The organism is Pseudomonas syringae group sp. J248-6, from assembly GCF_032586995.1.
Classification (GTDB): domain Bacteria; phylum Pseudomonadota; class Gammaproteobacteria; order Pseudomonadales; family Pseudomonadaceae; genus Aquipseudomonas; species Aquipseudomonas amygdali.
On record NZ_JAWHOP010000008.1, the window covers coordinates 170731 to 224194 of the forward strand.

The 53464-nt window shown below is 58.0% G+C and carries 47 protein-coding genes and 1 pseudogene (1 of these 48 cut by a window edge); 22 read left to right on the plus strand and 26 right to left on the minus strand.

Annotation, left to right across the window (positions count from 1 at the left end; genetic code table 11):
- The 3 genes in view from RYC17_RS13245 to RYC17_RS13255 are tightly spaced (at most 42 nt apart) and all read right to left on the minus strand, a layout consistent with a single transcriptional unit that may run on beyond the window.
- A protein-coding gene (locus tag RYC17_RS13245; RefSeq protein WP_058400944.1) for an NUDIX hydrolase crosses the window boundary here: on the minus strand, positions 1-238 show its start. It extends 275 nt beyond the left edge of the window; the window shows 238 of its 513 coding nt (coding positions 1-238); it begins with the start codon at positions 236-238; its stop codon lies off the left edge, out of view.
- Positions 239-1351 carry a DegT/DnrJ/EryC1/StrS family aminotransferase gene (locus tag RYC17_RS13250; RefSeq protein WP_058400945.1) on the minus strand — a complete coding sequence of 371 codons (1113 nt, stop codon included), beginning with the start codon at positions 1349-1351 and terminating at the stop codon, positions 239-241.
- Between the two features lie 42 nt (positions 1352-1393).
- The gene (locus RYC17_RS13255) at positions 1394-2413 is read right to left on the minus strand and encodes a Gfo/Idh/MocA family protein (protein WP_058400946.1); all 1020 of its coding nucleotides are present in this window, start codon (positions 2411-2413) and stop codon (positions 1394-1396) included.
- Between the two features lie 845 nt (positions 2414-3258).
- On the opposite strand from RYC17_RS13255, the gene RYC17_RS13260 reads away from it, so the two are divergent.
- Positions 3259-4410, plus strand: a complete 1152-nt coding sequence (locus tag RYC17_RS13260; protein ID WP_230016487.1) for an MFS transporter — start codon at positions 3259-3261, stop codon at positions 4408-4410.
- 6 nt (positions 4411-4416) lie between these two features.
- Here RYC17_RS13260 and RYC17_RS13265 read toward each other — a convergent pair whose 3' ends face one another.
- Together RYC17_RS13265 and RYC17_RS13270 are read right to left on the minus strand one after the other, a co-directional pair.
- A complete protein-coding gene (locus tag RYC17_RS13265) occupies positions 4417-5250 on the minus strand; it encodes a PhzF family phenazine biosynthesis protein (RefSeq protein WP_316903332.1) in 834 nt (277 codons plus the stop codon).
- Positions 5251-5378: 128 nt separating this feature from the next.
- Entirely contained in the window at positions 5379-5861 is a 483-nt protein-coding gene (locus tag RYC17_RS13270) for a multidrug/biocide efflux PACE transporter (protein ID WP_122280531.1), read from the minus strand.
- A gap of 99 nt (positions 5862-5960) precedes the next feature.
- Here RYC17_RS13270 and RYC17_RS13275 point away from each other — a divergent pair, with 99 nt between their 5' ends.
- From RYC17_RS13275 to RYC17_RS13285, 3 genes are all read left to right on the plus strand, one after another.
- A complete protein-coding gene (locus RYC17_RS13275) occupies positions 5961-6845 on the plus strand; it encodes a LysR family transcriptional regulator (protein ID WP_054996450.1) in 885 nt (294 codons plus the stop codon).
- A 97-nt stretch (positions 6846-6942) separates the two neighbouring features.
- Complete coding sequence (locus RYC17_RS13280) at positions 6943-7161, plus strand: DUF6434 domain-containing protein (protein WP_011169042.1); 219 nt, start codon at positions 6943-6945, stop codon at positions 7159-7161.
- 218 nt (positions 7162-7379) lie between these two features.
- Positions 7380-9473 (plus strand): PAS domain-containing sensor histidine kinase, encoded by a 2094-nt coding sequence (locus RYC17_RS13285; RefSeq protein ID WP_058400951.1) that lies wholly within the window; start codon positions 7380-7382, stop codon positions 9471-9473.
- A gap of 11 nt (positions 9474-9484) precedes the next feature.
- On the opposite strand, the gene RYC17_RS13290 is transcribed toward RYC17_RS13285, so the two are convergent.
- Positions 9485-10045 carry an ankyrin repeat domain-containing protein gene (locus RYC17_RS13290; protein WP_058400952.1) on the minus strand — a complete coding sequence of 187 codons (561 nt, stop codon included), beginning with the start codon at positions 10043-10045 and terminating at the stop codon, positions 9485-9487.
- 61 nt (positions 10046-10106) lie between these two features.
- Positions 10107-11612 (minus strand): catalase KatB, encoded by a 1506-nt coding sequence (katB, locus tag RYC17_RS13295; protein ID WP_058400953.1) that lies wholly within the window; start codon positions 11610-11612, stop codon positions 10107-10109.
- 572 nt (positions 11613-12184) lie between these two features.
- Here katB and RYC17_RS13300 point away from each other — a divergent pair.
- The 4 genes and pseudogenes from RYC17_RS13300 to RYC17_RS13310 all read left to right on the plus strand — a co-directional run bounded on the left by RYC17_RS13300 (position 12185) and on the right by RYC17_RS13310 (position 15754).
- Entirely contained in the window at positions 12185-12910 is a 726-nt protein-coding gene (locus RYC17_RS13300) for a GNAT family N-acetyltransferase (protein ID WP_316903334.1), read from the plus strand.
- Between the two features lie 183 nt (positions 12911-13093).
- A pseudogene (locus tag RYC17_RS26930) lies at positions 13094-13876 on the plus strand (MCP four helix bundle domain-containing protein); the annotation flags it as partial.
- Entirely contained in the window at positions 13871-14734 is an 864-nt protein-coding gene (locus RYC17_RS26935; RefSeq protein ID WP_407719293.1) for a methyl-accepting chemotaxis protein, read from the plus strand. The pseudogene RYC17_RS26930 and the gene RYC17_RS26935, both read left to right, overlap by 6 nt.
- Before the next feature lie 138 nt (positions 14735-14872).
- Positions 14873-15754, plus strand: coding sequence for a CAP domain-containing protein (locus RYC17_RS13310; protein ID WP_244394494.1), 882 nt, complete (start codon positions 14873-14875; stop codon positions 15752-15754).
- Between the two features lie 27 nt (positions 15755-15781).
- Here the strand turns inward: RYC17_RS13310 and RYC17_RS13315 are convergent, their stop codons facing one another.
- The 3 genes from RYC17_RS13315 to RYC17_RS13325 all read right to left on the minus strand — a co-directional run bounded on the left by RYC17_RS13315 (position 15782) and on the right by RYC17_RS13325 (position 18794).
- Positions 15782-16210 (minus strand): nuclear transport factor 2 family protein, encoded by a 429-nt coding sequence (locus tag RYC17_RS13315; protein ID WP_316903339.1) that lies wholly within the window; start codon positions 16208-16210, stop codon positions 15782-15784.
- Positions 16211-16350: 140 nt separating this feature from the next.
- A complete protein-coding gene (locus RYC17_RS13320; RefSeq protein ID WP_316903341.1) occupies positions 16351-17979 on the minus strand; it encodes a methyl-accepting chemotaxis protein in 1629 nt (542 codons plus the stop codon).
- 185 nt (positions 17980-18164) lie between these two features.
- Positions 18165-18794 carry a TetR/AcrR family transcriptional regulator gene (locus RYC17_RS13325; RefSeq protein ID WP_058400958.1) on the minus strand — a complete coding sequence of 210 codons (630 nt, stop codon included), beginning with the start codon at positions 18792-18794 and terminating at the stop codon, positions 18165-18167.
- A 224-nt stretch (positions 18795-19018) separates the two neighbouring features.
- On the opposite strand from RYC17_RS13325, the gene RYC17_RS13330 reads away from it, so the two are divergent.
- Positions 19019-19540 carry a DUF3237 domain-containing protein gene (locus RYC17_RS13330; RefSeq protein WP_058409079.1) on the plus strand — a complete coding sequence of 174 codons (522 nt, stop codon included), beginning with the start codon at positions 19019-19021 and terminating at the stop codon, positions 19538-19540.
- A 58-nt stretch (positions 19541-19598) separates the two neighbouring features.
- Here the strand turns inward: RYC17_RS13330 and RYC17_RS13335 are convergent, their stop codons facing one another.
- From RYC17_RS13335 to RYC17_RS13345, 3 genes are all read right to left on the minus strand, one after another.
- Complete coding sequence (locus RYC17_RS13335; protein WP_122259444.1) at positions 19599-21719, minus strand: TonB-dependent siderophore receptor; 2121 nt, start codon at positions 21717-21719, stop codon at positions 19599-19601.
- A 110-nt stretch (positions 21720-21829) separates the two neighbouring features.
- Positions 21830-22267, minus strand: coding sequence for a GNAT family acetyltransferase (locus tag RYC17_RS13340; protein WP_122259443.1), 438 nt, complete (start codon positions 22265-22267; stop codon positions 21830-21832).
- A gap of 54 nt (positions 22268-22321) precedes the next feature.
- A complete protein-coding gene (locus RYC17_RS13345) occupies positions 22322-23266 on the minus strand; it encodes an alpha/beta hydrolase (protein WP_058400962.1) in 945 nt (314 codons plus the stop codon).
- 363 nt (positions 23267-23629) lie between these two features.
- Between RYC17_RS13345 and RYC17_RS13350 the strand changes: the two genes are divergently transcribed.
- The 3 genes from RYC17_RS13350 to RYC17_RS13360 all read left to right on the plus strand — a co-directional run bounded on the left by RYC17_RS13350 (position 23630) and on the right by RYC17_RS13360 (position 26891).
- On the plus strand, positions 23630-24112 hold the full coding sequence (locus RYC17_RS13350; RefSeq protein ID WP_057403549.1) for a GNAT family N-acetyltransferase: 483 nt from the start codon (positions 23630-23632) through the stop codon (positions 24110-24112).
- A gap of 458 nt (positions 24113-24570) precedes the next feature.
- A complete protein-coding gene (locus RYC17_RS13355) occupies positions 24571-24831 on the plus strand; it encodes a DUF1652 domain-containing protein (protein WP_058400963.1) in 261 nt (86 codons plus the stop codon).
- A gap of 659 nt (positions 24832-25490) precedes the next feature.
- On the plus strand, positions 25491-26891 hold the full coding sequence (locus RYC17_RS13360) for a lysine N(6)-hydroxylase/L-ornithine N(5)-oxygenase family protein (protein WP_219169517.1): 1401 nt from the start codon (positions 25491-25493) through the stop codon (positions 26889-26891).
- Between the two features lie 115 nt (positions 26892-27006).
- Here RYC17_RS13360 and csrA read toward each other — a convergent pair whose 3' ends face one another.
- The 3 genes from csrA to RYC17_RS13375 all read right to left on the minus strand — a co-directional run bounded on the left by csrA (position 27007) and on the right by RYC17_RS13375 (position 29695).
- Positions 27007-27195 carry a carbon storage regulator CsrA gene (csrA, locus tag RYC17_RS13365; RefSeq protein ID WP_002554157.1) on the minus strand — a complete coding sequence of 63 codons (189 nt, stop codon included), beginning with the start codon at positions 27193-27195 and terminating at the stop codon, positions 27007-27009.
- 558 nt (positions 27196-27753) lie between these two features.
- Entirely contained in the window at positions 27754-29106 is a 1353-nt protein-coding gene (locus RYC17_RS13370) for a GntP family permease (protein WP_055005401.1), read from the minus strand.
- Between the two features lie 100 nt (positions 29107-29206).
- Positions 29207-29695, minus strand: a complete 489-nt coding sequence (locus tag RYC17_RS13375; protein ID WP_058400965.1) for a gluconokinase — start codon at positions 29693-29695, stop codon at positions 29207-29209.
- A gap of 282 nt (positions 29696-29977) precedes the next feature.
- Here RYC17_RS13375 and RYC17_RS13380 point away from each other — a divergent pair, with 282 nt between their 5' ends.
- Positions 29978-30994 (plus strand): LacI family DNA-binding transcriptional regulator, encoded by a 1017-nt coding sequence (locus RYC17_RS13380; RefSeq protein WP_058400966.1) that lies wholly within the window; start codon positions 29978-29980, stop codon positions 30992-30994.
- A 328-nt stretch (positions 30995-31322) separates the two neighbouring features.
- Positions 31323-32294 (plus strand): WD40 repeat domain-containing protein, encoded by a 972-nt coding sequence (locus RYC17_RS13385; RefSeq protein ID WP_058400967.1) that lies wholly within the window; start codon positions 31323-31325, stop codon positions 32292-32294.
- A 77-nt stretch (positions 32295-32371) separates the two neighbouring features.
- Here RYC17_RS13385 and RYC17_RS13390 read toward each other — a convergent pair whose 3' ends face one another.
- The 4 genes from RYC17_RS13390 to glcD are packed head-to-tail and all read right to left on the minus strand — an operon-like array spanning position 32372 to position 36607.
- Positions 32372-32779: a heme-binding protein gene (locus tag RYC17_RS13390; protein ID WP_002554153.1), complete on the minus strand. Its 408-nt coding sequence runs from the start codon at positions 32777-32779 to the stop codon at positions 32372-32374.
- Between the two features lie 35 nt (positions 32780-32814).
- Positions 32815-34047 (minus strand): glycolate oxidase subunit GlcF, encoded by a 1233-nt coding sequence (glcF, locus tag RYC17_RS13395; protein WP_316903345.1) that lies wholly within the window; start codon positions 34045-34047, stop codon positions 32815-32817.
- Positions 34048-34049: 2 nt separating this feature from the next.
- On the minus strand, positions 34050-35108 hold the full coding sequence (gene glcE, locus RYC17_RS13400; protein ID WP_058400969.1) for a glycolate oxidase subunit GlcE: 1059 nt from the start codon (positions 35106-35108) through the stop codon (positions 34050-34052).
- Positions 35108-36607, minus strand: coding sequence for a glycolate oxidase subunit GlcD (gene glcD, locus RYC17_RS13405; RefSeq protein WP_122280525.1), 1500 nt, complete (start codon positions 36605-36607; stop codon positions 35108-35110). The genes glcE and glcD overlap by 1 nt, the downstream gene beginning before the upstream one ends.
- 159 nt (positions 36608-36766) lie before the next feature.
- Here glcD and maiA point away from each other — a divergent pair, with 159 nt between their 5' ends.
- Positions 36767-37402: a maleylacetoacetate isomerase gene (maiA, locus tag RYC17_RS13410; RefSeq protein WP_316903347.1), complete on the plus strand. Its 636-nt coding sequence runs from the start codon at positions 36767-36769 to the stop codon at positions 37400-37402.
- A gap of 143 nt (positions 37403-37545) precedes the next feature.
- Entirely contained in the window at positions 37546-38622 is a 1077-nt protein-coding gene (hppD, locus tag RYC17_RS13415) for a 4-hydroxyphenylpyruvate dioxygenase (RefSeq protein ID WP_122259438.1), read from the plus strand.
- A gap of 56 nt (positions 38623-38678) precedes the next feature.
- Here the strand turns inward: hppD and RYC17_RS13420 are convergent, their stop codons facing one another.
- Positions 38679-40877: a putative bifunctional diguanylate cyclase/phosphodiesterase gene (locus tag RYC17_RS13420; RefSeq protein ID WP_058400973.1), complete on the minus strand. Its 2199-nt coding sequence runs from the start codon at positions 40875-40877 to the stop codon at positions 38679-38681.
- Positions 40878-41240: 363 nt separating this feature from the next.
- Here RYC17_RS13420 and RYC17_RS13425 point away from each other — a divergent pair, with 363 nt between their 5' ends.
- On the plus strand, positions 41241-42812 hold the full coding sequence (locus RYC17_RS13425) for a sensor domain-containing diguanylate cyclase (protein ID WP_058400974.1): 1572 nt from the start codon (positions 41241-41243) through the stop codon (positions 42810-42812).
- Position 42813: 1 nt separating this feature from the next.
- Here the strand turns inward: RYC17_RS13425 and RYC17_RS13430 are convergent, their stop codons facing one another.
- Complete coding sequence (locus RYC17_RS13430) at positions 42814-43605, minus strand: IclR family transcriptional regulator (RefSeq protein ID WP_058400975.1); 792 nt, start codon at positions 43603-43605, stop codon at positions 42814-42816.
- A gap of 138 nt (positions 43606-43743) precedes the next feature.
- On the opposite strand from RYC17_RS13430, the gene hmgA reads away from it, so the two are divergent.
- Positions 43744-45051, plus strand: coding sequence for a homogentisate 1,2-dioxygenase (hmgA, locus tag RYC17_RS13435; protein ID WP_058400976.1), 1308 nt, complete (start codon positions 43744-43746; stop codon positions 45049-45051).
- Complete coding sequence (gene fahA / locus RYC17_RS13440) at positions 45048-46343, plus strand: fumarylacetoacetase (RefSeq protein WP_058400977.1); 1296 nt, start codon at positions 45048-45050, stop codon at positions 46341-46343. Before hmgA ends, fahA begins: the two co-directional genes overlap by 4 nt.
- 18 nt (positions 46344-46361) lie before the next feature.
- Here fahA and RYC17_RS13445 read toward each other — a convergent pair whose 3' ends face one another.
- Complete coding sequence (locus tag RYC17_RS13445; protein ID WP_005754529.1) at positions 46362-46976, minus strand: TetR/AcrR family transcriptional regulator; 615 nt, start codon at positions 46974-46976, stop codon at positions 46362-46364.
- 194 nt (positions 46977-47170) lie between these two features.
- Between RYC17_RS13445 and RYC17_RS13450 the strand changes: the two genes are divergently transcribed.
- The 3 genes from RYC17_RS13450 to RYC17_RS13460 all read left to right on the plus strand — a co-directional run bounded on the left by RYC17_RS13450 (position 47171) and on the right by RYC17_RS13460 (position 50611).
- Complete coding sequence (locus RYC17_RS13450) at positions 47171-48268, plus strand: MBL fold metallo-hydrolase (protein WP_044323058.1); 1098 nt, start codon at positions 47171-47173, stop codon at positions 48266-48268.
- Between the two features lie 112 nt (positions 48269-48380).
- Positions 48381-49607, plus strand: a complete 1227-nt coding sequence (locus tag RYC17_RS13455; protein ID WP_316903350.1) for a cyanate transporter — start codon at positions 48381-48383, stop codon at positions 49605-49607.
- 68 nt (positions 49608-49675) lie between these two features.
- Positions 49676-50611: a LysR family transcriptional regulator gene (locus RYC17_RS13460; RefSeq protein ID WP_316903353.1), complete on the plus strand. Its 936-nt coding sequence runs from the start codon at positions 49676-49678 to the stop codon at positions 50609-50611.
- A 7-nt stretch (positions 50612-50618) separates the two neighbouring features.
- Here RYC17_RS13460 and RYC17_RS13465 read toward each other — a convergent pair whose 3' ends face one another.
- From RYC17_RS13465 to RYC17_RS13475, 3 genes are all read right to left on the minus strand, one after another.
- On the minus strand, positions 50619-50768 hold the full coding sequence (locus RYC17_RS13465) for a hypothetical protein (protein WP_058428163.1): 150 nt from the start codon (positions 50766-50768) through the stop codon (positions 50619-50621).
- A gap of 118 nt (positions 50769-50886) precedes the next feature.
- The gene (locus RYC17_RS13470; protein ID WP_058409062.1) at positions 50887-51564 is read right to left on the minus strand and encodes a type 1 glutamine amidotransferase domain-containing protein; all 678 of its coding nucleotides are present in this window, start codon (positions 51562-51564) and stop codon (positions 50887-50889) included.
- Between the two features lie 159 nt (positions 51565-51723).
- On the minus strand, positions 51724-52941 hold the full coding sequence (locus tag RYC17_RS13475; protein WP_058400980.1) for an aldose 1-epimerase family protein: 1218 nt from the start codon (positions 52939-52941) through the stop codon (positions 51724-51726).
- Between the last annotated feature and the right edge of the window lie 523 nt (positions 52942-53464).

Below are 53464 nucleotides of genomic sequence, written 5' to 3' on the forward strand. Positions count from 1 at the left end.
CGTCGGCGAGCTCTTCATCGCGCTCGCCGAGCAGCTCGGCATGAATACCGGTTTCCTCGAAAATTTCCCTGAGCACTGCGACGTCCGGGGTTTCTCCCTGTTCTATGTGCCCGCCCGGGTAAAGCCAGACTCCGAGCTTGCGGTGATGCAGCAGCAGCATCTTCCGTTCCGGGTTCAAGACGAACCCGGACGCGGTGAAATGCCGATCCAGTTGTGAGCGATCGAGTGGTTCGGTCATTTATGCGGCACCATACTGGTTGATGCGATCAGCCATGTAGTCGAGTTCCGCCCGGGTAATGTCCGGATGCACCGGAATCGTCGTCATGCCAGCCAGCAGCGCTTCCGCATTCGGGCATTCGTTGCGGTACTGCGCGAGTGCCGGAAATTCATAGAGCGCCTTGCACCCGTAGCGCTTGATGTCGGACGGGATACCGGCCTCGTCGAGGTAGTCGATGAATGCACGGTTGTCGGCGAAGTGCAGCTCAAGGTTCAGGAAGTAATAGTTGGGCACACCGCCCTCGATGATCTTTTTCTCCCGGACCTTGCTGTGGTCGAGCCTGGCAAGAAAGTAGGCTGCGTTCTCTCGGCGTTGCTGGATCTGGCCCGTCAACGATGCAAGGCGGCTGCCACCCAGTGCCGCTGGCAGTGCCGCGAGTTTGTAGTTGAGGCCGAAATCCTTGCCATTGAGGTTGCCGAAACGACTGTAGTCGCGGCAGCGCTGCGCCAGTGCATCGTCGTCGGTGAGAATGAAGCCGCCTTCACCGGTTGCCAGTGGCTTGCGTTCATGGGTACTGAAGCAGGACAGGTCGCCGAACTGCGACAGCGGGCGGCCTTCCAGGGTAGTGCCGTGCGAATGAGCCAGGTCCAGAATGAGTTTGATACCCAGCTCGTGGGTCAAGGTGCGCAACTCGTCGACTTCGGTCGGATAGCCCCACATCGGAATATCGATGATGGCCTTGGTGCGTGGCGTTATCCGCGCTTTTATCGACACAGGATCGGCGCCAAAACCGTGGGCCCGGGTGTCGACAAAGATGGGGTTGGCCCCGGCCGCGATGATCGGGTAAATCGTGCACAGCGGGCAGCTTGGGGTCAGCAGAACGTCGTCGCCCGGACCGACACCGGACGCATAAATAGCCACGCTTAACGCTGCGCCGCCTGACGATACGGCAATGGCGTGTTGTGCTTCGAACCAGGCGGCGAGCTTGCTCTCGTACTCACCGACCACATCGCTGGTGCCCGACAGTGGGCGTTCCAGTGTCAGTTGCATGGTCAGCAGGTCATCGGCGTAAACCGGGCGATATTTATCCGAGACAGCAGGTCGAGCAGTTGCGCTATTGGAAAGACTGGACATTTTTGCAAGCTCCGAAAACAGGCATTGGGTTGGCGTAGAGGGTCAGGCACTCAGAGCAAGGTCTGGTCGAGCCATGGCGTCTGCATTACAAATGCTCTCGATGACCTGGTAGGTCGGTCGCAGGCTTTCGAAGCTCGCTTCATAGGCGGTGTTGGTACGAACGGAATGGAAAAACTGTTCCAGCTCGCCGAAGTAGCCGCTGCGCTCATACCCGGAATCAAGAGGCCCCGGCTGCCATGCGCCTCTCCAGCGTTTGCCCGGACCGGTAGCGCTGGTGCCGTGTTCCGGCTCGTGCATGGTGATGTTCCACAGGTTATTGAGCTCGACCATCATCGAGTTCGAACTGACGATCTTCATGTCGAATTCGAAGTAGGGGAACATGGTGCCGCTGAGCAGGCTGACACTGGCACCCGTGGTGAATTGCAGCTCCAGACTGACCAGCAACGAATCGCCATGACGCTGCACTCGGGATTCGATATCACGCAGCTCGCCGCCGCCGAACGTGACGCCCAGGTCGATCGTATGAATGGCCTGGGCGAGCAGGAAAGACCTCAATGTCGAATCGAGGCCCCAGAGTGGCGATGTGGGCTTGCTGGCGTAGTGGTTGAGCTGGATATGCACGATCTGGCCGAATTGCTCGGCACTGGTCATCTGGCGCAACTGGCGCATGGGCTTGGCAAATTTGAAGTTCATGCCGACGCCGGTGATCACTTTCGCGCGGCGACTTGCATCGATCAGCTCTTCCAGCTCGGCAAGGGTGAAGCAGGGCGGCTTCTCGACAAAAACATGCACGCCTTTGGCCATCGCCTTGAACGCAAGATCGCGATGAGCCTGCGGCGGGCAGGCCATGACAACGGCATCGAGTCCGGCTTCTGCGAGCATGTCGTCGAAATTGTCCGTGATCATCACGTTCGATACGAAACGATTGATCTGCTCGGCTCGACTGCGATCACTGTCGCAGACCGCCACAATACGAATGTCCGGCATTTGCAAAAGCGTGGGCAGCAGATTTTCCTGCATCTGTGCGCCGAGACCAACGATGCCAACTTTGAGTCCAGTCATAATCATCTCCGTCTTGAAAAGTCAGATGTAGTTCATTGGAAAACAAGGGTGAGCGCGTACACGAATCCCGTGACGGATTACCCGCAGGGCAAACCGAATGAGTTCGATGTTCGTCTTGAGTCGGTAGAGCCGGGCAGTGATGCCCTAAGGTGTGGGGTCAGTCTGGTAGCGAAGGCTGCCATCGCTTGTTGCAGACAGGCCTGTGACGGGCGTCATCAGGTCAGGGCCGTGGGGAGTCCGGGGTATTCTGGACAAACCACTGTGCTGGCTGCCTGTCAGGGTATGGACATGAAAATCGAGGGGGTTCAAGAAACCGGAACGCCGGGAGCTTTTGTTGTTCTGACTGATTCCAGGGAGGATCAGTACACGTGCGCAGTGCTCATGCGGGGCAGCGAGCGGGGAGTGACAGCTTTCGTTCGGGCAAGTATTCATCTATTGAATCCTCCTTGAACATCCGATTCTTCCATGGCCGCTGAGTGATCCTGCAGGGAACATCTCAACAGTTAGTTGCACTAACCTAGTGCGGAAATGAATCTACCCCAGCCATTTGTGCATAGCAACCAACAGGAATAGACCGAAAATGCATAAGGAAAGGTTATGCAGATTATGCTTTGGTATTAAGTTTTATGAAACATTTAGCAATGCTTTTGATATTAAACGACTTTTCCAGATTCTTTTTTTCAAATACTGGCTTTATGCCTTCTTTGGTTAATGGAATTATTCATGTTCAAAAGCGTTTTGGAACCTGCTCGAGGTGAGCGCCTGACATATGTTTGTTTAACTAATCAGTTTTTGAAATGCCGGGTTGTCGACTCGGTGCAATCCGATTCCAAAAAGGAGCATGCATGACCTCTTTCAGCACCGCAGCCCAGGATGCCAAGGCTCGGGCGGAACAATCCTCAACGCGTATAGCGTTTTTCATTGCCGGTTTCAGTGTGGCGTCCTGGGCGCCACTGGTGCCTTACGTCAAACAGCGGATGGGCCTTGATGAGGGCACGCTCGGGCTTTTGTTGCTGTGCCTCGGCGTAGGCTCGATTCTCTCGATGCCGTTGGCCGGTGCGCTGGCTGCGCGGTTTGGCTGCCGGCGGTTGTTGGTCTGCTCGACGGTATTGATCTGTCTGTGTTTACCGCTATTGGCGACGATATCCAGTCTGCCGCTACTCATCGCCACGCTGTTTCTGTTTGGCGCGAGCATGGGGGGTTTGGATTGCACGGCCAACGTTCAGGCTGTGATTGTCGAGCGTGCCAGCGGCAAGACCATGATGTCGGGGTTCCATGGCCTGTTCAGCCTTGGCGGTATCGTCGGCGCTGCCGGTGTAGCCGGTCTGCTCAGCCTGGATATTTCACCTTTCCAGTCGATGCTCGTCGTGGTGATGCTGACCTTGATGGCGCTGGCCAAGGCCGCTCCGAACCTGTTGCCTTACGGCAGCCCGTCCGACGGACCTGCCTTTGCGATCCCGCGTGGCGTGGTGCTGTTCATCGGTCTGCTGTGCTTCACCGTCTTCCTGGCCGAAGGTGCAATGCTGGACTGGAGCGCTGTGTTCCTGACGTCATTGCGCGGCGTCGAAGCGTCCTATGCCGGGCTTGGCTACGCAGTCTTTGCTGTGACCATGACGCTGGGGCGGCTGTCTGGCGACGCCATTGTGCGGCGGGTCGGCTCCAACCGGGTCATCATTCTGGGCGGCTTGTGTGCTGCGGGCGGCCTGGCGGTTGCCACGCTGATTCCGGTCTGGCAGGCGGCGTTGCTGGGTTACGCATTGGTGGGGGCAGGGTGCTCGAACATCGTGCCGGTCTGCTACAGCGCGGTCGGTCGGCAGAAGACCATGCCGGAAAGCGTGGCGATCCCGGCGATCACCACGGTCGGTTACGCCGGGATTCTGATTGGTCCTGCGGCAATCGGTTTCATCGCCCATGTCAGCAGCCTTGAGCTGGCGTTCATGATCGTTGCCGTGATGTTGCTGGGCGTGGCAATAGGCGGCAGCAAACTCAGGACCTGATTCTGACTACAACGTGCGCGCCATCCCCGACACCCGGATCGAACTCCCGGGCTGCTCGGGGATTTCCGCGCGCAGTCGTGACGGGCTGCCCATGTCCTCGCCCTGAATGATGTCTATCAGGCCACCGTGCGGCCAGCCTGTATCGCGCAGATAACCCCCCAGGGCAGCCGTGGCCGCACCGGTAGCCGGGTCTTCATAGACGCCACCGAAGGCAAACGGGTTGCGAGTGTGGAACAGCTGTTCGGTTTCGGCCCATACCAGCAAAATAGTCGCCCAGCCTTCGCGTACCATCAGCTCCCGACCGGCCTGCTGGTCATAGTGCATGGCCTTGAGCTGCGCCCGGCTGCTTAGCGCCAGCACCAGGTGCCCGGCACCGCCGTTGATGTGCGCTGGCTTGATGCGTTCATCCAGATCGCTGTGCGTATAGCCGAATAGCGCCAGGGCCTCTTCCAGCAACTGCGCGCTGATCGGCTTGCTGAAGGTCGGTGGCGATTGCAGTGCTGCTGAAGTCAGAGAGCCTTGCGCATGGCCCTCGACAGTGATCTGCGCCTGATTGAGTATCAGGTTGAACACGCCGTCGCCTTGCCGTGCCGCCAGCGCTGCGCCCAAAGCGATGGTCGCGTGTCCGCAGAACGGGACCTCTGCCAGCGGCGAGAAATAACGCACCCGCCAGCAACCTTCCACGGGAGCGGCAAACACGGTTTCGGAAAATCCGACCTCGGCGGCAAGCTGCTGCATGACGACGTCATCGGGCAACGCATCGCCAATCCATACGCCTGCCGGGTTTCCACCACGATCGCCATCGCTGAATGCCGCCAGTTTGAGTATTTCAGTTGTCATTGAAGGGTGTCCTTGCCGTGGTCAGTGGGCGACAGTGTGCAACGGGGCTGATTTGATAATCCAGTGAGAAGAACTGATGCAGTGCATCTATATGGCTGATGCCTGAGCGCCTGCGCAGACGTCTTCTCTCAAAGCACTTCACACCTTGCCATACGCCGCTGCACTACACGTTCACGCAGTGCGTCATAGGCCCAGTTGAACAGCATGGTGTAAGGCAGAAACATCAGCAGCAGGCCGATATCCAACCAGAATGCTTCCATCAGGCTGATCGTCAGCCACCATGCGGCCAGTGGCACGACGGCCAGAATCAGTCCGGCTTCGAAACCTGTTGCGTGCAGCACGCGAGTGGTCAGGCTCATGGCAAACCCGTACCTGTTGCGCAGTCTGTCGAACAGGGCGTTGTAGAGCATGTTCCAGAGCATGGCGATGGTGGAGATCATCACTGTCATGGCCCCCATCATTGCCAGCGAATGGTTCATGAGCCAGGCCAGCAGCGGCGCGACCAGAATCACGCCGCCGATCTCGAACAGGCTGGCGTGCAGCGCCCTTTCACGCAGGGTCTTGGACGCTACGGATGCGTGCTGGCTGGCGTGTTGTGGGCTGTTGCTCATGATAAGACTGTCCTTTGTGCTCGTGGGTGGCAGCATTATCATCGGTGTTTGCGTTAACCTGAAAATCAATACCATCGGTAAAGCCGATAAGAGAGTGTCATGAGTTATTCACCGGAAGCCCTGGAAGCCTTCGCCCAGATTGCCGCGCTGGGTTCGTTCAGTGCGGCTGCACGCCGTCTGGGCAAGAGTCAGTCGACGATCAGTGAAGCAATCGCCCGCCTGGAGATCGATCTTGGGCTGGAGCTGTTCGATCGCTCTTCCAGGCAGCCGGTTCTGACCGAAGCCGGGAGGGTCATGCTCGGCCGTGTCGATGACCTGTTGTGCGCCTCGGACCGACTGCGCCGGGCCGCTGCACGGCTTGCGGCAGGCGTCGAGCCAAGGCTGACGCTGGTGCTGTCGGACGCCAACCAGTTCGCTGATTTCGAGCGGCTGATGACCGAGCTGGATCAGCGCTTTCCGGAGCTGGAGATGGAATGCGTATTCGCCGAGCACGGTGATGCCATCAGCCTGGTGCAGTCGGGCAGGGCATCATTGGGGCTGCTGTCGGCGCAAGCCAGCTACCCACCGGAGATCGGTCACGCGACCATCGACGAAAGTGCCGATTTCGGTCTGTTTGTCTCGCATAAACATCCACTCGCCGCGCTGGAACGGGTCGATTATCAGCAACTGGCAGGTTACCGCGCATTGCGCCTCAACACGCTGGTCGAGCACAGCATCCCCACCGACGACCTGCCCACCAGCGGCCATCGTCATTGGTCAGCGCCCAATTACCTGCTGTTGATGGACATGGCTGCCTTCGGTTTTGGCTGGTCGGCGTTGCCGCGCTGGCTGGTGTCGCGCTATTCGGGCGGGCTGCTCAAAGAGCTGAAAGTCTCGGGCTGGCCGCGTCGCTCGGCGGTTGATGTCATCTGGTCATTCCAGCGCAGCCTGGGGCCAGCAGGTGCATGGCTGCTGGAGTCGCTGGTGCCGTTTGCCGGAGAGTAAACGGATCGGCTCTCATAACCGGCAGTCAGCAGTCGCGGGGCTTGCTGATTTCCAGCTATAAAGCACAGACTTTCAACACTGTCGGGCAGGGTAACGCATGACATTCGACTGGCACTCCGATCCTGTTACACGTGATACCCCGGTGGACGACCGCTACCGAAATACGCAGAACGTGAGGCGCTTCATGACCGGACAATGCGGGCCGTCGTTCAGGTTCGACCGGCCATTCATGGCGTGGATCACTAATGGCGAGCCCAAAAACATGGGCCAGGTCGTGGATGAATGGTTGCGTCTGCGAACAGCAGGATCGGAATGAGCTGACGTTGTACTGTTGGAGGGCTACCCGTCCGGGCTCGCTCTGGCTAACGGTTACGCTGTATCGAGAAGCACATCCCGCTCTGATTTTTCGAAAATCATCGATTTTCGAGTGCAAAATGCCATTATTTTTGCAACCGGGCGTTTTTTCTCGTAGCGTGCTCGTGCCGCCCTGCCTGAAGGGAACGCGGCGTAACCAACACCGCAGGTGCCTCCGCCGTGACCCCGACAGATCTACAACATCTCCAGAGCCGATTATCGGCTCTGGAGCAGGAAAACGCCTCGCTTAAAGAGCGCCTGAGCGTCAGTGGTCAGGAGGCCGAAAATGCTCTGGCGCACTCTCAGGAGCGTTATCGTTTTCTGTTCAACGCGATGGATGAAGGCTTTTGCATCATCGAGTTCTTTGACGGCCCGCACGGCCCGTTGAGCGATTACATTCATATTGAAGCCAACCCGGCTTACGAGTATCACGCCGGCATTCCCAATGTGGTGGGCAAGAAGCTGCGCGAGATGGTTCGCGAAGAGGCGGATGGCTGGGTCGAGTTCTACGGCAAGGTATTGCGCACCGGTGAGCCGGTCCGCTTCGAGCGCGAGCTGGTGGCGACCGGACGCTACCTGGCACTGACCGCGTTCCGCATCGAGCCGGCCAGCCGCAAGCAGGTAGCGGTGTTGTTTCAAGACATCACCGAACGCAAGCGCGCAGAGCTGGCGTTACAGCAGATGAATGAAACGCTGGAGGCTCGTATTGTCGAGGCCGTCGCCGAGCGCAATGTGCTCGCCGATGTCGTCAATGGCACCAATGCATTCATCCATGTCATCGACGCCAATTACCGCTGGATGGCCATCAATGGCTCAGCGCTACGCGAGTTCGAGCGTCTTTTTGGCGTCCGTCCTCAGGTAGGCGACAATATGCTCGACCTGCTGGACGACTGTCCGCAGAGCAAAGCGGGCCTTAAACAGCGCTGGACGCGGGCGTTGGCAGGCGAGGAGTTTGCCGAAAGCGTCAGCTTCAGCGATTCGAAGGATCCGGCCAGCCACTTCGAAATGCGCTACAGCACGCTGCGCGATGCACAAGGCCAGGCCATTGGCGCGTATCTGTTTGCCTACGACGTCAGCGAACGGTTGCGCGAGCAGGAACGCCTGGCTCAGGCTGAGGACGCCTTGCGTCAGTCGCAGAAGATGGAAGCGGTTGGTCAGTTGACTGGCGGTATCGCCCACGATTTCAACAACCTGCTGACCGGTATCACCGGCTCGCTGGAACTGCTCAAGACGCGCATGAGCCAGGGCCGTTTCACTGAAATAGATCGCTATATAGGGGCTGCGCAGGATGCATCCAAGCGTGCTGCTTCGCTGACTCACCGCCTGCTGGCGTTTTCACGTCGACAGACGCTGGACCCCAAGCCGGTCGATATCAACCGGCTGGTGATCGGGATGGAAGAGCTGATTCGACGTACGGTCGGACCTCACATCACGCTGGAAGTCGTGACCTCGGTCGGGTTGTGGTCGACGTTCATTGACGCGCCGCAACTGGAAAACGCGCTGTTGAACCTGTGTATCAATGCCAGGGATGCCATGCCGCGAGGCGGGCGAATCACCATCGAAACCGCCAACCGGTGGATTGACGAGCGCGGCTCCCAGAGCCGGGAGCTGACACCGGGGCAATACCTGTCGCTGTGTGTCAGTGACACCGGTACCGGCATGTCGCCTGAGGTTATCAACCGCGCGTTCGACCCGTTTTTCACCACCAAGCCACTCGGGCAGGGCACGGGTCTGGGATTGTCGATGGTGTACGGTTTTGTGCGCCAGTCCGGTGGGCAGGTGCGTATCTACTCTGAGCCCGAGCAGGGCACGACCATGTGCCTGTACCTGCCGCGTCATTACCTTGGGGTCCCGGAAGAAGTCGAGGCTGTCGAGACTTGCGAATCGGCGCCTGCGCAGACCGAGCGTACGGTGATGATTGTCGACGATGAGCCGACCATCCGCATGCTGGTGGCCGAAGTGCTGGAGGATCAGGGGTATATCCCGATCGAGGCGGGCGAGGGCGCGTCTGCGCTGAAGATGCTGGAGTCCGATATGCGTATCGACCTGCTGGTGACCGACGTCGGGTTGCCTGGCGGCATGAACGGTCGGCAACTGGCGGATGCCGCGCGCATCATTCGACCAGACCTTAAAGTGCTGTTCATCACCGGTTACGCAGAGAACGCCATCATTGGTAACGGCCATCTGGATCCGGGGATGTGGGTGCTCACCAAGCCGTTCACCATGGACGCGTTCGCCAGCCGCATCTACGAAATGATCGAGCGCAAGGATTAAGCCCAAAACCGTCAGCGGGCAGGCAGCGTCTGGAATTCGCCTTTCGACAAGCCCTGCACGTCGTTGCCCATGCTGTCACGGATGGTCAGGTCGGCGCCTTGGTCGGTCAACGCCTTGAGCACTTCAGTGCGTTTGAACAGCGCCGCGTACATGGCCGCCGTCTGCCCGGCATTGTTGGTCAGGTTTGGGCCGCAATCGGCCTGAACCAGGCGCTTGGCGATGCTCAGTTCACCCTTGAAAATCGCTCCCATCAGTGCGGTGTTGCCGCGATTGTCCTTGGCGCAAGGGTCCGCACCGGCATTGATCAGGCGTTCCACCGAGTCTTCATGGCCGTGATAGGCCGCCAGAATAAGGCCGGTATAACCTTGTTCGTCACGCACGTTGAGGTCGTAATGGGCTTCGATGAAGGTGTCCAGCATCGGGTTGTTGCCTTCACGGGACGCGTCGAAAAACAGCGTGCGCAGCTGGCTGGCGGTCTGTTCAGCGGTCAGTTCGGGGGCGGCTGCCGGGGCAGGTGGTGTTGCGTTTGCGGCTGCAGCAAACAGCAGCAAGGCATAGATCAGATTTTTCACAGGCGTTCTCCTGGCTGGAACCGCCCCGGCGTCGGAAACGCCAGGGCGGGACATCAGATCATCAGTCTTTGAGGCTTGCAGCCAGCGACTTGACCTTGCTCAGATCGCCCTTGGCGACTTCGGTTACCCGAGTGCCATAGTCCGGATCTGCCTTGTACAGGAACGACAGCATGATGTTCTTGCTTTCGGTGTCGGTGTCAGCCAGCGATTCACCAAAGCTCTGTACCAGGTCGGTCTTCTCTTTAGGGCTGTAGGAGCGATACAGATCACCCGCCTGCTTGAAGTTCTGCTCACGCGTAATCTTCGCCTGCTGGGTGGTGCCGCTGATCGGCAGTTCGCTGTAGCGCGCTTTTTCGTCGGCTGGACGTGGCTCCAGACGGCTCGGCTCATAGTTGACGCCGCTGGTGGTGTGACCGGTATTCAGAGCACCGTCCTGATTACCGTTGTTCACCGCAACCTTGGGCTGGTTGACCGGCAGGCTCAGACCATTCGCGCCCAGGCGATACATCTGGGTGTCGGCGTAGGAGAACACACGGCCTTGCAGCAGACGGTCCTCGGAAGGCTCGATACCAGGAACCAGGTTAGCCGGGGCCATGGCGACCTGTTCGGTTTCCTGGAAGAAGTTGTCGACGTTCTTGTTCAAGACCATCTGACCGATTTTCTTCTCAGGGACATCAGGCCAGATCTTGGTGGCGTCCAGAGGGTCGAAGTCGAATTTCGACAGCTCTTCAGGCTTCAGGACCTGAACGTACAAGTCCCATTTCGGGAAGTCGCCTTTTTTGATGGCACCGACCAGATCGTTGGTCAGATGGCTGTAGTCCTTGGACTGGACCTGAGCGACTTCTTTCGGATCGAGGTTCTTGATGCCTTGCAGGCTTTTCCAGTGGAACTTGACGTAGTGCACTTCGCCTTTGGCATTCACCAGTTTGTAGGCGTGTACGCCGTTGCCGTCCATGAAGCGATAGCCTGCAGGCGTACCCTCATTTGAGTACAGCAGGGTCAGCGTACGTGTGGCTTCCGGAACATGCGAGAAGAAGTCAAAGCGACGCGAATCGTTGTCCAGGTTGGTACGCGGGTCAGGTTTGAAGGCGTGGACCATGTCCGGGAACTTGATGGCGTCACGGATGAAGAAGGTCGGAAAGTTGTTGCCTACCAGGTCCCAGTTACCGTCTGCCGTGTAGAACTTGGTGGCGAAGCCGTGTGGGTCGCGCAGGGTTTCAGGCGAGTGGTTGCCATGGACAACGGAGGAAAAGCGCACGAAGACCGGGGTTTTTTCGCCCGATTTGAACACCGTGGCCTTGCTCAGATCGCTGATATCGGCCGATGCGGTGAACTCGCCTTTGACGCCCGTGCCGCGGGCATGGACCACGCGCTCCGGGATACGCTCGCGATCAAAGCGCTGGAGCTTTTGCAACAGCTGCACATCTTGCAGCAGGACAGGCCCTTGGGCGCCTGCAGTCTGAGAGTTCTGATTGTCGCCGACGACGGCACCATTGTCGCGAGTCAGGGTGTCTGCTGCATAGGCGGTCGGAACCGTAACGAGACCGACTGCAGTCAAACACACCATGTGTCTGGACCAGTTTAATAACGGCATTTTGAATCCCTCATATTTTTAGTAGGCCGGTTAATCTTAGGCGCGTGAGGGCAGGGCGGTGATTATAAAAATATATCGGGGTGATTAAGATAAATACTGAGAGGGGAAAGGAACCGAGTAAAAAACTTTCACAATTAGTTGAATAATTTCCTTGGGTATGAGGAAAGCGGGCTACAGGTGAACGTATAAAAAATCATGGTTTTATTTATGTATCATTATGAAAATAAAAGAATTTTTATTAAATGTTGGTATTAATAAAAGGCACGTTTAATCACGCCATTCGGGGTTAATAGTAATCATTATCATTTTGAAAGCTCGTCATTAATACAGTGCTTGCGCCCCATTGTGGAACGATCGTGCAACTAAATAAATAATGTGACATTCAAGATTGCTGGCTTTTTGATATTGTCTTCTGAGGTCGTCGTATAAGTTACAACTAAGTTATCCTGCGGCAAAGTGACATTATCGGTTTTGAAAGCGTTGACGCGCTATCATGTGGCCACACCTTGTGCAGCCACGCCGCGTTTAATGGAGCCCCTCGTCTCATGCCCACCATCATGTTGCTACAAACCCCGCCACCGGAGTTCATCCGTAGCCAGATCCAGCAGATGGTCGTGGACTACGTGACCGACATCAGCATGGTAGCCATTTCGCCGAGCAATCCGCTGTACAACCTTTATCAGTATGGCGTGGGGTATGAGGTGCATCTCTACCTGAATGCCATGGACGGCTCGCAAAACCTGGCGGTCGAACTGATCGTCGCGCTGGACGATGAGGACCCGGAAGCCGTATTGGGGTTTTTGCTGTACCTGCCCGTGCAGGATGATCCACAGGCTTGTGCCGTGGCCTATATGGCGGTGCGCGAAAGCCATCGTCGCCAGGGCATTGCACGCTCGATGCTGAATAAGATGGTCGGCCGCTACCCGCACGCAGAACTGTATTGCGTGGTGGGCAAAGTGGCGTATTTCGAAGCGCTGGGCTTCCAGGTCCTGGGCGCACGCGGCCCGCAGGTCATCATGAACACCCTGGATCATGGAACGGATGGCCTGCTTGCGGTCATGGACATCGCTCCGATCTACAGCTCGGTGGAAGTGCGTCAGATTCATGCGTACCTGCTCAAACAGCACGGCAAGAGAGCGATGGTCGATGCAGAGAAGCAGCGTGACCGTCATCTCGACCGTATGACCCGGGATGCCAGGGCGTTCGCCGAGCAGCGTCTTGAAAACCCTGGCGTGCCGGAAGGTGTTGCGCAAGCGTCAAGGCTGCACTGACAGCCAGCGTGTCGCGCAGGCAGACCTGTATTGATAGACGGAAGTAGTTGCACAAGCGCTATCTATCAAAAAGTGGGGAGTGCGTTGGAACGATCCAAATGGAGTGAAGTCATTATGACATCACGACTATTTGGTCACTCTCAGGCACGGATGTCGCCCCTCATTCAGCAACAGGTAAGCCCCATGAATTTCCTGCGTCAGTCCAAGTTTTCGACCAAGCTTCTTTCGGCATTCATTTTCTGTGCTCTGATCACACTGGCCGTTGGTGGCCTGGGCATGGTCGGGGTTACCCGCTTGGGCAACGCGCTTGAGCTTACTTTTTCCAACAACCTTGTTTCTGTCAGCAACACCAATGAAACGCTGACCAGCCTCACCGCACACAACCGTGGACTGTACCGTTTGCTGGATGCGCAGGATGGCGGTGTCCCTGAAGCCGACAGGGAACGTGTTCGTCAGGCGTTGAGCGAAGATCTGGCTCGCGCGCAGAAAGTGTTTGCGACTTACCGTGCCACGCCTCTGGAAGATGACGAGCGTGCCGCCGGTGACCAGTTTGAGCTGATGATGCCGGGCTACGTTGCCGGAGCCCAGCAGGTCGTCGACCTGATAAGGGCCGGTGATAACGACGCTGCCCGCACCCGACTGAACACACTGTCCTCGGAAGGCTTTACCAAGGTGCGTAGCTATTTGCGTACCATGATTGATTCCAACAACCGTCAGATCAAAGAGGGTGCTGCGGCCGCTGCCAGTCTGCGGAACTCTTCGGTGATGATGCTGGAAATCGGCGTGGCCATCGCCTTCCTGGTAGCAATCATGCTTGGACTGTTGATCACCCGCATGATTACCCGGCCGTTGGCGGTCGCGGTGGCAAGTGCTCAGCGCATTGCCGGTGGCGACCTGACCCAGCCGATTGTTTCTGACCGTGGCGATGAGGCTGGGCAGCTGCTGGACGCGCTGTCCGACATGCAGACCGGTCTGAAAAATACCATTCAACAAATTGCCAGTGCTTCGGACCAGTTAGCCTCTGCTGCCGAAGAATTGAGTGCGGTTACCGATGAAAGCACCCGCGGACTGACTCGCCAGAACGACGAAATCCAGCAGGCTGCGACTGCTGTGAATCAGATGACTGCTGCGGTTGAAGAAGTGGCGCGTAATGCCGTGTCGACCTCCGAAGCGTCGAAGGCTGCAACCGATGATGCAGTCGATGGTCGTGGTCAGGTGGATCACACGGTCAAGGGCATCACCACCATGGTGCACGAGATTACCGAGTCCACTGGCGCTGTGTCAGAACTGGCCGGGCACGTGCGGGAAATCAGCAAGGTGCTGGACGTGATTCGCAGTATTGCCGAACAGACCAACCTGCTGGCCTTGAATGCCGCCATCGAAGCCGCGCGTGCCGGCGAACAGGGTCGTGGTTTTGCGGTGGTGGCTGATGAGGTTCGTGCCCTGGCGCACCGTACCCAGGCCTCGACAGTGGAAATCGAAGGCATGATCAGCACCGTGCAGTCCGGGGCCGATGGTGCCGTTGCGGCGATGGGCAAGAGCCTGTCACTGGCCACCAATACTCAGGAGCTGGCGCTGCGCGCCGGTGCCGCGCTGGAAAAAATCACCCTGGGTGTGGCGACCATCAATGAGCGTAACCTGGTCATTGCTTCCGCTTCCGAAGAGCAGGCCCAGGTCGCCCGCGAGGTGGACCGCAACCTGATCAACATTCAGGACCTTTCGACCCAGAGCGCCGCAGGTGCCAACCAGACCAGCGCTTCGAGCCAGGAACTGTCTCGACTGGCCACCTCGTTCAATTCGCTGGTCGCCAACTTCAAGCTTTGAGTTGTTTCAACACGGTACTCTCTGGCGCACGTCTTTGCCTTTTCGGTGGCTAAATTCCGCACTGGCATGAAAAAGGCGTTGCGCCTGACCGGGTCATTTCGCGCATCATAGGCGGACTCAGCCCGAGAGAGACTTTTCATGCCTGTCATTTTCAACACCCTGCGCCTGTCGCTCCCGAGAGTATCGTTATCATTTGTGGCCGTGCTGTGCTCTGGAATCTTTGCCAGTGCTGCGCTGGCCAGCGACGAAACGCAACTGGTCGAATCCATCAACGCCTATCGCGGTCAGGCACAACGCTGTGGCGAGCAGGTATCCATGGAACTGCCGCCACTGACCAGCGATGCACGTCTGGTGCTGCCCGCCAGTGGCAATCTGGACCTGCAACAGGCGCTGACGCGTGCCTCCTATCCAATGGTGACCGTGCAGGCGATCAGTCTGTCCGGCCCCAATGACGCTGACTCGGCACTTAAAGCGGTGCTGGAGAGTTTCTGCCGGGTAGTGCTGGACCCGCAATTCGTCGACATCGGGGTTAGCCGGCAAGGGCGAGACTGGCGCATTGTCCTGGCACGCTCGCTGGTGGCTTCGCGTCTTGGCGATTGGCAGGCAGAAGGGCAAAAGATTCTGGAAATGGTCAATAACGCCCGTACCCAGGCGCGCCAGTGCGGTACGCAATCCTTCGCTGCTACCACGCCACTGGTCTGGAACCTCGTTCTGGGCACTGCCGCACAACGTCATTCGCAGGCGATGGCCAATCAGAACTTCTTTGACCACAAGGATCGCGACGGCCGTACGCCTGGCGATCGGGCCGAGCTTGCTGGCTATATAGGCCAGCAGGTCGGTGAGAACATTGCCGCAGGCCAGGACAGTGCACGCAAAGTAGTGGACGGCTGGCTGTTGAGCCCGGGCCACTGCGCCAATCTGATGAGCCCTGATTTCCGCGAGCTGGGAGCAGCCTACGCGATGGACCCGAAAAGTGACGCAGGGATTTACTGGACGGCTATGTTCGGCACGCAGCAGTAGCGCCTGCCGCGGCCTTGGAGCGATGCGTTAAAAGCGGAATGCCTGACGGCCGATGAGCAGCCATTGGCCATTCTGCTTTTGCCAGATCTGGAAGTTCTCGATTTCGGTCGGCACAACCTTGCCGCTGTTCACTGCCTGCGCCGAGAAATGATTGCGTACCAGGGCGGTGTCGCCGGAAAGGATGATTTTCTGATTGAGCATCTTCAGGTCGTTAAAGGCGCTCTTGCCGGTTTCGATGTCTGCGATGAATGCTTTCTTGTCCTGAATGTTGCCGCTGGAGTGTCCATACGTGAGGTTGTCGGCGGTCAGCGCATTGAGTTGCTTTATGTCCTTGTGCCACATGGCTTGCGTGAGCTTGTCTACCGCCTCGGCAACATCACTCTCGTCTGAAGTTGCCGCTGCGGCGTAACCGGTAAACAGGCACAGAAACGCCATTAGCAGTGTCAGCTTTTTCATGTTCATCCCTTTTCTTGTCATTATTGAATGTGAGCGAAGCCCGCGCAGATGATTAATTCATCTGTCGTCGTACAACTTAGATCAGGGCAGGCCATTCGACAAGGGGAGATGCCGGGAAGCGCGCTTCCCGGCGATAGCGCTTAAACGCGGAACTGTTTGGTGAGACGGTTCAGGCCTGACGCCAGCGTCGACAACTCGGCAGTGGCGATGGCGGTCTGATTGGAACCCTCGGACGTCTGACTGGACAGGTCACGAATGCTGACCAGGCTCCTGTCGACTTCACGAGCGACCTGGGCCTGTTCTTCGGCAGCCGTAGCGATCATCAGATTGCGTTCGTTGATCTGGCTGATGGATTCGGTAATTTCGAGCAGCGCCTTGCCGGCACCATTGGCCATCTCCAGGGTCTTGTGTGCCTGAACGCTGGTCTGCTCCATGGAGGTAACAGCGTTACCGGTGCCGGTCTGGATCGAGCCGACCATCTGTTCGATTTCGCGGGTCGATTGCTGGGTGCGGTGCGCCAATGCGCGTACTTCGTCCGCGACCACGGCAAAACCTCGCCCGGCTTCGCCTGCACGGGCTGCCTCGATCGCAGCGTTGAGTGCCAGCAGGTTGGTTTGTTCGGCGATGGCGCGGATCACATCCAGCACCTTGCTGATGTCCGTTGCCATGACCGCCAGGCCCTGCACCTCGGTTGAGGTGATCTGCACTTTGGAGACCATCAGGTTGATCGCCGTGACAGTCTCATCGACCTGCGCACGTCCGGCCATGGCTGCGGTGCTCGATTGAGACGTCACTTCCGATGCCGATGCGGCGTTGCTGGCGACTTCCTCTACCGCGGCGCTCATCTGGTTGACGGCCGTAGCTGCCATCTCGATCTCGTTGCTCTGGCGCTGAATGGTGCGCGACGCATCTTCGGTGACAGCGTGCATTTCTTCGGAAGTGGCGGCCAGTTGGGTGGAAGAGTCGCCGATCAGGGTCAGGGCGCTGCGCAGGTTGGCTTGCATCAACGCCAATGCGGCGATCAGTCTGGCCGCTTCATCACTGCCGTTTTGTGGAATGTCTTTGCTCAGGTCATTGGCCGCAATGCGTTGCGCAATGTTCAGCGACTCACCGATTGGCTGGGTCAGGCTGCGGGTATACATCCAGGCCAGCAGCAGGGTAGTAATCACGCCGACCGCGATAAAAATACTCACCATCAACAAGGTTTGCTGATAAGCAGATTCGGCTTGATCACCCGCTTTTTCCGCTTTGCTGTCGTTGATGCCTATGAGTTTTTTCAGCGTGTTTTCGACCTGATCCGCCGCAACTTTCATGTCGCCATTGGAAATGGCAACTGCCCCTTCCAGATTGCCCGCTGCAACAGAGGCCAGGTAGCGATCCTGGGCTGTTTGATAGTCGGCGTTAGCTTTGCCGAGCTCGTCGAACGCCTGACGCCCTTGAGGGGTAACGATCAGTTTGCTGAGAGAGTCCGAAAGGCCGGCAATCACCGAGCGGGACTGCTGAATATCGCTAAGTGCCTTGGTCCTGCGATCCTGCGGCTCAAGGGGGTTACGAAGTCGGGCGTTGTTGCCCCTGATGCTCACAAACTCTTTGTCCAGAGAACCGAGCAGTTTTACGCTGGGCAGCACGTTGGTTTCGAGAAATTTTTCTGCTGTGTTGAGAAGTGCTGCCTGACGCAGGGCCAGCAGCCCCAGTGCAACGATCATCAGGCAAAAAATACCAAAACATAAAGCCGAACGCGGTGCAAGATTAAGTTTTCGCAGGATCATTATTGTTTCTCCGAAGTGGGCAATAGGCTATCGCCTGTCTTCGGTTTTTCTTTACGACCCGTACGGGTCAGAGATCGAGTTGTGAATCAGGTTATCCGGCTAAATGGTAAGTAAATATGTCATGCACCAGCGTTTTTACATTTTAACCAACATTTAAAAAGGGCTGCCTGCCGCAGCCCGGTTACTCAACGCTTTTCCATGCCCAGCATGAAGGTATCGACTGCTCGTTTGACCATGCTCTGAATCTGCTCGACGCTCAAGCGCGCGGGTGCTTGCTGATAGAGGCGAATATCGGTTTCCGCGGTCAGCAGCGAGGTGAGTTGCAGCGCTGCGATATGTGGGTCAGTGGTACGTAGCTGGCCACGTTGCATGGCCGCATTCATCAGCGTCGTCACTGTCTGCAGGAACTCCCTGGGGCCTGAGTCATAGAACATAGTACCGATGTCGGAGTGCCCGGATTCGGCTACTACCATGCGGTACACCGCCAACGCGCTGTCATCATTGATGAGTACCATGAGCATTCGCTCGCCGAAGCGCGTGAACAACGTTCGCAGGTCTAATTCTGTATCGGGGTCCTTGTCGACAGAGATCGCCAGTTCTGAAACGGCCTCGGCAAGATGAGCGGTTGCAACCCTGTTGACCACGGCGATGAACAGTTCCTCCTTGGAGGGGAAGTAACTGTAGATCGTTGCTTTGGAGCCGCCCATCCGTTTGGTGACTTCATTCATCGACGCACGTTCGTAGCCCATTTCAAGGAAGACGCTTGCTGCGGCATCGATGATGGCTTCGCGGCGTGCTTCAGTACGCACCTTCATTTATATCCTCAATCCCTTAGTGAACCGGGTAGTACAGTAAATGCAAAATTCTCTAGACTGGAACTGAACCGTTCGGTACGATTTCAGCCGGTTCCAAGGAGCTTACTGGAAAAGGCAGCGCAGATAAATGCCGACGGATCGAGGCGCTCTATATTTTGCAAATCCGATGGCTGGACCCAGCCATCCATTGCCCGAATTGATTCAACGATGGAGTGAACAGGTCCATGAACGTCATCGATTTCAAGAAACCCGTCAAACGCTCTTTTCGTGGTAATGCAGCAGTGGCGCCTCAGCTTGAGAAAGTGCTGACCGTCATTCTGAAGACCGACGTTCCTGTGCTTATGGGCATATGCAGCGATGGACTGCGTAGCAACAGCAGGATTCTGGGCGGTGAGTTCCATGCCGAATATTTCAGTGGCTCGGTGCTGGCTGGCGGTAGCTGTATGCAGGTTGAATTGTCATCCGAGCTTGCCTTTGTGGACACTTGTTTCACCCTGGTCACGCAATTGGGTGAATTGATCAGCGTTGAAAGCCGGGGTGTCCTGCTCATGGACGAAGTGGGTCAGCAGGAGCTGCAGAATGGGGTCTGGCCGATCAGTGACGGCCATTACCAATGCACGTGCACGCCGCGCTTCAAGGTTTCCCTTGGGCCCAATGAATGGCTGGAAAAGAGCGCCTTCATTGGCAAGACCGAATACATTCAAGGCAATGAAACGCTGATCAGTTTTTACCGGATGAAGTCCTGATTCATCCGTTTGGTTGGGCGTGGAGCAGGCCTTTTCAGGCCTGCCCCGTTGCAACTACTTAAAAGGTGACGCTGGCGCTCAGGCGCGCGGTGCGCGGCTCGCCAACGTTGACTTGCAACTGGCTGCCGGTACTGGACGGGTAGTACTGCTTGTCGAACAGGTTATCGACGTTCAATTGCAGGCGCGTCTTGTAGCCGGCCATCGGCACGTCCCAGCGTAGAAACGCATCGGCTACGGCGTAGCTGCTCATATAGAAGGTATTGGCATCATCGCCAGCGCGCTCGCCGACGTAACGCGCGCCGCCGCCCGCATGCCAGTCGCCCAGACCGGACGGGATCTGCAGGTGGTGGGTTAGGTACAGGCTGGCAGTGTGCTTTGGCGCCTGACTCAAACGATTGCCCTTGTTGCTTGGGTCATCGAGCACTTCGGTATGGGTGTAGGCGTAGGTGCCGATCATGTCCCAGCGCTCGGCTATGCGCCCGGTCACATCCAGCTCCACACCTTGTGAGCCGACCTTGCCAGCTGCTTCGCTGACGCCGGTCACGCCAGTGGGGGTGACGACGTTTTTCTTCTCGATGTCGAACACCGCGAGGTTGAGGTTAAGCGCCGGTGCCAGTGCATATTTGGCACCGACTTCGTAACTACGGCCTTCTTCCGGGTCGAAGGTCGTGCCGTCATCGTTCACATCGTCGTTGGGCACGAACGAACGGCTGTAGTTGCCGTACAGCGAAAGGTCTTCATTGACCTTGAATACCAGACCGGCCATTGGCAGAAATACATCGTCATTCTTGTCCAGATTGGTGACTCGGCCAGCACCAAGGCCTTGTTTGATGTACTGGTCATAATGCTGATAGCGACCACCCAGGACCAGGATCCAGCGGTCGTTCAGGTTCCAGTTATCCTTGAGGTACAGGGAAGATGAGGTCAGTTGATTGCTCAGGTTGCTGTTCGCCGCGCTGACCACACTGGGCTCGGCCAGGCTGCCATACACCGGCGAAAAGATATTGAAGCCGTTTTGAGCCGTGTTGCGGTAGGTCTTGCCGCGATACTTGTCGGAGTCTTCCTGCTCGGCACCGATCAACAGATCATGTTGCTGGCCAAGAATCTCTTGCTTGCCGATGAAGTCCCAGCTGGCATAACGCGTTTCATAATCATAGTGGCCGCCATTGGCCTGACGACGCAGCACACCGCTGCTGGACAATGTGCTTGGCTGGGCAATCGAGAGGCTGTAGCGGTCGTTGTTCCAGCCGTAGGTCAGACGGGTTTTCCAGTCATCACTAAGCTGATACTCGAAGCGCGCGGTTGCCGTTTCGCTGATGCCCACGGTATTTGACCATTTTTCGTCGAGCCGCTTGTCATAGCTGATATCGGCCGGATGACCACCCGTGAACACCGTGCCGCGGTCGAACGGGCTGATGTAATCGTTGTATTCGTAGGCAAGCGTCAGGCTGGCGCGCTCTCCGGTCCAGGACAAAGAGGGCGCGATCAGGGTGTGCTGGTCGACGCCATAGTTACGCCAATAGTCCTCGCTCTGGCGTTCCGCCACCAGTCGGTAGGCCAGCCCGGAATCGCCCAGCGGGCCGGTGGTGTCGATGCCGAAACTGCCACCGCCTTCACTGTAGGTCGAGCCACTGAGCGTGGTGCTTTGCACATATTGCGGTTGTTTGCTGATCACGTTGATCACGCCACCCGGCTCCATCGCGCCGTACAGCAGCGATGCCGGGCCTTTGAGTACTTCAACGCGTTCGGTGGTGGCGCCGAAGTTTTTCGATACCACCGAGCGTACGCCATCGCGCAGGACCGAGCCGTCGTCGTTGGTACCGAAGCCACGCTTGATCACCGAGTCCTTGGTGTTGCCCAGCGTGTTGCCCTGGCTGACGCCGCTGACAAACTTCATCGCATCGTCCAGCGAGCGCACGTTGTAGTCGGCGATGGTCTGCGGTGTTACCACATTGACCGACTGTGCCTCCTCCTTGAGCGGCACATCACTCTTGCTCGCGGTGCTGGTGCTTTCTGCGCTGTAGCCTTCCCGGCCTTCGGTAGCGGCGGCGGATACCTGGGTGGCAGGCAAGGTTGCGGTTTCAGCAGCATGCACTGCGCCGCTGGCGCACATCGCCAGTGAAAGTGCGGACAGCAAAAAAGAGCCGGAACGGCGAGGACATTGGGAGGAGGTGCTCAAGGGAAATGCTCAGCAAGGACGTTAATAGCAATAATTGTAATTTGATACTGATTCTCATGTAAATAAATGATTGAGACCGTTGCTCTGCAAACAAGGGGCCTCTCAGGTCATTAATGAGTATCGACGTTGGCGTCAATCCGCTTGCCCATGCTGATGATGGGCTCGGACGTGTACCCCAGTGTTTGATAAAAGGCCTGCACACTTTCGTTGAACGTATGAATCTGCAGGTTGATCTTGACGCAGCCAAGGTCCGCAAGAGCCTGTTCTGCGTGCCCGACCAGTGCTGTTCCCAGTCCTTTGCCGCGCTGGTGCGGGGCAACCGCAACCGAATACAGCCAGCCGCGATGGCCGTCGTAACCGGCAAGAATGGTCCCGGTCACGCGGCCGTCCATGACTGCGACGAAAAACAACCGGTCCCCGACAGCCAGTTTCTTGTCGATCGACAACTCCGGGCGGTTATGCGGCATGGGGTCATTGAAGACTGTCTTCCACAGCTCGATGACGGCAAGGCGGTGATGCGGATCTGAATACTCGACAATGCAGTTCATTGCGCGCTCCCTGAGTGATGAGCCCAGAGACTACTGCGTCGTGTCCGGCCATGTCTAACCCGCGTTCTTTGCCGGCTGGTCCTGTGTTGTGACCCTGGGCAGTGATGTGGGTGTATCGAGCAACGTACGGATGGCCCGACTATAGGCGGGCTGGCCGATCTGCATGCTGTTGTTGTGCGTACCGCCAGGCACCAGTATCAGTTTCTTGGGTTCCTGCGCCGCTTCGAACAGCTGCTCGCTGAAGCGTGCCGGTACGTAGCGATCCTCGGTGCCGTGCACGATCAGCACCGGCATGTGGATGTCTGCAATCTTGTCCAGAGAGTCGAATTTCTGCGACAGCAGCCAGCGCACAGGCAGCGAGGTATTGGCCAGTGCGGTGGCCACATCGGCCAGGTTGGTGAAGGTAGATTCTATTATCAGCCCGCGGGCCTGAATCGGTGTGTTGTCCTTTTCTGCGTCATTGCCCAGTTCGGCGGCCAGATCCACCGCAACTGCGCCGCCCAGCGAGTGCCCATAGATCAGCCTGCGCTGCGGATCGGGCTGCAGTTGTTTCAGGCGTGCCCAGGCAATGCGTGCATCTTCGTACACTGACTTCTCGGACGGCAACTGGCCCATGCTCTGCCCGAAGCCTCGATAATCGATTGCCAGTATCGAGTAGCCCTGCGCCTTGAGTTGCTGGATACGGAACAGCTGGCCGGTCAGGTTCCATCTTGAGCCATGCAGGTACAGCACGGCCGGTGCGTTCTTGTCCGATGCGGGCCACCACCAGGCGTGGATATTCTGCGATGGTCCAAATGACGGTGCGCTGAGTTCGATCTCCTGCACATCGGCGGGCAGACCGCTGTACCAGCTTGCGGTGCCGGGCTCGATGCGAAACACCAGCTCGCGCTCCTTGTGCTCAAGCACTGCACAGCCGACCGGGAGGCCGATAATGATGGCTAACATGCAGACCCATTTGATCGGACGAGCCTTGAAGCGAGCCAGGGGCGAAATCGGCATAAGACGCATGTTCCAGTCAACAAAGTGAAATAAATGCCGGTTCTGCGTCAGGGTTGCAAGACGAGTCGCCAAACATGGGTTACAGGATATTGCACAGAGGGGGGGCGGGTACGTTTTCAAACTGAGCAATCGCGATGTACACGCAAAACCCTACGCTTCAATACGTTGCGCCAGAAGGTCCGAATGCAGTGTCAACAAAGACGCTCATTAGCACAATTCGTTATTGAGGTGCCTTTTTCGATAGCCGGGGATTATGCTGTGATGGAGCGGGCGCTGTATTTTTGTCACCTGTCGTCGCCCGAGTCGCTGATCAGCTTGACGTTTACTCGCGCTTTCTTCAATTTCTTCAAGAGGTTACCGCCCATGTTCCATCACCGTCCCCTGGAAGAAAAAGACATCCCCACGATTTGCGAACTGCCGCAGAATGCCGACGAACTGTTCTACATGTTCCCCAGAGCCACTTACCCGCTGACCGCCGAGCAACTCAGCGCAGCGCTGGAGACCCGTCACGACTCGACCGTCATCGAGATGGATGGCGAAGTTGTCGGGTTTGCCAATTTCTCTCAATGCGAATTTCGCGGCCGCTGTTCGCTGGGTAACGTGATCATCGCTCCGAAGGCCCGCTCCAAAGGGGTAGGGCGCTACATGATCACCAGCATGATGGGGATCGCCTTTGACAAGCACGAAGCGACTGAGCTGATTGCATCCTGCTACAACCACAACGTCCCCGGATTGCTGTTTTACCCGCGGATGGGGTTTCGCCCTTACGCCATCGAAGAGAAACGCGATAAACAAGGCGCACGAGTGGCGCTGATCCATCTGCGCCTGTCTGGCTCGGAACAGTAAGTTTTTCATGCGGCGGCACGCCCGGCCATTGTTGCATCGGCCCGGGCGTGCCTTTTATCTTTAACCCGTTTTTCAATTGACTCGATAACAGTGTCTGGTTAATTTTTCAGATAACTCCGCCCCGGCCGTCGACCGTTCGTCAGTATTTATGCTGTTTTCTGGTGTCACGTTTGTGCGCGGTGATTCATGTCAGGCGGTAGTACGCTGGAAATCATTACGGTGAATCGTTTTTTCTGCTGATTCTTCAATAAGGAACGGCGTTAAAAGGGGTTGGGTTATTCGGTTGTGGAAGTTGCTATAAGGTGCGCGTGAGGTGTATAACTCGTCTAAGCATAACGCGAGTGACGACAGATAATTGGCGGGCTGGTCTGGGCCGTTTTTAAAAGGGTCATCAACAATAAAAATTGTCAAAATTTGTCATGGTCGGGACATGCTTACACCCATAAGGAGATAAAGAGATGATTACGAGTGGACTGTCTGAGTTAGAACTCAGGAGTATCGTTGAACGTGCATTTCTGCCGTTGCGTTGCACCTGCACCATTGCCAACGATCAGATGACGGTGCAAATAAGCGATCCAGTGTCCGGGCGCACCCATCGCCAGACGAGCCTCCCGCTCAGCCGCATCAAGACCGTGCGGGATATCTCTGCGCTGGTAGCCGGGTTGCGTGAAGAGCCGGCAAAAGCCAGGGCGTCACAAGCGCATTACAGCGCTGCCTGATACTGCTTCATCCCCCTGATGCCTTGGCATCACGCAGCAAGGCCTCGATCAGTGTTGATCGGGGCCTTGTCGTTTCTGCGGTTGTGGGTTTTAGTTTTTCCGGGCAAAACTCGCCGTTCCGTCGCTCGTCAATTTAACAGCGCCGGAGTCATGCTGTTTCAGGGCCGGGCGATAAAAAAATAAGAGAAATTCATGAAACTTTTTAACAACCTTGGACTGTACGCCCGCCAAGGGTTTAAAAAGCACAAGCGCCGTGAAATCATCAGCTTATAGCGCAACCCTGAACTGTTTGCGCAACGCTTTGCCTATTTGACACTTTTGCGTTTCTTTGCAAATATTCGATTGCCTCCTGAATGCGTAACGCATTGTCACGCTTTTCCACTTGATAAAAACGCCGCCTTTAAAAACGGGCGGTAGCATTGGGCAGTTGCCCACTCCGTTACTGCAAGATCCCGCCTGTTTTACGTGTTGTAACTTTCTGTAAAAAACACTGTTTCATGACGACTCATCACTTCGGTGAATGAGCCTTTGTCGGTGTTCGGTTGTATGTGTTTCGCCTCGAATCGTGCAGGGACGCTGGTTCGCCTGATCAGCCAGGCACTCGATCATCCAGAACTTCTGTGCTGCACCAACGTATGAAATGACGATGGAGCATCATCATGTTTGATAACGGTATGGAAACAACCTGCGGCTGCGTCGTCGGAGGGGCCGGGCTCGCCGGCATGGGGTTTTTGTTCAATGCCCTGAAGACCGGCGCAATGCCTGGAATTGCCGCGAAAGGATTGATCGTCATTGATGCAGGCGACCGGCCCGGAGCAGGCGTGCTGGGAGAGTATCGGATTACCGCCAATTCTGTGGGCGATGTATTCATCGATTGCCTGCGCGATCCGGCGTTGCGTGAGGTATTCGAGCCGTTGGAAAACTCGGCAGCGTATTGGCGTATCAACGCGCAGGCGCAAAGCGCGCCGCAGCTGTCTGATGCCGGTCTGCTCATGGCCGAGGCCGCCAGGCTGGTACTCGACCACATCGTGCAGCGCTACGGAGTAAAAGTCTGGTCCGGTACGACCATTGAAGAGGTGGTGAGCGAAGGCGACACATTCTACCTGTACGTTGACGGTCCGCACGGCAAAAGACGTGTGCGCTGCCGGGCGCTGGTACTCAATCTGGGTGGACGTCAGGACCCTCAACACCTGATTGACGCTCTCTCCGGGCAGGGGCTGGCGTTGCCGGGCAATGTGAATATTCAAAGCGCCGACAGGTTGCTGCGTATGAATGCGGTGCAATTACGCGAAGTGTTCGGTCCCGCGCTGGCCGGTAAAGGGCGAATCACGATTGTGGGTGGGTCACACAGTGCCTTTTCAATGCTGGAAAATCTGGCAGATGCACTGGAGTTCGCGGGTTTGCAGGAACTGACGCTTATTCATCGAAGCCGCATCAGGCTGTTTTACGAAAGTGTCGAACAGGCACTGGCGGCTGGTTACCTTTTCGATACTCAACACGATGTGTGTCCGGTATCAGGTCGGGTCAACCGCTCCGGCGGCTTGCGCTATCGGGCGCAGGAGATTGGACGCGAGGCGCTGTGTAGCGGCCGTGTCGGCAAGACGGGCGTGCGCGTGCAGATGCTGCAGACGTTGGGTGGGCGACCTGATGACCACGAGCTGGCCCGGCTAGCGCTTGCCGGATCGGCGGTGGTTGTGCAGTGCTTTGGCTATCAACCCGTGCTGCCGACGCTAAGAGATGCCCAAGGCAACTTCATCCATCTGCGCGAGACAAAGGGCGGTCTTGAATCCGACGCTTGCGGCTGTCCGTTGGACCAGCAGGGGCGTCGACTGAAGGGCCTGTATCTTTTTGGTCTGGGGGCCGGGCTTGGCGTCGATCCGCATCTGGGCAGTGAGCCCGCCTTCAATGGACGTATTTACGGTGTCTGGCAGTTTCACCATGACGCAAGCCGAGCAGTGGTTGAGGCCGTCACCAGCAGGCTGTCCTGTCCCACTGCTGTTGCCGTGGTGCCCGGGCTGGACTTGTTCATGCAGGCAGCGCTTCACATACAGGCGGTTTAGGCAGCGATTACAGGGAAGGGTAAACAGCACCATAAAAAACGGCGTCCCAGGGACGCCGTACGGCTGTTTGCCAGTAAATGGCAAATCAACATTGAATAAGGGGGTGCTGCAGGAATTATTGTGGGTCCTGGTTTGGAGCCAGTTCTGCCTGGATACGTTTGTAGATTTCTTCACGATGCACTGAAACATTTTTTGGTGCATTGATGCCCAGGCGGACCTGAAGCCCTTGAACGCCAAGAATCGTGACAGTGATCTCGTCACCGATGTTTATGCTTTCGCCTACTTTGCGAGTGAGTATCAACATAATCTTTTCCTTGATGGCCTCTTGAAAACGCCTCTCTCAAGAGGCTGGCGTTTGCCTTTGCGTGGTGATTGTTGCCGAGTGCATCCAAATGCATCCGTCTTATGACGTCACATGGGTGAATTAAATTCCCTCGGTTCATTTTCTTGTCATCGAGATTTGCATCTGCGATACGACGAGCGCGCCAATTCTGCCCGTTTCGACGTGAAAATGCCCGTATTTACTGGCGTCATGTAAAAAGTATCGTGAACCGCTGCACGCTTTGAGGTCGTCATCGTCTCACTCGACGAGGCGGGATAAGCCCATCTCGGCATGAGTGTTAGCGTAGGCATGACTTTGCGAGATTGCTCGGACTTTCTGAAAATTCAGTTGAAAGTGTTGAGCGGGGATGTAGGAAAGGGCTGCCGGGTTACTGTTGCTTCTACGCTCCGGCGCGTTAACCCTGTCAGAGACACTGGGTGCCAGATTCGGAATGCGCGCTGCGGCGCAGAGATGCGATGTACAGCAAGGCGTTGGCCTTCGCGGGTTTCATAGCCCGCAAAGGCCCTGCCTGTAATGGGCTTAGAGCGCCATCGACAGCAACATGATGAAGATCAGGCCGACCACCGACAGGATGGTTTCCATCACCGTCCAGGTCTTGAAGGTTTCGGCAACCGTCATGTTGAAGTACTGCTTCACCAGCCAGAAACCGGCATCATTGACGTGCGAGAGGATCAACGAACCGGCACCGGTTGCCAGCACCAGCAGCTCGCGGTTGACGCCGGGAATCAGGCCGACTACGGGTGCCACGATACCTGCACCGGTGATGGTTGCCACGGTAGCCGAACCGGTTGCAATACGGATGACGGCAGCCACCAGCCAGGCCAGCATGATCGGGTTGATCTGAGCCTGCACAGCCATGTGTCCGATCACGTCGCCCACGCCGCTGGCGACCAGCATTTGCTTGAAGCCACCGCCTGCACCCACGATCAGAACGATTGCCGCAACCGGTGCCAGGCTCTGGTCCAGCAGTTTCATGATTTTTGTACGGTCAAAGCCACGCGCTGCACCAAAGGTGTAGAACGCCAGCAAAAGCGCTGCGAGGAGGGCGCTGATCGGGTGACCAATCAGGTCCATCCAGATGCGGAACATGTTGTTTTCCGGCAACACCACATCGGCAAAGGTCTTGAGCAGCATCAGGAAGACCGGCAGCAGGATGGTCACCAGCGTAATGCCGAAGCCTGGCAGGTTTTCAGTGCTGGACTCTTTGGCAATCTGGTCCATCAGTTCCTTTGAAGGCGTGCCAGGAATGCTTTTGGAAATCCAGTTGCCGAAGATCGGGCCAGCGATGATGGCCGTCGGCAGTGCAACGATCAGTCCGTAAAAAATGGTCTTGCCAATGTCGGCACCGAAAATGCCGATGGCCAGCAACGGCCCCGGATGTGGCGGAACCAGACCGTGCACCGCTGACAGGCCTGCCAGCAGCGGGATACCGATCTTGACGATGGATACGCCGGTACGACGGGCAACAATGAACACCAGCGGGATCAGCAACACAAAGCCGATCTCGAAGAACAGCGGGATGCCTACCAGAAAGGCCGAGAACATCATTGCCCAGTGCACTTTCTGCTTGCCGAAGGTACGTATCAAGGTTTGCGCAATCTGGTCTGCGCCGCCCGAGTCGGCCATCAGCTTGCCGAGCATGGTGCCCAGACCGAGAATAATACCGACGAAGCCCAGCACGCCACCGAAGCCGTCCTGGAAGGATTTCATGACTTTTTCAACCGGCATTCCCGAGGTCAGGCCAAGAAAGCCTGCCGCCAGGGTCAGCGCGACGAAAGGGTGCACTTTGAAGGTGGTGATCAGCAGCACCAGGCCGACGATGGTCACCAACGCATCGACGAGCAGGAACGTCTCATGGGTCATACCGAACATGGGTGTTTCTCCGGTTTATTGTTTTAAGGAGCTGTTAACAGCGCCGACGTTTTTATCGTGTGTACGCAAGACAGCGCTGTCTTCTGCGCTCACGCCTTTATCAGGCGTGGGAGTCTTTCCACCATGCTGCGGCTTGTTCACCGATGACAGCGATAGGCTGCGATGCATCGACGATCAGTGTCAGCGGCTCGCCATAGGGCGGCTCAAGGGTTGCGAACTGGCTGTCCACCAGACTTGCGGGCATGAAATGCCCCGGCCGGTGCGAGCAACGTTCGGCGGCAAGTTCCTTGCTGAGTTCCAGAAAAACAAAGCCCAGGCCAGGCACGGCATCGCGCAGACGCTGGCGATAGATAAGCTTGAGCGAGGAGCAGGTCAGCACAGGGTGCTCGCCGTTTGCCAGGGCAGCAGCCATCTCTTCGCCCAGGCGGGTCAGCCAGCCGGCGCGGTCTTCATCGTTGAGAGGGGTTCCGGCGCTCATCTTTTCGATATTTGCCGGGGGGTGGAACGCATCGCCTTCGATCAGGCGACCGCCGCTGTTGCGGGCGATCTCGGCACCGACGGCGCTTTTGCCGCAGCCAGAAACACCCATTACCACAAGGGCGGAAATAGCAGTATTCGCAGTTGTCACAGTAGGCACCTCATCTGGAGACAGCGCTGTCTTTGTCCGGTGGACATCAGGCTCAGCCCGGGCTGTTCCAGTTTTTGTCGTTGTTTTGGGCTCATCAATAAGCATTGGAGGCTGTTCTCCGCGGCGACCCTGACCGGGTGGCCCATGTGAAACCAGCGATAAAGCATTGTCACCTTCCATGAGACAGCGCTACCTTATGGGGCATTCGACACATTTGGCAACCCCTATGTTAGTTGGCAACGCATGATCCGCATTGGTTCCCGCTCTACTGGTCGCCCTACGCTCAATGAGGTGGCGAGGCTTGCCGCCGTGTCGCCGATCACGGCCTCCCGGGCGCTGCGCGGCGTTACCACCGTTGCGCCGGAGCTGGCGGAAAAGGTCCGCGCTGCGGCACAGACCCTGGGCTATGTCGCCAATCCTGCAGCCAGGGCGCTGGCCTCTTCCTGCAGCCAGACCGTCGTGGTGCTGGTGCCTTCGCTTTCCAACCAGTTGTTTATCGAGACGCTGGAGGCCATTCAGGAGGTGTTGCGTATCCGCGGTCTGGACGTGGTGATCGGCAACTATCACTACTCGCCCGACGAGGAAGAGAAACTGCTGCGCAACCATCTGGTCAATCGTCCGCGGGGTATTCTGCTGACCGGTTTCGACCACACCGCAGCGTCGCGCCAGATGCTTGAAACCAGCGGCGTACCTTGCGTACACATGATGGAACTCGATACTCGACTGGGTACCTATTGCGTTGGCTTCTCGCAACAGCAGGCGGGGGCCGAAGCCGCACGCCATCTGTTGGGCCGTGGTCGCCGTCGACTGGCTTACATGGCCGCTCAGCTCGACCCTCGCGTATTGCAGCGCGGGGCAGGGTTTCGCCAGGTGCTGGAGGAAGCCGGGCTGTTCGACCCCGAGCTGCAGGTCTCGACGCCTCAGTCGTCCTCGATTGGCCTGGGTGGTGAGTTGTTTGCCCGCCTGCTGGAGCAACATCCGGATGTCGACGGGGTTTTCTTCTGCAATGACGACCTCGCGCAGGGCGCGGCCCTTGAGGCTTTGCGTCTGGGCGTCGCCATTCCCGAACGCGTATCGCTGGTGGGCTTCAACGACCTGCCCGGTTCTGCCCACATGGTGCCGCGCCTGACCTCGATACGTACGCCCAGGGAGGAAGTCGGGCAGCGCGCGGCACAGCTGCTGCTGGGCTTGCTCGACGGTGTCACGCAGCATCCGCAGGTGGATCTGGGGTTTGAGCTGGTGGTACGGGAAAGCTCCTGAGTCTTTCTTAAGGCCAGCCCTGCATGCTTTCCCCCGGGCCATCACGCTGACCAGTGGTCGTTGCGCTACGGGCTTTCCCGCCGCCGGGCTGGAGTGCCCGACGGCCCTGTCCTGCAACCCTGCCGATACCCTCATTCGAACGGTTTCGGCGCGTCCGGACTGTTATTTCTGACAGTACCCATCCCCTCGTGTTGAGTATTCAATGACCCTACGTTTTTGGATCGGAGCGGCATAAGTGTCTTGGCCGCATCGTTGGATGACGGGGATATATCTTCTTATCTATTCCCCGTCCTGGCGGTCTTACAAGACCTATTGAAGGGTGAGAGAAATGCAAAAAAAAGCATCTCAAAACGTTAGAGCTCTGACTCACATTGCAGACCCGGTCGGTTCAGAAGTCCCTCTGGACATCGCCTGGTTGACCGGCATCATCCCGCTGGGCTTTGTACCCGCTGAGATCGTTATCAGTCCCGATGAAACTACGCTGTATGTCGCTCATGAGAGTGGCCGCGAAGTCAGCGTGGTCGACATCGCCAGTGCAAGCGTGGTTGGCAGTATCAAGCGGGCAGGCGCGGGTGCGATTACCCTGAGCCCCGATGGGAAACGGCTTTACACCATTGGTCAGAAGAGGTGCTACGTGGTGGACACGCGCTTGCGCGAGGTCATCAGGATACTTCCGGCTGCCAACGTCAACCGCATCCTGTGCAGCCCGGATGGCCGGTTTATCTGCCTGTCCTTTCAGAATGCGCTTGGCGGGCTTATCCGCCTGATCGAGACCGAGAACTACACGGTCGAAAACGAGTTTGATCTGGGTGCCCTGACCAATGCGTCGCTGGCCCTCGGGATCAGCCCCCTGAATGACCGGTTTTACGCGACGATGCTGGTCGACCGGACGGCACCCACCGATGTCCTTGCGATCAGCAAGGTGGATTACCTGCAGCATGATATTCCCGGCTTTTCCGATCCGCGGTCGATGGCCTTCAGTTCCGATGGCGCCTGGCTGTATGTGGGCGGAATCGACGAGGTCTACATTATCGATGCCGCCACCAACAAAATGTTTTATCGGGAGAAGATAGGTACCCAGGGCTATCCGGTAAAAGTCATAGGCGTCACGCCGGATGAGCGCTATGTATATGCGATCTACACCTGCAATTACGACGTCTACCGGATCGACACTGTGAAGGGAATCGCCACCTGTATCGCCTACTTTCCTTCGGTGGGCGGCGCGGTACTCAACAGGACCGGTACCTATATCTACTCCTCCCACCCGGACATGAGCTGGATTTCGATCTACAGGCTGTAGTTGCTCCCGTCAAACCTGCCACGGCCGATGACGCAGGCGCAGTGGCCGGTTGTCTTTGTCATCGGGGGCCTGCACTGTCAGTCGGCATTCAGCGCCGCGATGCCGGCCTTGGCCACTTGCGCATCCTGCTCGGCCTTGACGCCGGAGACACCCACCGCGCCAATCACCTGGCCGTCAACGATGACCGGCACGCCGCCTTCCAGCGAGGTCAGCAGCGGGGCGCTGAGAAATGCCGTACGCCCGCCATTGACCATTTCTTCGTAACCTTTGGACTCACGTTTGCCGAGTGCCGAGGTACGGGCTTTTTCGATCGAGATATAGCTGCTGATCGGCGACGCGTCGTCCAGTCGCTCGAACGCCAGCAGATGGCCGCCGTCATCAACGACAGCGATGGCCACAGCCCAGCCATTGGCCTGGGCCTCGTCGCGTGCGGCACCGAGCATCAGGCTCACTTCGGTCTGGGTAAGGACGGCTTTGATTTTCATGGGTTGCTCCGGAGCAGTGGTTATTGGATAGGAGTTCAGCGAGATTCTGGAGTGCCAAGCGCTTCGTCAATCAGCTCGATCCAGTGCCGTACCGCAGTGCGGTTGGCGCTGGCCAAGTGAGTCTGACAACCGATATTGGCGGTGGCGATGACCTGAGGCTTGCCGCTTTCCAGCGCGCTCATACGGTTGTCGCGCAATTGACGGGCCAGGGCTGGCTGAGTGATTGAATAGGTGCCGGCCGAGCCGCAGCATAAATGGCCGTCCGGCACTTGGGTCAGGTTGAAGCCTAGACGAGTCAGCACGCGTTCCACTTCACCACCGAGTTTCTGTGCGTGCTGCAAGGTACATGGGCAGTGGAACGCCAGTCGCGTGTCGACCTTGATGCCGAGGGTTTCCAGCGGCTCGTCACGCAGCACTTCGACCAGATCCTTTGTGCACGCACTGATGCGCTCGGCCTTGTCTGCATAGGCGGGGTCGTGGCGCAGCAAATGACCGTAGTCCTTGACGAATGCACCGCAACCGCTGGCCGTCTGGATGAGGGCTTCGGCACCGCCTTCGAGCGCGGGCCACCAGGCGTCGATGTTGCGCCGCGCCCGGTCCAGACCTGCCTCCTGTGCATTCAGATGGTAATCCACGGCGCCGCAGCATCCGGCGTTGCCGACTGCAGTAATACCGATGCCCAGACGATCAAGCACCCGTGCCGTGGCAGCGTTGGTATTAGGTGACAGACCTGGCTGCACGCAACCTTCAAGCAGCAGCGCCTGACGTGCATGACGAGTGGTCGGCCGAAGCCCGGCAGGATGGACTGTTGCAGGCAGTTTGATTGCCAGTGTCTGCGGCAACAAGGGCCTGAACTTCATGCCCATTCCGGTCAGCAAACGGAACAATCCGGCATTGGGAATTACCTGGCGCAGGCCTTCGCGCAGCAACCGCTGGCCAAGCGGGCGGGGCACCAGGGCCTCAACCGCTGCACGGCCGATGTCCAGCAGATTGTGATAATCCACACCGGACGGGCAGGTGGTCTCGCAGTTGCGGCAGCTCAGGCAGCGGTCCAGGTGCAAGCGGGTTTTTTCGGTGACTTGCTGGCCTTCGAGCACCTGTTTGATCAGGTAGATTCTGCCGCGCGGGCCGTCCAGCTCATCACCCAACAGTTGATAGGTCGGGCAGGTCGCGTTGCAGAAACCGCAATGCACGCAACTGCGCAGGATGCGTTCGGCCTCTTCGGCGCGGGGCAGGGTTCTGGCGTGTTCACTCAATGTGGTCTGCATGCTTAAAACTCCGCGTACAGTCGACCGGGGTTGAAAATGCCCTGCGGGTCAAGCCGGCCCTTGAGGGCCTGGTGGTAACGCAGTACAGGTGTGGCCAGCGGCTGGAACGGGCTGTCGACAACGCCCTGGCCGTAGCAGGTCGCATGCCCGCCAGCCGCCGTGGTGATCGCTCTAATGGTTTCGCCGTCTGCGTCGGATTTCAGCCAGCGTTGTGCGCCGCCCCAGTCGAGCAGTTGTTCGCCTGGAAGGTCCAGCACAGCGCTTTCGGCAGGTACGCAGAGCCGCCATAAGGGTCGCGGGTCCAGAAAAAAGGGCAGACGCTGCTCATTCAACTGCTGCCAGTACGCGCCATCGAACACTTCGCCACCGAGCCGCTCATGAGCTGCTGCCACCGAGCCTTCGCCGCCTTCAAGACGCAGGCGCAGTACTTGACCGTCGTGGCAGGCTGCGCTGATGGGCATCGGTTGCTGACCCCATTCGGCGAGGCGGGCCAGGGCTTGCGAGCTGTCCATCTGCAGCGCGATGCTGCTGCACAGACGCGGTTTGGGCAGTACCTTGAGCGACACCTCGGTCAGCACCCCAAGGCAGCCGAAACTGCCCGCCATCAGGCGTGAAACGTCATAGCCTGCAACGTTCTTCATGACTTCGCCGCCGAAGCGCAAATGCTTGCCAAGGCCGGTGATGACCCGGGTGCCCAGTACGAAATCACGCACCGACCCGCTCCAGGGGCGGCGCGGGCCCGACAGTCCCGCTGCGACCATGCCGCCGAGCGTTGCGCAGCCAAAATCGGGCGGCTCGCAGGGCAACGTCTGGCCTGCGGCGTCCAGCACCTGCATCAGCTCGCTCAGTGGCGTACCGGCACGGGCGGTGATCACCAGTTCTGTCGGGTCATAACTGACGATGCCACGGTGTTCGCGGGTATCGAGCACCTCGCCTGCTGCCTCACGGCCAAGAAAGGCCTTGCTGTTGCCACCCTGAATACGTAACGGCGTGCTGTCCCGCAGCGCTTGATCGACCCGCTCGAGCAGAGCCTGGCTGACGTCTTTGTCCATCTCGCTCATCAGAAGCGCTCCAGTTCGGGAAACGGCAATTGCCCGGCATGAATATGCATGGCACCGAATTCCGCGCAGCGATGCAGGGTCGGGATATTCTTGCCGGGGTTGAGCAGGCCGCTGGCATCGAATGCGGCCTTGATGGCATGAAAAAAAGTCAGTTCGTCACTGTTGAACTGCGCGCACATCTGGTTGATCTTCTCGCGACCGACACCATGCTCGCCGGTGATGCTGCCGCCGACCTCGACGCACAGCTCGAGGATCTTGCCACCCAGCGCCTCTGCGCGCTCCAGTTCACCCGGTTGATTGGCATCGAACAGGATCAACGGGTGCATGTTGCCATCGCCAGCATGAAACACATTTGCCACGCGCAGGCCGTACTGCGCTGACAACTCCTTGATGCTGCGCAATACCCTTGGCAACTCGCGTCGCGGGATAGTGCCGTCCATGCAGTAGTAATCCGGTGACAGACGGCCCACGGCGGGGAAGGCGTTCTTGCGACCGGCCCAGAAGCGCACCCGTTCGGCCTCGTCTTTCGCCTGACGCACTTCGGTCGCACCAGCCAGTGTCAATACCTCGCGAACCCGTTCGCAATCAGCATGTACATCGGCTTCGACCCCGTCCAGCTCGCAAAGCAGGATGGCTTCTGCATCAACCGGATAGCCTGCATGAATGAAATCCTCGGCGGCGCGAATCGCCAGATTATCCATCATCTCCAGCCCGCCGGGGATGATGCCAGCGGCAATGATATCGCCCACCGCTCTGCCTGCTTTTTCCACGGAATCGAACGCCGCCAGCAGCACTTTGGCCACCTGCGGTCTGGGCAACAGCTTGACCGTGACTTCGGTAATGACACCGAGCATGCCTTCGGAGCCGGTAAACAGTGCCAGCAAGTCGAAGCCCGGTGAGTCCAGCGTGTCGCTGCCCAGCGTCATGGGCTCGCCTTCGACGGTCAGTATCTCGACCTTGAGCAGGTTGTGCACGGTCAGTCCGTATTTGAGGCAATGCACGCCGCCCGCATTTTCTGCCACGTTACCGCCGATGGAACAGGCTATTTGCGAGGAAGGGTCGGGTGCGTAATACAGACCGTGGGGTGCCGCTGCCTGGGAAATGGCCAGGTTGCGTACGCCGGGCTGGACCCGCGCCAGACGAGCAGCCGGGTCGATAGCGAGGATCTGATTGAAGCGCGCCATCACCAGCAGCACGCCTTTTTCCAGCGGCAGTGCGCCCCCCGACAACCCGGTGCCCGCGCCGCGAGCGACCACCGGCACGCGACGCGCATGGCACAGTTTGAGCAGCGTCTGCACTTCTTCGACATGCCGTGGCAACGCCACCAGCATCGGCGTGGTGCGATAGGCCGATAACCCGTCGCACTCGTAGGGGCGCAGCTCTTCGGCGCGGTGCAGGATGTCCAGGTCGGGCAGTTGGCGTCGTAGCTCATGCAGCAATTGCTGCTTGTCGACCGCGGGCAGCACGCCGTCGATGCGTTCGTCATAAAGAATATTCATGCAGGCACCCAGCGTTGTTTTTATCGGGTTAATGCATCCTAGCTCATTCAGCACAAGGCTTGAGTTGACAGCGTCAGGCGGATCGCGCAATTTACGCATTACGTAATGTGGTTACGAAAATAATAAACACAGCACCCGTGCGTCAGGCAGGCGACTTCCGTGGACCTATTCACTTACTACCGCTCGACCTCAAGTTACCGTGTGCGTATTGCGCTGGCCCTAAAAGGGCTGGATTACGCTGCGATCCCGGTCAACCTGCTTCTTGATGGCGGCGAGCAGCGCACACCCGGCTACAAGGCGGTCAACCCGCAGGGCAGGGTGCCTGCATTGAGGCTGGACGATGGCGTGGTCATCACCCAGTCACTGGCGATCATTGAATACCTGGAAGAGTGCTACCCGCAGCCTGCGTTACTGGCGCAGGATGCTGTTCTGCGTGCGCGCCAGCGGGCCGTTGCGGCGCTGGTCGGCTGTGACATTCACCCCTTGCACAACGTTTCGGTACTCAACCGGTTACGCGGTCTGGGTCACGACGAACCCGCTGTTCTGAGCTGGATCGAGCACTGGATCGGCGAAGGTTTGCAGGCCGTCGAGCAGTTGATCGAAAAGGACGGTTTCTGTTTTGGTACGAGCCCCGGCCTTGCGGATATTTATCTGTTACCACAGCTGTATGCAGCCCATCGCTACAACGTCGAACTGAGTACATACCCGCGTATTCAGCGGGTCGAGCGTCTGGCCATGCAACATCCGGCCTTTCAACAGGCACACCCTGATGCACAATCGGACAAGCCGGAGTAGGCTGCCCTCATGAAGATTCTTGGTCTGCAACTGATATTCGGTGATTTTCTCGCGCGCAGCGTGCGGGGGATCCCGTGTGCACCGCCCGCAGGACAGTGATTGCGCTGGTTTAACCACTCTCACTTTCCTGCAAGGAGCCAGTCATGGCTGATCTCTACGAAAACCCCATGGGCCTGATGGGCTTTGAATTCATTGAATTCGCGTCACCGACTCCCAACAGCCTGGAGCCTGTGTTTCAGATGATGGGTTTCACCAAAGTCGCGACCCATCGCTCCAAGGACGTGACCCTGTATCGTCAGGGCGCGATCAACCTGATCCTCAACAACGAGCCGCACAGCCTGGCGTCATACTTTGCCGCCGAACATGGCCCTTCGGTGTGCGGCATGGCGTTCCGCGTGAAAGACGCGCAAAAGGCCTACAACCGGGCACTTGAACTGGGCGCACAGCCGCTGGAAATCGCCACCGGCCCCATGGAATTGCGCTTGCCCGCCATCAAGGGCATCGGTGGCGCGCCGCTGTACCTGATCGACCGTTTCGGTGAAGGCACGTCGATCTACGACATCGACTTCAACTTCATCGACGGCGTCGACCGCCACCCGGTCGGTGCCGGCCTTAAATTCATCGATCACCTGACCCACAACGTGTATCGCGGTCGCATGGCGTACTGGGCCGGGTTCTATGAAAAGCTGTTCAACTTCCGCGAGCTGCGCTATTTCGACATCAAGGGCGAATACACCGGCCTGACCTCCAAGGCCATGACCGCCCCGGATGGCATGATCCGCATTCCCCTGAACGAAGAGTCGTCCAAGGGCGCCGGGCAGATCGAAGAGTTCCTGATGCAGTTCAACGGCGAAGGCATTCAGCATGTGGCGTTCTTTACCGATGACCTGATCAAGACCTGGGACGCGCTGAAGGAAACCGGTATGCGTTTCATGACGGCGCCGCCGGATACTTACTACGAGATGCTTCAGGGAAGACTGCCCGATCACGGTGAGCCGGAAACTGAACTCAAGTCGCGCGGCATCCTTCTCGATGGTTCTTCAGAAGGCGGCGAGCGCCGATTGCTGCTGCAGATATTCTCCGCAACCCTGATGGGCCCGGTGTTCTTCGAATTCATCCAGCGCAAGGGTGATGACGGGTTTGGTGAAGGTAACTTCAAGGCGCTGTTCGAGTCCATCGAACGAGACCAGATCCAGCGCGGTGTACTGACGCCGGACTGAGCATAAGAAGCATCCGCCTGGTGCGATCAGACGAGCCTGCTCAGGCTCGTTCTGAGTCATTTATGCGTAAGCACCTCAGCTTGCTGGTTGTGAGAAGAGATATAGCGCTCGGTGAATTCATGCGCCGGCATGGGACGACCATACAGATAGCCCTGACCCTCGTCGCACACATAATGGCGCATCAGACTTTCCTGTTCGCGGGTTTCTATGCCTTCTGCCGTGACCTGGAGATTGAAGCCGTTCGCCAGCCTGATAACAGCCTCGATGATAACTTCGTCTTTCTTGCTGCGCTCCACGCCACTTACGAATGAGCGGTCAATTTTCAGACGTGTCACCGGATAGTCTTTCAGCAGGCTCAGGGACGCATAGCCGGTACCGAAATCGTCGAATGCAATGCCCACTCCCAATGAGCGAAGGTGGCGCAGCGGTTCCATGATGCGCTGTTCGTTTCGCAGGATGATGTTTTCCGTGATCTCCAGCTCGAGAGCCTGTGCTGGCAAGGAAAAGTCTTCAAGCGCACTTTCAACCATTTCCGCAAAGTCACGCATGCGAAACTGCGCGGCGAACAGGTTGACGCCGATGCGGAATTCGTCACAGCCGGTAGTTCTCCATTGCGCTGCCTGCTCACAGGCTGAACGCAGGATCCATTCGCCCACCGGCACCGCAAGAAGACCTGCTTCCAGTGCAGGTAGAAAAACCGCCGGGGACACCACACCCAGTGTCGGATGGTTCCAGCGAATAAGGGCTTCGGCTCCGGTAATACGACCGTCCGCAAGTCGTACCTGAGGCTGATAGTACAGCTCGAACTCTTTGTTGGCCCACGCCTGACGCATCGATGAGCTGAGCGCGCCTCTTCTTGACGCGGTCTGTCGATGCTCGGAGGTGAAGGTGCGAACAAGGGAACGTCCGTCAGACTTGGCCTGGTAGAGCGCCAGATCCGCATTGCCGAGCATTTGCTCCTCGTCGTAGTCGCAGCCGGACCTTACGGAGACGCCGATGCTGGCACCGATGTAGATTGAATTGTCTTCAAACTCAATCGGCTCCTCGATGACCGCTATGAGCGCCAGGCCCAGCCTGGTTGCGTTGTCAGGGTCTGCCGTGTCTGACAGGAAAACGACAAACTCATCGCCGCCCAGACGCGCGACCATATGGCTGGCCGGTACGTGTTCGCGAAGACGCTGAGAGGTCACCTTGAGCACAAAATCACCCGCAGCGTGGCCCAGCGTGTCGTTGACGTCTTTGAAACCGTCCAGATCGATCAGCAGGATAGCTGCTGGCAGCTGCGCATCGCACGCCTCCTTGATCCGCCTTTTGAGTGTCGATCGATTGGCAAGCCCGGTCAGATGATCGTATTCAGCCGCATGCTTGAGTAATTTGTCCGCCTCGACACGCTGGGTGACGTCACGAATGATCGCTCCGAATTGTGGCTCGCCGGCATACGTCCATTGTGAGAGCGAGAGCTCGATGGGGATTGTATGACCGTCGCGATGGATGGCCGTCAGGTTGATGGATTTTCCGATAATGGAGGCCGGGCCGCCTGCAGACACCCTCGACAGACCTGCATGATGTCTGGAGCGCATTTCGGGCGGAATAATGATATCGAGAGGCTTTCCCATGGCGTCCTCGGATCGATGCCCGAAAATGAGCTCGGCCGAGTTGTTCCATGAGATGATCCGGTTTTTGCTGTCCGAGCAGATAATCGCGTCGGGTGAAGTCGAGGTGATATTCATGAAGCGGGCGTGGCTGTCTTCATTCTCGAGCGCGAGCCGACGCAACTCCATTCTTTCGATGACTATGACCGCCAGATCCTGAAGAACCAATTGATCTCGCTGCGAGAAAGTCTCCCGAGGTTTATTGTCGATCAGGCACAGGCTGCCCAGCACATGACCGCTGGCGGTTATCAGCGGCGCCCCGGCATAAAAGCGAATATAGGGAGCGCCTACTACCAAGGCGTTTGAGCTGAATCTCTCATCCTGCAATGCATCAGGCACCAGAAAAACGTTACGGCCCATGAGCGCAAAATTACAGAATGAGACGTCACGGCCCGTTTCGCAGACATCGAGGCCGATACGCGCCTTGAAGAATTGCCGATCGCGATGAACCAGCGAAATCAGCACAATGGGCACATCGAAAATCCGCGATGCCATTTGCACGATCTGATCGTATTCGTGCTCAGGTGGGGTATCCATCAACGAAAAAGCATTCAAAATCCGAATACGTTCTTCGTCGTCATCGCCGACCGGGTAAGTGTTCATTTGAGGCTATCGCGATAAGCTGATCGCAGCTGAAACACGAAGCGACCGATGTGCAAGGCCGCTGTGCCGGTTGCGGTGACATCACCGTGCCAGCATGCGCTTGAGCCACGCCGGAAAAGCAACGTTCGATACATTGGCATTGGAGCACCTCTCACAGTAGCGTATCGGCAGCTGTTTTCGGACAGCTCAGAAGCTGTATCGTCAAAAAGCCGAATACCTGTAATGACTTCTTGAGCAACTAGCCTGCGGGGCATTCATTCAACTAAGCCCCGCGTGACCTCGGTGTAACAACGTGTTCGGGTTAGTGGCGCTAAGGTATGGAAACTGCATGGCGGGTTTCACTGCCAATTTGATGACAACCCTATGAAACGGCTTTCCTTTATTTCGACGAGGCTTACACCTTCGGCGCTCAGCAAAGCGTTGATCGGCTTCATTGCCCTGGTCTGTCTATCGCTGACCCTGGCTACCGTCTGGCAGATGAACCAGTCGAAGCTCGAGCGCGCGGCCACCGCCAGGATTGCGGTGTCCAATATCGTGCTGGCCGCTGAGCAGCAGGCTCAGGACACCCTGCAACAGGCTGACAATACGCTGCGTGACCTTGTCGAGCGTGTGGAACAGGACGGGGTCGCAGGCCAGCAGCAAAGCCGCTTGACCAGGCTGATGGCTCAAGACCTGATAAACGTCAAAGGGCTTCAGGGGCTGTTCATCTACGATGCTCAGGGCAACTGGGTCGCCAATTCCTTTGCCAATGGCGTGCACACCAGAAACAACCAAGACCGCGATTACTTCATTTACCATCGCGATAACCCTGACCCGTCCATTCATGTAGGGTCTATCGTAGAAAGCCGTAATACCGGGGATATGGTCATCCCGGTCAGTCGGCGTATCAATGCTGCGGATGGCAGTTTTGCTGGCGTTGCACTGGCCACCGTACCGGTGGCTTATTTCCAGGCGTTTTTCCAGCGCATGGATGTAGACGACAAGGGGGTAATCTTTCTCGCTCTGAGCAATGGTGACCTGCTGGCGCGACGCCCCACATTAACCGCACTGATGACCACCAATGTCGCCAAGGGCGATATCTTCACTCGCTATCTGCCCTACAGCGACAGCGGCACCGCGGTGATCAACTCCGTGGTGGACGGGGTGGAAAGGATCTACGCCTATCGGCGGGTGTCCGGGTTGCCGATCGTCGCCGCTGCAGGCGTCTCCTGTCAGCATGTGTTCGCGCCCTGGTGGGCCTATGCACACCGGTCCATGACCATCACCGGCATTATTATCCTTGCGCTGGTTTTGCTTGGCGTCCTGCTGTACCGGCAAATCCAGCAGTTGATCAATGCGGAAGGTGAACTGAACATCGCCAGGAACGAGCTGGAGATCATCGCTCACACGGACAGCCTCACGCACCTGGCCAATCGACGCTGCTTCGATGCGGCCTTGCAGCAGGAGTGGGGGCGGGCGAGCCGGAATACTGCAACTATCGCGATCATTCTGCTGGATATTGACTGGTTCAAACAATACAACGACACCTACGGTCATCTGCAGGGAGACGACTGCCTGAAGCAAGTGGCTGGGCTCATAGGCAACAGTCTTGACCGGGCTGGGGATATCGCGGCACGTTACGGCGGCGAAGAGTTTGTCATTCTGCTGCCTGAAACCGACCTGGCAGGGGCGCTGAAGATCGCGGAAAAAATCAGATCATCCGTTGAAACCACTCGTATAGAGCACTCGGCCAGCCCGCTGGGCAAACTGACCATAAGCTCGGGCGTGGTGTCGATCAACGCAGCAGAGAAGGATGGACATACCGCCGCGTTGGCGGAAGTGGATCGGTTGCTTTACCTGGCCAAAACCAAAGGGCGTAACCGCGTCGAAGGTCGGCTGATTCACGGCTGGCATGGAGCGAGCCATTTTGCCAGGGTATCAACCGCCTCTTCCTGAGTCAGTCTGACGGACGGCTACCGCCCATACGCTCGCTGATGGCCTGCGCCGTTTGCAAAAGCCGCCTGGCCGCCAGATTCTGCGTCTCGTCGTTCAACACCGATCCCGGCCCAACCACGGTGATCACGCCTACCAGCTTGTTGCCCATGGCGAACAGCGGCGAAGAGGCTGCGTTTATGCCCGGCATCAGCAAGCCCTGAATCTGGTGGACGCCCGTCGTACGGATCTGCTCGATATGCAGCTTGACGTCGCGCAACTGGTCGGCACTCAGCAAAGGCATTTCCTGCTCGCGAAGCGCAGCGGTTTCTCGCTCGTTCAGAAAGCTGTCGAACACCAGGCCGGTAGACGAGCCGAGCAACGGCAGCACCGAGCCGATCTGCGTCACCAGCGTCACTGCGCCCATCGACGCTTCGACATACACCACGGTCGGCCCTTTGTTGCCCCATACCGCCAGGAAGCAGGTCTGGTTCAATTCATCACGCAGGCTGGCCAGCCAAGGTGCCGATACTTTCAGCACATCCAGCTTGCCGAGTGAGGCCAGCCCGACCTGCAACGCTTCGCGCCCCAGCTCGTAGTGATTGTTGACAGCATCCTGTTCGGCAAAGCCACTGGCAATCAGCGCCTGTAGATAACGATGAACCTTGCTGGCAGGCATGCCCAGATGCTCGGCGAGTTTCGACAGGGAAGTGGAGGGCGACAGTTCGGCCAGCGCCTTGAGCACGCCCAGCCCAACTTCGGCGGCCTGAACCTTTTGCTGACGTCCGCCTGTCGGGCTTTCGATGTCCTGGGTCATGGGTGCTGTGCGCCGATCGGGAAAGGCAGCTTTATAGCTTGACCGGCTGGCAAACTCAAATTACGTTATGCGTAATCGTTTTACGTTAAATGATGTTTCACCCGTCTCTGCCCGACCCCATAACAACAAGAGGTCCAGATGGCTATTCACTCCCGTTCCGACGCATTGGCTTATCAGTCGGGTTTTGGCAACCAGTTCAGCAGCGAGGCACTGCCCGGAGCATTGCCGATTGGCCAGAACTCTCCGCAGAAACACCCGCTGGGGCTGTATGCCGAGCAGTTCTCGGGTACTGCCTTCACGGTCGCGCGCAGCGAAGCCCGGCGTACCTGGTTGTATCGCATCAAACCTTCGGCGGCCCATCCGCGTTACCAACGCATGGGTCGGCAGATCGCCGGTCAGGAGCAGGGCCCGATCAACCCCAACCGGCTGCGCTGGAACGCCTTCGATATCCCCGCCGAGCCTGTCGATTTCATTGACGGCCTGATCCCCTTGGCCAGTACCTCGGCGGCGGATCAGGCAGACGGTGTGAGCGTTTACGTATACGCAGCCAACACTTCGATGCAGCGTGCGTTTTTCAGCGCCGATGGCGAATGGTTGATTGTGCCGCAACAGGGGCGACTCAGAATCATCACCGAATTAGGTCTGCTGGACATCGAACCGCTGGAAATCGCCGTACTGCCGCGAGGCATGAAATTTCGTGTGCAACTGCTCGACAGCAGCGCCCGTGGTTATATCTGCGAGAACCACGGGTGCGCCTTGCGCCTTCCGGAGCTTGGCCCGATCGGCAGCAACGGGCTGGCCAACCCGCGTGATTTTCTGACGCCGGTGGCCTGGTTTGAGGACAATCAGCAACCGATGGAGCTGGTGCAGAAGTTCCTCGGTGAACTGTGGTCGACACACCTGGAGCATTCACCCTTTGATGTGGTGGGCTGGCACGGCAACAACGTTGCGTACAAGTATGATCTGCGGCGTTTCAACACCATCGGCACGGTCAGTTACGATCACCCGGACCCGTCGATTTTCACTGTGCTGACTTCACCAGGGGCAACCCACGGCCAGGCCAATATCGATTTCGTGATCTTCCCGCCGCGCTGGATGGTGGCGGAAAACACCTTTCGCCCGCCATGGTTCCACCGCAACCTGATGAACGAATTCATGGGCCTGATCGATGGCGCCTACGACGCCAAGGCTGAAGGCTTCATGCCCGGGGGCGCCTCGCTGCACAACTGCATGAGCGCGCACGGTCCGGATAATGTCACGGCAGAAAAGGCCATTACTGCCGAGCTGAAACCGCACAAAATCGAAAACACCATGGCCTTCATGTTCGAGACCGGCAAGGTATTGCGCCCCAGCCGCCACGCCCTTGGCTGCCCGCAACTGCAAGCCGATTACGATGCCTGCTGGAACGACATGACCAGGACATTCAACAAGGAACCGCGCCGATGACTGGCTCTCTCAATCGTCGTAGCTGGGTGGCATCGGCCAACGAACACGCTGATTTTCCGTTGCAGAACCTGCCGCTGGGTGTGTTCAGCCATGGCACTACCGGACCGCGTGGTGGCGTGGCGATTGGCGATCTGATTGTCGATCTGCGCGCAGCGACAGCCGCGGGTTTTTTTCACGGGCAGGCCGCCGAGGCTGCCGAAGTGGCCAGCCGCGATCAGCTCAACGATTTTTTTGCGCTGGGCGCGCCAGCCCGTCAGGCATTGCGCAGCGCATTGTTGCAACTGCTGGATGCGGACAACCCGCAACGTGACAGTGTGCAGGCGGTTGCAGGTTTGCTGCTGCCGATGAGCGAGTGCAGCCTGCACATGCCGGCGCGGGTAGGTGATTATTCTGACTTCTACGTCGGTATTCATCATGCGCTGAACGTCGGCAAGCTGTTCCGTCCGGACAACCCGCTGCTGCCCAACTACAAATATGTGCCGATTGGCTACCACGGCCGGGCATCGACCCTCTGCACATCCGGTACGCCGGTCCGGCGGCCCAATGGGCAGACCCTTGCGCCGGGTCAGGACGTTCCGGTTTTCGGTCCCTGCAAACGCCTGGATTACGAACTGGAGCTGGGTGTGTGGATCGGGCCGGGGAATGCGCAGGGCGATGCCATCGCGATTGACCGGGCCGCGGAGCACATCGCCGGGTTCTGCCTGCTCAACGACTGGTCGGCGCGTGACATTCAAGCGTGGGAATACCAGCCGCTGGGTCCGTTTCTGTCCAAGAGTTTTGCCACGACGATCTCGCCCTGGGTGGTAACCGCCGAAGCGTTGATACCCTTTCGCAGCGCTCAGCCAGCGCGTCCGGAGGGTGATCCTCAGCCGCTGCCGTACCTGCTTGATCAGAATGATCAGCAGGGTGGCGCGCTGGACATCGAACTGGAAGTGCTGCTGCTCACCGCGCAGATGAAGGCCGAGGGGTTGAAGCCTTACCGGCTGGGTCTGAGCAATTCGCTGAACATGTACTGGACCGTGGCGCAGATGGTCGCGCACCACAGCGTCAACGGCTGCAAGCTGCAACCGGGCGACCTGCTCGGCACCGGTACGCTTTCCGGCCCTCAGGCAGGTCAGCACGGCAGCCTGCTGGAGATGACCGCAGGCGGCAAGCAGTCAGTGGCGTTGCCCAACGGTGAAAAGCGCATATTCCTGGAAGCCGGCGACGAAGTGATCCTGCGTGCCCGTTGTCATCGGGAAGGGCAGGTGTCGATTGGCTTTGGCGAATGCCGGGGCGTCGTGCTCGACTGAAAAAATGAATCAGAAGCGTCAGGGAGTCACTTCGTACCAGCCCAGAAACATGTTCAGCGCCGACTCGACCACATCACTCTGCTCCTGAGGGTTGAGCAGTGCGGCATTGAAGGTCACCTGTGGCCAGAATGCGAACGACTTGAGCAGCGCGTGCATCTGCGTCGCCGCAAAACCGGGGTCGACCGGCTTCAGACGACCGCCTTTCTGGGCTGCCCGGATCCACGCGCTGAAGGTTTCTTCGCGCTCATTGATACGGGCCATCCACACTTGAGCGCGCTCGGGTGAGTGAATGGTCGCGCCCACCACGACACGCGCCAGGTCGAGAAAATTACTGTTGGTGAGGTTGCGCATCTTGCCCCACAGCAGGTCTCGAAGTTGCTCGCGCAGACTGACATTGGGGTGATAAATCACTTCCGATTGTGGCGGAGCACAGTTCCACAGACGCTGCAGCATCTCGGCGAACAGTTCTTCCTTGCTGGGGAAATGGTTGTAGACCGTGCGTTTGGACACCTCGGCCCGAGCAGCGATGCGGTCCATGCTGGTGACCTCGAAACCACGATCGCCAAATTCGGCAATAGCTGCCTGGACGATGGATTCGCGTTTCTGATCGGTGAGGCGCATGGGTGCGGTCATAGGTTCGCTTCAAACGGACGTTTAGAGAAAGTTACACTCAGCAGTTTACTTGTCGCCAAGGATCATGCAAGCTTAAAACTACACCGTGTAGTGTAAAACACTGTTACATATTTTTCATCGCGCATCCTGCAACGGGATCACGTACAAAGTATGCACGGCTGGAGCCTCAACCTGTCCCCAGGAGTCAGCAAACCATGGCCTCGACACATCAGAAAAAGGATGCTTCTTCACTGCCTGTCCTGTCCCGTCATGAGGGGCGATATCGGAACCACGCGACGATGAAACCGGCGAGTCTGCTGCGAACACTCCGCATTTTCTGGGATCAGGCATTCAATAAGCCCAAGGATACGCGCCCCGCAGGCGAAATTCCGGTACAGCCGCTGTCGCGTCAGCAGTTGCTGGCAGCGCCGAACAACACGGTGTACCGCCTCGGGCATTCGACGGTCCTGCTCAAATTGCGCGATCAGTTCTGGTTGACCGACCCCGTGTTTGCCGAGCGCGCGTCGCCGGTGCAGTGGGCAGGGCCGCAGCGCTTTCACCAGCCGCCGATCAGCCTCGAAGAGTTGCCGCCGATCAAGGCGGTGATCCTTTCGCACAACCACTACGACCATCTGGATCGTATGGCGATCAAGGCGCTGACCGACAAGACCGAGCATTTTCTGGCACCGCTTGGTGTGGGCGATACGCTGATTGAATGGGGCGTACCTGCGCACAAGGTCCGCCAACTGGACTGGTGGCAGTCCACCGAAGTGGCGGGCATCGAGTTCGTCGCTACGCCTTCGCAGCATTTTTCCGGGCGTACGCTGCTCGACAGCAACCGTACCCTGTGGGCGTCCTGGGTGATGATCGACGGCGATCAGCGGATCTTTTTCAGTGGCGACAGCGGCTACTTTGATGGCTTCAAGACCATCGGCGAGCAATACGGGCCGTTTGATCTGACGCTGATGGAAACCGGGGCCTATAACGTCGAATGGCCGCATGTGCACATGCAACCCGAGCAGACGCTGCAGGCACATCTGGACCTGCGCGGCCGTTGGTTGCTGCCGATTCACAACGGCACCTTCGACCTGTCGATGCACGCCTGGCACGAACCGTTCGATCGCATCCTGGCGCTGGCCTGGGAGCAGAATGTTTCGATCACCACGCCGATGATGGGCCAGCCGTTTTATGTGCAATACCCGTGTCGCGGTTTGACATGGTGGCTGGGCGTCGATGAAGTTGCCGAGCCTGAACCCGAGCCCGAGCAGCACGGCCGCGTAACGAACTGCAAATGCCCTCGGCAGAATGCCTGAAACTGCCCGCGCCATTGCTGAACTGATTTTTAAATAGCAGCACCCAGATTTTGATTTGTCATATGAGCACGCGCCCGGCCTAATCCTGACCATCAAAAGTGATGGTGACGGTATGCAGGTGCGTAGCTCGGCGGTTCGGAATATGGGGTTGATGGTCAGTATCGTACTGGTGGCGCTAAACCTGCGCCCATCGATGGCTGCGGTCGGTCCGTTGCTTGCGGCGATTCGTCTTGAGGTGCCGCTGGGCTTCGGGATGGCGTCGTTACTGACCATGCTGCCGATCATGGCCATGGGGCTGGCGATGTTTTTCGGCATCGGCATCGCGCGTTACCTGGGGACGCATCGCAGCATCCTGCTTTCACTGGTGCTTATCGGCCTGGCCACACTGGCGCGCCTGGTTCTCGATTCTGCTGTCGAACTGATTTTCAGCGCTGTGCTGGCAGGTCTTGGCATTGCCTTGATTCAGGCGCTGATGCCCGCATTGATCAAATCGCGTTTCAAGGCCAACGTCTCATTGTGCATGGGCCTGTATGTGACTGCGATCATGGGCGGAGCGGCTCTGGCCGCATCATTCAGCCCATTGGTGATGAGCAGCAGCGGCAGCTGGCGTGGCGGTCTGGCGGTGTGGTCGCTTCTGGCGCTGTTGGCAGTGTGCTTCTGGTTCGCCCAGCGGCGCGTGTTGCAGGTCGACGCTTCAAGCGCTGCCGGGCCCCGGCAGGCTTTTTTCCACATGCCTCGGGCCTGGATGCTGGGAGTTTTCTTTGGCCTCGGTACTGCGTCCTATACCTGCGTGCTGGCCTGGCTTGCGCCGTATTATCTGGAGAACGGCTGGAGCGAGCAGGATGCCGGGCTGTTGCTGGGCTTTCTGACCCTGATGGAGGTAGTATCGGGTCTGCTGGTTCCGGCGCTGGCCAACCGCAGTCACGATAAACGCGTGGCGCTGGCGATGCTGCTGGTGTTGATGATGATCGGTTTTACCGGGCTGATTCTGCTGCCGCAGCGGCTGGGCCTGCTGTGGACCTGCTTGCTGGGGTTGGGTATCGGCGGTTTGTTTCCGATGAGCCTGATTGTGTCGATGGACCATGCCGATGATCCTCGCCAGGCAGGCGGCCTGACCGCATTCGTGCAGGGCGTGGGTTACCTGATTGCCAGCCTGTCGCCGCTGTTTGCCGGAGTAATCCGCGACTTGACGTGCAGCTTTGCAGGCGCGTGGTGGTCACTGATAGCGTTGGTCGCGATCATGCTGTTGATGGTGGTGCGGCTCGATCCCCGACGCTATGCTGAGCACCTGCGCAGCGCCGGCGTCAAACCGGTCATTATTGGCGAGGGGGCGGCATGATTGCATTTTGATGCTATCTTGTTCGCGTGGACCTGATCGTCCGGTCGCAGTGCCAGCGAGATGCCTCAATGCTCAACAGTAATGCCCTGAGAAAGCTGGACATGCAGGACCTGATGGTCTTTGTCTCGGTTTATGAACAGCGCAACCTGACCCTGGTCGCAGATGCGCTGCATGTCAGTCAGTCAACGGTTAGCTACTGCCTGAAAAAGCTGCGCGCCAACTTCGAAGACGATCTGTTCATCTGCACCCGCAATGGCATGCGTCCGACCCGCAAGGCACTGGCCATGCACGCCCATGTGCAGCAGATTCTCGAGTCGGTCAATTTGTGTCACGACGGCCTGGGCCTGTTTGATCCGACCCGCAGGCAAACCACTTTCACGGTATGTGCCCCCGAGTATTTTGAACTGCTGGTATTGCCGCACCTGATGCGCGACTTTGTCGCCGCTGGCTTTTCGGTAACGGTCAATGTGCAGAAGCTTGAGAAGCAGTTGCCCGCCGAGCAATTGAACGACGGTCGTTTTGACCTCGCCCTGTGCTTCGGACCGGGCTTTCACCGAGTCCCGGACAGCCTGGTTTCACAAGTGTTGCTTGAAGATGATCTGGTCTGCGTCATGGACGCCCGGTTCGCGCCGCTCAGCGCCCTGATCGACATTCAGACCTTCATCGGGCATCGCCATGTGTACCCGACGCCATGGACGTCCGACACCAACATGGTCGATGGCTGGCTGCAACGGCAGGGGCTGGAGCGCAACATTGTCGCGCGCGCGAACAGTTACCGCGCGGCGTTGCAATTGCTCGAGGGCACAGATTTCATTCTGGTGCTGCCAAGGCGCATTCAGACCCTGCTGGGCAATGAGCCATGGATTGCCGAGTTCGAGCTGCCGCCGGATCTGCCTGGTTTCAGTCTGGACATGCTGTGGAGCGCTCAGGCCGATCAGGACGAGGCCAGTGGCTGGCTGCGTGAGCAAGTCGTGAAGGTCTGCGCCGAGCGCGGTCTGCTCTGACGCGTGGTCAGTTGCCAGACTTGTCTTTCTGCGGGTCTGGCGAAGTACCAGGCCGCGGTTGCTCGCCCTGTTGATTGAGCTGTTTGTTCTTCTCGCCCACTTTACCGGCGTTTTCCGGTTTGTGATCGAGGTCTTCGCGTTTGGATTCATCTGCCATGACCGTACTCCAGATTATTGGGCTATCTGTTGGTTGGTCACTGAAGGTTCTGCAAGATTCGATTTATATGACACGCGGTCCGGAGCAGTCTTTTTCGGCCCCGAACCGCAAAAACGTGTCAGCTCAGCAGGGTCAATACGTCTTTGGCAGCCTGTGCGGAGCTGGCCGGGTTTTGTCCGGTGACCAGCTTGCCGTCGGTCAGTACGTAGACGCTCCAGTCATCGCCCTTGGAGTAGTCACCGCCCAGTTCCTTGAGCGTGTCTTCAACCAGGAAAGGCACGACATTGGTCAGGCCAACGGCCTCTTCTTCGCCATTGGTGAAGCCGGTGACGCGGCGGCCCTTGACCAGCGGCTGACCGTCCGACGCTTTTACGCGGCGCAGCACGCCCGGCGCATGACACACCAGACCATGAGGCTTGTCTGCCTTGGCGAATGCTTCTATCAGGGCGATCGAGTGCTTGTCTTCGGCCAGATCCCACAGCGGACCGTGGCCGCCAGGGTAGAACACTGCATCGAAATCCGCAGCGTTTATGCCCGACAGAAGGCCAGTATTGGCCAGCACTTTCTGGGCATCGGCATCTTTGGCGAAACGCTCGGTTTCCGGGGTTTGTGCATCAGGCTCGTCGCTTTTCGGGTCTAGCGGCGGCTGACCGCCAGCAGGCGATACCAACGTGACCTCGGCACCAGCATCCTTGAACACATAGTAGGGCGCTGCGAACTCTTCGAGCCAGAAGCCGGTTTTCTTGCCGGTGTCGCCCAGTTGGTCATGGGATGTCAAAACCATCAGGATTTTCATATTCGTGCTCTTCATTGAAGGGTTGAGAGTGTGTAGACACACAAAAGCCTGAAGGGTTGTCAGAATATTTTACGACCATAACGTTTCAAGGCCGGACTTCAACGTTGTGGGTACGTCAAAGCCCGGCCTTGCTTCAGCCGCTGATCATTGCCCTGCAGTTCATTGCTCTTTGCTGAGGTCCACCAGCGGCTCTTTGCGCACCTCAGTCTCGCGACCGTCCTGAATGCTCTTGACCTGGCCAAGCGCCTTGTCGACCGCGCCCTTGTCAGCCAGCAGGCTGTAGCTGATCTGGAACTGACGTTGCTCTTTGGGCGCAATGGTCGGTACCAGATTCAGCGGACGCTGGAAGCGGCGGTTGTAGGAGAAGCTGGTGCCCGGTTCCAGTCCGGTCACGTAACCCTGGCCTTTGGTGTCAGTGTTTTTCCACAGTGAAAACACCGGCAATTGCCTGGTATTGAAACCGACCGACACACCCAGGCTGCCTGCCTTGTTGTGCAGCACGGTCAGCGTATCGCCCTTGGCATCGCCATAAGGCACGACGTTGTAGACCGTTTCGTCATAATCCGGCGTCGGTGCACGGTAGGTCTGCCAGTCGCCCAGATCACCCTTGGCCTTCTCGTTGAACGGTGAAACCTGCTTGACCGGCGCTTCGAAGCGCGCCCCTTGCTCAAGGAACGGTGTGCTGAAGTTGCTGTGGTACAGCGCCTGGTATTCCTTCGGATAATCGCCATTGTTGGTCAGCGTATCGTTGAGCGAAAAGCTCGTGCTGCCTGGCTCGGTGACCAGTTCGGTCTGCACCGAAAAGTCGACCTTCTTGAACGCCTGCTCCTTCAGCTCACCCTTGAGGCGGATCGCGTAAGGCGGCTTTTCGTCGATCTGCAGCGTCACTTTGCTGGCCGGAATGTTGGCAGCGCGGCCGTGCAGGGTCAGCAGTTCGCCATTGTCCATGCCCGGGTGACCCACCCACTCGTAGCCGCAACGGGTCACCAGTTCGTTGAAACCCTCCAGCCAGCCCAACCCGCCGCGGCCATTGAGTTCGATGAAGGCCGGATTGACCACATCCTTGACCGGTGAATCCCAACCCATGCGTACATCACCCACCGATGCCTGCAGCACGTTCATACCGCGGGTAGGCACCACAGAAAGCTTCATTGTGCCGTTGTCGATATCGATGATGCTCACGCCTTCCTGACGACCGCCGTGCAGGGTTCGCATCGTGACAGTGAACGGCTTGTCGGTCTTGACGCCCAGTTGCTGACTGGTGATCTGCTGATTCTGCGCAGCCTTGTCGGTGTCGAGCAGCACGTAGTCCCAGGCAAACACACTGGAAGCGGCTGTGAGGGCGCCGAGGCCTACGAGCAGGGGAAGGGATTTCATGGTGGTGGTCCTTCTGTAATTATTGGAATTATGGTGCTGCCTATCGTTTGAGCAGCTATTTAACGCCTAGTTAATCGATTCAGCAATGGGCCGATTCCAGACAAAGTGCTTTTCAATCAACATGGCACTGAAGACGCAGAGTGCGACGTTATCGAAGTAACTCGCCGAGGGACGAAAAGGTGACCTGAGTCGAGCCCCAATTCACCTTACACCACAGAACCGGCATGTGACGCAGAGCGTCACGAACTGCATTCCTACGCGGAGCGTTGGAACGATGGTCAAACAGCAGCCGCTCTCAGCGCATTGCTTTTTTACCGCGATGGCACTGACGACGCAGTGTGCGACGTTAGTGACGGCTGAGTCCTGGCGCTGATCCGGGGGTAGCCTGGCGTCCTGCCAGGGCGAAGGAACCCGACGAAGTCGGGCCGGAAACAGGAGCGAGGGGGTTTGCCTACTTTGGCCCCATCAAAGTAGGTCGCCGAGGGGCGAAAAGGTGACCTGAGCCGAACCTCAATCCACCTGA

What these genes read in the sequence shown, in the direction of transcription:
- RYC17_RS13430 (WP_058400975.1), bottom strand. Translation starts at nt 43,605, where the DNA reads ATGACCCAGGACATCGAAAGCCCGACAGGCGGACGTCAGCAAAAGGTT.
- RYC17_RS13470 (WP_058409062.1), bottom strand. Translation starts at nt 51,564, where the DNA reads ATGAAAATCCTGATGGTTTTGACATCCCATGACCAACTGGGCGACACC.
- RYC17_RS13325 (WP_058400958.1), bottom strand. Translation starts at nt 18,794, where the DNA reads ATGAAGGTGCGTACTGAAGCACGCCGCGAAGCCATCATCGATGCCGCA.
- RYC17_RS13450 (WP_044323058.1), top strand. Translation starts at nt 47,171, where the DNA reads ATGGCCTCGACACATCAGAAAAAGGATGCTTCTTCACTGCCTGTCCTG.
- RYC17_RS13475 (WP_058400980.1), bottom strand. Translation starts at nt 52,941, where the DNA reads ATGAAATCCCTTCCCCTGCTCGTAGGCCTCGGCGCCCTCACAGCCGCT.
- RYC17_RS13265 (WP_316903332.1), bottom strand. Translation starts at nt 5,250, where the DNA reads ATGACAACTGAAATACTCAAACTGGCGGCATTCAGCGATGGCGATCGT.
- RYC17_RS26935 (WP_407719293.1), top strand. Translation starts at nt 13,871, where the DNA reads ATGCAGACCGGTCTGAAAAATACCATTCAACAAATTGCCAGTGCTTCG.
- RYC17_RS13425 (WP_058400974.1), top strand. Translation starts at nt 41,241, where the DNA reads ATGAAACGGCTTTCCTTTATTTCGACGAGGCTTACACCTTCGGCGCTC.
- hppD (WP_122259438.1), top strand. Translation starts at nt 37,546, where the DNA reads ATGGCTGATCTCTACGAAAACCCCATGGGCCTGATGGGCTTTGAATTC.
- RYC17_RS13340 (WP_122259443.1), bottom strand. Translation starts at nt 22,267, where the DNA reads ATGAACTGCATTGTCGAGTATTCAGATCCGCATCACCGCCTTGCCGTC.
- RYC17_RS13380 (WP_058400966.1), top strand. Translation starts at nt 29,978, where the DNA reads ATGATCCGCATTGGTTCCCGCTCTACTGGTCGCCCTACGCTCAATGAG.
- RYC17_RS13445 (WP_005754529.1), bottom strand. Translation starts at nt 46,976, where the DNA reads ATGACCGCACCCATGCGCCTCACCGATCAGAAACGCGAATCCATCGTC.
- glcF (WP_316903345.1), bottom strand. Translation starts at nt 34,047, where the DNA reads ATGCAGACCACATTGAGTGAACACGCCAGAACCCTGCCCCGCGCCGAA.
- katB (WP_058400953.1), bottom strand. Translation starts at nt 11,612, where the DNA reads ATGGTGTGTTTGACTGCAGTCGGTCTCGTTACGGTTCCGACCGCCTAT.
- glcE (WP_058400969.1), bottom strand. Translation starts at nt 35,108, where the DNA reads ATGAGCGAGATGGACAAAGACGTCAGCCAGGCTCTGCTCGAGCGGGTC.
- RYC17_RS13250 (WP_058400945.1), bottom strand. Translation starts at nt 1,351, where the DNA reads ATGTCCAGTCTTTCCAATAGCGCAACTGCTCGACCTGCTGTCTCGGAT.
- RYC17_RS13320 (WP_316903341.1), bottom strand. Translation starts at nt 17,979, where the DNA reads ATGATCCTGCGAAAACTTAATCTTGCACCGCGTTCGGCTTTATGTTTT.
- RYC17_RS13280 (WP_011169042.1), top strand. Translation starts at nt 6,943, where the DNA reads ATGACATTCGACTGGCACTCCGATCCTGTTACACGTGATACCCCGGTG.
- RYC17_RS13275 (WP_054996450.1), top strand. Translation starts at nt 5,961, where the DNA reads ATGAGTTATTCACCGGAAGCCCTGGAAGCCTTCGCCCAGATTGCCGCG.
- RYC17_RS13345 (WP_058400962.1), bottom strand. Translation starts at nt 23,266, where the DNA reads ATGCCGATTTCGCCCCTGGCTCGCTTCAAGGCTCGTCCGATCAAATGG.
- RYC17_RS13315 (WP_316903339.1), bottom strand. Translation starts at nt 16,210, where the DNA reads ATGAAAAAGCTGACACTGCTAATGGCGTTTCTGTGCCTGTTTACCGGT.
- RYC17_RS13255 (WP_058400946.1), bottom strand. Translation starts at nt 2,413, where the DNA reads ATGACTGGACTCAAAGTTGGCATCGTTGGTCTCGGCGCACAGATGCAG.
- RYC17_RS13370 (WP_055005401.1), bottom strand. Translation starts at nt 29,106, where the DNA reads ATGTTCGGTATGACCCATGAGACGTTCCTGCTCGTCGATGCGTTGGTG.
- RYC17_RS13420 (WP_058400973.1), bottom strand. Translation starts at nt 40,877, where the DNA reads ATGAACACTTACCCGGTCGGCGATGACGACGAAGAACGTATTCGGATT.
- RYC17_RS13390 (WP_002554153.1), bottom strand. Translation starts at nt 32,779, where the DNA reads ATGAAAATCAAAGCCGTCCTTACCCAGACCGAAGTGAGCCTGATGCTC.
- glcD (WP_122280525.1), bottom strand. Translation starts at nt 36,607, where the DNA reads ATGAATATTCTTTATGACGAACGCATCGACGGCGTGCTGCCCGCGGTC.
- fahA (WP_058400977.1), top strand. Translation starts at nt 45,048, where the DNA reads ATGACTGGCTCTCTCAATCGTCGTAGCTGGGTGGCATCGGCCAACGAA.
- RYC17_RS13455 (WP_316903350.1), top strand. Translation starts at nt 48,381, where the DNA reads ATGCAGGTGCGTAGCTCGGCGGTTCGGAATATGGGGTTGATGGTCAGT.
- csrA (WP_002554157.1), bottom strand. Translation starts at nt 27,195, where the DNA reads ATGTTGATACTCACTCGCAAAGTAGGCGAAAGCATAAACATCGGTGAC.
- RYC17_RS13385 (WP_058400967.1), top strand. Translation starts at nt 31,323, where the DNA reads ATGCAAAAAAAAGCATCTCAAAACGTTAGAGCTCTGACTCACATTGCA.
- RYC17_RS13330 (WP_058409079.1), top strand. Translation starts at nt 19,019, where the DNA reads ATGAACGTCATCGATTTCAAGAAACCCGTCAAACGCTCTTTTCGTGGT.
- hmgA (WP_058400976.1), top strand. Translation starts at nt 43,744, where the DNA reads ATGGCTATTCACTCCCGTTCCGACGCATTGGCTTATCAGTCGGGTTTT.
- RYC17_RS13465 (WP_058428163.1), bottom strand. Translation starts at nt 50,768, where the DNA reads ATGGCAGATGAATCCAAACGCGAAGACCTCGATCACAAACCGGAAAAC.
- RYC17_RS13350 (WP_057403549.1), top strand. Translation starts at nt 23,630, where the DNA reads ATGTTCCATCACCGTCCCCTGGAAGAAAAAGACATCCCCACGATTTGC.
- RYC17_RS13260 (WP_230016487.1), top strand. Translation starts at nt 3,259, where the DNA reads ATGACCTCTTTCAGCACCGCAGCCCAGGATGCCAAGGCTCGGGCGGAA.
- RYC17_RS13270 (WP_122280531.1), bottom strand. Translation starts at nt 5,861, where the DNA reads ATGAGCAACAGCCCACAACACGCCAGCCAGCACGCATCCGTAGCGTCC.
- RYC17_RS13355 (WP_058400963.1), top strand. Translation starts at nt 24,571, where the DNA reads ATGATTACGAGTGGACTGTCTGAGTTAGAACTCAGGAGTATCGTTGAA.
- RYC17_RS13375 (WP_058400965.1), bottom strand. Translation starts at nt 29,695, where the DNA reads ATGGGTGTTTCTGGCTGCGGCAAAAGCGCCGTCGGTGCCGAGATCGCC.
- RYC17_RS13300 (WP_316903334.1), top strand. Translation starts at nt 12,185, where the DNA reads ATGCCCACCATCATGTTGCTACAAACCCCGCCACCGGAGTTCATCCGT.
- RYC17_RS13360 (WP_219169517.1), top strand. Translation starts at nt 25,491, where the DNA reads ATGTTTGATAACGGTATGGAAACAACCTGCGGCTGCGTCGTCGGAGGG.
- RYC17_RS13460 (WP_316903353.1), top strand. Translation starts at nt 49,676, where the DNA reads ATGCTCAACAGTAATGCCCTGAGAAAGCTGGACATGCAGGACCTGATG.
- RYC17_RS13310 (WP_244394494.1), top strand. Translation starts at nt 14,873, where the DNA reads ATGCCTGTCATTTTCAACACCCTGCGCCTGTCGCTCCCGAGAGTATCG.